The sequence below is a fragment of the Streptomyces sp. NPDC017225 genome, from assembly GCF_044331465.1.
Classification (GTDB): Bacteria; Actinomycetota; Actinomycetes; order Streptomycetales; family Streptomycetaceae; genus Streptomyces.
Map to the genome: position 1 here is coordinate 1 of NZ_JBIRNE010000036.1, position 50,270 is coordinate 50,270.

43 protein-coding genes are annotated in these 50,270 nt (G+C 74.2%); 16 read left to right on the top strand and 27 right to left on the bottom strand.

Translation table 11 applies throughout. The features are described from left to right. On the bottom strand, nt 1–1,643 hold a 1,643-nt coding region (locus ACH4NX_RS37395), incomplete at its 3' end, for a type I polyketide synthase (protein WP_398153388.1). Nucleotides 1,644–1,719: 76 nt separating this feature from the next. Next, nucleotides 1,720–2,940, bottom strand: a complete 1,221-nt coding sequence (locus ACH4NX_RS37400) for a cytochrome P450 (RefSeq protein ID WP_398130300.1) — start codon at nt 2,938–2,940, stop codon at nt 1,720–1,722. A 314-nt stretch (nt 2,941–3,254) separates the two neighbouring features. Here ACH4NX_RS37400 and ACH4NX_RS37405 point away from each other — a divergent pair, with 314 nt between their 5' ends. The 10 genes from ACH4NX_RS37405 (at nt 3,255) to ACH4NX_RS37450 (ending at nt 13,308) form a co-directional block, all read left to right on the top strand. Further along, a complete protein-coding gene (locus ACH4NX_RS37405) occupies nt 3,255–4,490 on the top strand; it encodes a macrolide family glycosyltransferase (RefSeq protein WP_398130301.1) in 1,236 nt (411 codons plus the stop codon). A gap of 51 nt (nt 4,491–4,541) precedes the next feature. Further along, nucleotides 4,542–5,801, top strand: coding sequence for a cytochrome P450 (locus tag ACH4NX_RS37410; protein WP_398130302.1), 1,260 nt, complete (start codon nt 4,542–4,544; stop codon nt 5,799–5,801). A gap of 39 nt (nt 5,802–5,840) precedes the next feature. Further along, nucleotides 5,841–6,275, top strand: coding sequence for an FdtA/QdtA family cupin domain-containing protein (locus tag ACH4NX_RS37415; protein WP_351400658.1), 435 nt, complete (start codon nt 5,841–5,843; stop codon nt 6,273–6,275). Continuing rightward, nucleotides 6,272–7,411 carry a DegT/DnrJ/EryC1/StrS family aminotransferase gene (locus tag ACH4NX_RS37420; protein ID WP_398130303.1) on the top strand — a complete coding sequence of 380 codons (1,140 nt, stop codon included), beginning with the start codon at nt 6,272–6,274 and terminating at the stop codon, nt 7,409–7,411. The genes ACH4NX_RS37415 and ACH4NX_RS37420 overlap by 4 nt, the downstream gene beginning before the upstream one ends. A 79-nt stretch (nt 7,412–7,490) precedes the next feature. Continuing rightward, nucleotides 7,491–8,402 carry a glucose-1-phosphate thymidylyltransferase RfbA gene (rfbA, locus tag ACH4NX_RS37425; protein ID WP_351400663.1) on the top strand — a complete coding sequence of 304 codons (912 nt, stop codon included), beginning with the start codon at nt 7,491–7,493 and terminating at the stop codon, nt 8,400–8,402. Nucleotides 8,403–8,448: 46 nt separating this feature from the next. Next, entirely contained in the window at nt 8,449–9,453 is a 1,005-nt protein-coding gene (gene rfbB / locus ACH4NX_RS37430; RefSeq protein WP_351400656.1) for a dTDP-glucose 4,6-dehydratase, read from the top strand. Then, on the top strand, nt 9,440–10,045 hold the full coding sequence (locus ACH4NX_RS37435; protein ID WP_398130304.1) for a dTDP-4-dehydrorhamnose 3,5-epimerase family protein: 606 nt from the start codon (nt 9,440–9,442) through the stop codon (nt 10,043–10,045). Before rfbB ends, ACH4NX_RS37435 begins: the two co-directional genes overlap by 14 nt. Nucleotides 10,046–10,052: 7 nt before the next feature. After that, nucleotides 10,053–10,829 carry a thioesterase II family protein gene (locus ACH4NX_RS37440; protein ID WP_398130305.1) on the top strand — a complete coding sequence of 259 codons (777 nt, stop codon included), beginning with the start codon at nt 10,053–10,055 and terminating at the stop codon, nt 10,827–10,829. After that, on the top strand, nt 10,819–12,285 hold the full coding sequence (locus ACH4NX_RS37445; RefSeq protein WP_398130306.1) for an NDP-hexose 2,3-dehydratase family protein: 1,467 nt from the start codon (nt 10,819–10,821) through the stop codon (nt 12,283–12,285). The genes ACH4NX_RS37440 and ACH4NX_RS37445 overlap by 11 nt, the downstream gene beginning before the upstream one ends. Before the next feature lie 30 nt (nt 12,286–12,315). Continuing rightward, nucleotides 12,316–13,308, top strand: coding sequence for a Gfo/Idh/MocA family oxidoreductase (locus tag ACH4NX_RS37450; protein WP_351400652.1), 993 nt, complete (start codon nt 12,316–12,318; stop codon nt 13,306–13,308). Nucleotides 13,309–13,329: 21 nt separating this feature from the next. Here the strand turns inward: ACH4NX_RS37450 and abc-f are convergent, their stop codons facing one another. Next, on the bottom strand, nt 13,330–15,018 hold the full coding sequence (abc-f, locus tag ACH4NX_RS37455; RefSeq protein ID WP_398130307.1) for a ribosomal protection-like ABC-F family protein: 1,689 nt from the start codon (nt 15,016–15,018) through the stop codon (nt 13,330–13,332). 239 nt (nt 15,019–15,257) lie between these two features. Here abc-f and ACH4NX_RS37460 point away from each other — a divergent pair, with 239 nt between their 5' ends. Next, entirely contained in the window at nt 15,258–16,655 is a 1,398-nt protein-coding gene (locus ACH4NX_RS37460; protein ID WP_398130308.1) for an MFS transporter, read from the top strand. Between the two features lie 66 nt (nt 16,656–16,721). On the opposite strand, the gene metK is transcribed toward ACH4NX_RS37460, so the two are convergent. The 9 genes from metK to ACH4NX_RS37505 all read right to left on the bottom strand — a co-directional run bounded on the left by metK (nt 16,722) and on the right by ACH4NX_RS37505 (nt 29,178). Then, nucleotides 16,722–17,930 (bottom strand): methionine adenosyltransferase, encoded by a 1,209-nt coding sequence (gene metK / locus ACH4NX_RS37465; protein WP_398130309.1) that lies wholly within the window; start codon nt 17,928–17,930, stop codon nt 16,722–16,724. A 70-nt stretch (nt 17,931–18,000) separates the two neighbouring features. Continuing rightward, nucleotides 18,001–20,211, bottom strand: a complete 2,211-nt coding sequence (locus ACH4NX_RS37470) for a condensation domain-containing protein (RefSeq protein WP_398130310.1) — start codon at nt 20,209–20,211, stop codon at nt 18,001–18,003. A gap of 243 nt (nt 20,212–20,454) precedes the next feature. Next, complete coding sequence (locus ACH4NX_RS37475; RefSeq protein ID WP_351400647.1) at nt 20,455–21,405, bottom strand: 4'-phosphopantetheinyl transferase superfamily protein; 951 nt, start codon at nt 21,403–21,405, stop codon at nt 20,455–20,457. Nucleotides 21,406–21,504: 99 nt separating this feature from the next. Beyond that, on the bottom strand, nt 21,505–23,271 hold the full coding sequence (locus tag ACH4NX_RS37480; protein ID WP_398130311.1) for an acyl-CoA dehydrogenase: 1,767 nt from the start codon (nt 23,269–23,271) through the stop codon (nt 21,505–21,507). 151 nt (nt 23,272–23,422) lie between these two features. Then, complete coding sequence (locus tag ACH4NX_RS37485) at nt 23,423–23,677, bottom strand: acyl carrier protein (RefSeq protein WP_351400645.1); 255 nt, start codon at nt 23,675–23,677, stop codon at nt 23,423–23,425. Nucleotides 23,678–23,800: 123 nt separating this feature from the next. Then, on the bottom strand, nt 23,801–24,757 hold the full coding sequence (locus ACH4NX_RS37490; RefSeq protein WP_398130312.1) for an aromatase/cyclase: 957 nt from the start codon (nt 24,755–24,757) through the stop codon (nt 23,801–23,803). A gap of 25 nt (nt 24,758–24,782) precedes the next feature. After that, a complete protein-coding gene (gene fabG, locus ACH4NX_RS37495) occupies nt 24,783–25,565 on the bottom strand; it encodes a 3-oxoacyl-ACP reductase FabG (protein ID WP_398130313.1) in 783 nt (260 codons plus the stop codon). Then, nucleotides 25,562–27,259 carry an FAD-dependent oxidoreductase gene (locus tag ACH4NX_RS37500; RefSeq protein ID WP_398130314.1) on the bottom strand — a complete coding sequence of 566 codons (1,698 nt, stop codon included), beginning with the start codon at nt 27,257–27,259 and terminating at the stop codon, nt 25,562–25,564. Before ACH4NX_RS37500 ends, fabG begins: the two co-directional genes overlap by 4 nt. After that, nucleotides 27,259–29,178 (bottom strand): AMP-binding protein, encoded by a 1,920-nt coding sequence (locus ACH4NX_RS37505; protein WP_398130315.1) that lies wholly within the window; start codon nt 29,176–29,178, stop codon nt 27,259–27,261. The genes ACH4NX_RS37500 and ACH4NX_RS37505 overlap by 1 nt, the downstream gene beginning before the upstream one ends. A 129-nt stretch (nt 29,179–29,307) precedes the next feature. Between ACH4NX_RS37505 and ACH4NX_RS37510 the strand changes: the two genes are divergently transcribed. Both ACH4NX_RS37510 and ACH4NX_RS37515 read left to right on the top strand, forming a co-directional pair. Further along, nucleotides 29,308–29,769, top strand: a complete 462-nt coding sequence (locus ACH4NX_RS37510; RefSeq protein WP_351400640.1) for a nuclear transport factor 2 family protein — start codon at nt 29,308–29,310, stop codon at nt 29,767–29,769. Nucleotides 29,770–29,783: 14 nt separating this feature from the next. Then, nucleotides 29,784–30,242, top strand: coding sequence for a nuclear transport factor 2 family protein (locus ACH4NX_RS37515; protein ID WP_351400639.1), 459 nt, complete (start codon nt 29,784–29,786; stop codon nt 30,240–30,242). A 46-nt stretch (nt 30,243–30,288) separates the two neighbouring features. Here ACH4NX_RS37515 and ACH4NX_RS37520 read toward each other — a convergent pair whose 3' ends face one another. The 7 genes from ACH4NX_RS37520 to ACH4NX_RS37550 form a co-directional block, all read right to left on the bottom strand. Continuing rightward, nucleotides 30,289–31,200, bottom strand: a complete 912-nt coding sequence (locus ACH4NX_RS37520) for an MBL fold metallo-hydrolase (protein ID WP_351400638.1) — start codon at nt 31,198–31,200, stop codon at nt 30,289–30,291. Beyond that, nucleotides 31,197–32,519: an FAD-dependent monooxygenase gene (locus ACH4NX_RS37525; RefSeq protein WP_398130316.1), complete on the bottom strand. Its 1,323-nt coding sequence runs from the start codon at nt 32,517–32,519 to the stop codon at nt 31,197–31,199. The genes ACH4NX_RS37520 and ACH4NX_RS37525 overlap by 4 nt, the downstream gene beginning before the upstream one ends. A 14-nt stretch (nt 32,520–32,533) precedes the next feature. Then, the gene (locus ACH4NX_RS37530) at nt 32,534–32,797 is read right to left on the bottom strand and encodes an acyl carrier protein (RefSeq protein ID WP_351400636.1); all 264 of its coding nucleotides are present in this window, start codon (nt 32,795–32,797) and stop codon (nt 32,534–32,536) included. A gap of 73 nt (nt 32,798–32,870) precedes the next feature. After that, nucleotides 32,871–34,127 carry a beta-ketoacyl synthase N-terminal-like domain-containing protein gene (locus ACH4NX_RS37535; RefSeq protein ID WP_398130317.1) on the bottom strand — a complete coding sequence of 419 codons (1,257 nt, stop codon included), beginning with the start codon at nt 34,125–34,127 and terminating at the stop codon, nt 32,871–32,873. Then, entirely contained in the window at nt 34,124–35,389 is a 1,266-nt protein-coding gene (locus ACH4NX_RS37540; protein WP_398130318.1) for a beta-ketoacyl-[acyl-carrier-protein] synthase family protein, read from the bottom strand. The genes ACH4NX_RS37535 and ACH4NX_RS37540 overlap by 4 nt, the downstream gene beginning before the upstream one ends. Before the next feature lie 10 nt (nt 35,390–35,399). Beyond that, a complete protein-coding gene (locus tag ACH4NX_RS37545) occupies nt 35,400–36,164 on the bottom strand; it encodes an alpha/beta fold hydrolase (RefSeq protein ID WP_351400633.1) in 765 nt (254 codons plus the stop codon). Between the two features lie 109 nt (nt 36,165–36,273). Further along, a complete protein-coding gene (locus tag ACH4NX_RS37550) occupies nt 36,274–37,095 on the bottom strand; it encodes an AfsR/SARP family transcriptional regulator (protein WP_351400632.1) in 822 nt (273 codons plus the stop codon). Nucleotides 37,096–37,509: 414 nt separating this feature from the next. Between ACH4NX_RS37550 and ACH4NX_RS37555 the strand changes: the two genes are divergently transcribed. From ACH4NX_RS37555 to ACH4NX_RS37565, 3 genes are all read left to right on the top strand, one after another. Then, nucleotides 37,510–38,556 (top strand): AfsR/SARP family transcriptional regulator, encoded by a 1,047-nt coding sequence (locus ACH4NX_RS37555; protein ID WP_351400631.1) that lies wholly within the window; start codon nt 37,510–37,512, stop codon nt 38,554–38,556. A gap of 177 nt (nt 38,557–38,733) precedes the next feature. Further along, complete coding sequence (gene ccrA / locus ACH4NX_RS37560) at nt 38,734–40,086, top strand: crotonyl-CoA carboxylase/reductase (protein WP_351400630.1); 1,353 nt, start codon at nt 38,734–38,736, stop codon at nt 40,084–40,086. After that, complete coding sequence (locus ACH4NX_RS37565) at nt 40,083–41,831, top strand: 3-hydroxyacyl-CoA dehydrogenase family protein (protein WP_398130319.1); 1,749 nt, start codon at nt 40,083–40,085, stop codon at nt 41,829–41,831. Before ccrA ends, ACH4NX_RS37565 begins: the two co-directional genes overlap by 4 nt. A 17-nt stretch (nt 41,832–41,848) precedes the next feature. Here the strand turns inward: ACH4NX_RS37565 and ACH4NX_RS37570 are convergent, their stop codons facing one another. From ACH4NX_RS37570 to ACH4NX_RS37605, 8 genes are all read right to left on the bottom strand, one after another. Beyond that, nucleotides 41,849–44,149 carry an AAA family ATPase gene (locus ACH4NX_RS37570; RefSeq protein WP_398130320.1) on the bottom strand — a complete coding sequence of 767 codons (2,301 nt, stop codon included), beginning with the start codon at nt 44,147–44,149 and terminating at the stop codon, nt 41,849–41,851. A gap of 16 nt (nt 44,150–44,165) precedes the next feature. Then, a complete protein-coding gene (locus ACH4NX_RS37575) occupies nt 44,166–44,999 on the bottom strand; it encodes a 4'-phosphopantetheinyl transferase superfamily protein (RefSeq protein WP_351400627.1) in 834 nt (277 codons plus the stop codon). Further along, nucleotides 44,996–46,810, bottom strand: a complete 1,815-nt coding sequence (locus ACH4NX_RS37580) for a beta-ketoacyl synthase N-terminal-like domain-containing protein (protein ID WP_351400626.1) — start codon at nt 46,808–46,810, stop codon at nt 44,996–44,998. Before ACH4NX_RS37580 ends, ACH4NX_RS37575 begins: the two co-directional genes overlap by 4 nt. 17 nt (nt 46,811–46,827) lie before the next feature. Beyond that, nucleotides 46,828–47,619 carry a phosphopantetheine-binding protein gene (locus tag ACH4NX_RS37585; RefSeq protein ID WP_398130321.1) on the bottom strand — a complete coding sequence of 264 codons (792 nt, stop codon included), beginning with the start codon at nt 47,617–47,619 and terminating at the stop codon, nt 46,828–46,830. Nucleotides 47,620–47,718: 99 nt separating this feature from the next. Continuing rightward, nucleotides 47,719–48,363 carry a ScbR family autoregulator-binding transcription factor gene (locus tag ACH4NX_RS37590; RefSeq protein ID WP_351400624.1) on the bottom strand — a complete coding sequence of 215 codons (645 nt, stop codon included), beginning with the start codon at nt 48,361–48,363 and terminating at the stop codon, nt 47,719–47,721. A gap of 14 nt (nt 48,364–48,377) precedes the next feature. After that, the gene (locus ACH4NX_RS37595) at nt 48,378–49,208 is read right to left on the bottom strand and encodes an AfsR/SARP family transcriptional regulator (RefSeq protein WP_351400623.1); all 831 of its coding nucleotides are present in this window, start codon (nt 49,206–49,208) and stop codon (nt 48,378–48,380) included. Nucleotides 49,209–49,451: 243 nt separating this feature from the next. Next, nucleotides 49,452–50,057: a ScbR family autoregulator-binding transcription factor gene (locus ACH4NX_RS37600; RefSeq protein ID WP_351400622.1), complete on the bottom strand. Its 606-nt coding sequence runs from the start codon at nt 50,055–50,057 to the stop codon at nt 49,452–49,454. Between the two features lie 81 nt (nt 50,058–50,138). Next, the coding region (locus ACH4NX_RS37605) for a carboxyl transferase domain-containing protein (RefSeq protein ID WP_398130322.1) at nt 50,139–50,270 on the bottom strand (132 nt) is incomplete at its 5' end.

The window sequence follows — 50,270 nt, forward strand, 5'->3', positions numbered from 1 at the left end:
CCCAGACGAGCCGCGAACACCGGCGACGTGTCCAGCAGCTCACGCCCCATCCCCGCCCACTGCGTCCCCTGACCCGGGAACACCAGCACCGTCCGACCGCAGGCATTCGGCTCCGTGACCACGCCGTGCACGGCGGAGCGCTCCAGGCGGGTCAGGAGTTCCCCGCGGTCGCCCGCCAGGACAACGGCGCGGTGGGCGAAGACCGTACGTGTGTCGGCGAGGGTCCGGGCGACGTCGCGCAGGGCGAGTTCCGGTGTGTGCTCCACATGGGCGCTCAGTTGGGCGGCCTGGTCGCGCAGGGCTTCCGCGGTACGGCCGGAGACGACGACCGGTACCACCGGCAGGTGGTGGCCGGGCTCGGCGTCGTCGCCTTCGGCCGGGGCGGGCGCCGGGGCCTGGGACAGGACGACGTGCGCGTTGGTGCCGCCCATGCCGAAGGCGGAGACGCCGGCGAGTCGTGGGGTTTGGGGGTCGGTGGTCCAGGACTCCAGTTCGGTCTGGACGGTGAGGTTGAGCCCGTCCAGGTCGATGTCCGGGTTCGGCGTGGTGTGGTGGAGGCTCGGCGGCAGTTCGCCCTCGCGTACGGCGAGGGCGGCCTTGAGGAGGCCGACGACGCCGGCGGCGCCTTCGAGATGACCGACGTTGGTCTTGGCGGAGCCGACGGCCAGCGGGGTGCGGCGGCCGGCGGCGGTGCCGAGGACGGCACCCAGGGCGGCTGCCTCGACGGGGTCGCCGGCGCGGGTGCCGGTGCCGTGCAGTTCGACGTAGCCCACGTGTCCGGCGGGGACGCCGGCGCGCTCGTAGGCCTCGCGGAGCACGGCCTCCTGGGCGGCCTGGTCCGGTGTGGTCAGGCTGGGGCCGCCGCCGTCGTTGTTGACGGCACCGCCCTTGATGACGCAGTGCACGCGGTCGCCGTCGGCGAGGGCGCGGTGCAGCGGCTTCAGGACGAGGACGCCGCCGCCCTCGCCGCGCACGTATCCGTTGGCGCGGGCGTCGAAGGTGTGGCAGCGGCCGTCGGGGGAGAGGGCGCCCATCATCTCCATGGCTGCTGTGCTGTCCTCGGCGAGGATGAGGTTGACGCCGCCGGCCAGACAGAGGTCGCTCTCGCCGCGGCGCAGGCTCTCGCAGGCGAGGTGGACGGCGACGAGTGCGGAGGACTGGGCGGTGTCGACGGCCATGCTGGGCCCGCGCAGGCCGAGCAGGTGGGAGAGCCGGTTGGCGGCCATGGCGCGGTGGCGGCCGGTGGCGGTGTAGCCGTCGGTACGTCCGGCGGCGCGGGTGAGGGTGGCGTAGTCGTCGGAGGCGATGCCGACGTACACGCCGCCGCGGGTGCCGCGGAGGCGGGCCGGGATCATCCCGGCGTGCTCCAGCGCTTCCCAGCCGAGTTCGAGGACCAGGCGGTGCTGGGGGTCGGCGGCGGCGGCGTCGGCGGGGTTCATCCCGAAGAATCCGGCGTCGAACTCGCCGTGTGCCGGCAGGGCGCCGCGCCGGGTGCCGTCGGCCTGCGGGGTGACGGCGTCGCGGCCGTCCCGCAGCAGGTGCCAGAACTCCCCGACGGTGGCGGCTCCGGGAAGCCTGCACGCCATGCCCACGACGGCTATGTCGTTGTCCTCCGTGTGCTGCTCACGGGTCTTCGGGGTCATGAATTCTCCATAGCCAGGGATGAGGTGCGAGGGCCCACGGGCAAGAATGGGGAATGCGGCATGAGCGCCGCTGGAATCACCAGGTGACAGGGAGTTCGACGAGGCCGCGGACGAGCATTCCGCGGTGCCAGTCGAGTTCGGCGGCGGGCCGGGCGAGGCGCAGTGCGGGGAGCCGGCCGGTGAGGGCCTCGAGCGCGCACTGGAGTTCGGCGCGGGCCAGGGGGGCGCCGAGGCAGAAGTGAGGGCCCTGGCCGAAGGCGATGTGGGGGTTGGCGACGCGGTCGAGCACCACGGCGTCGGGGGCCTCGAAGACGGTCTCGTCACGGTTGGCGGAGGCGAGGGAGTAGACGACGGCCTCGCCGGCGCGGATGGTGACGCCGCCGATCTCGACGTCCTCGGTGGCGACGCGGCTCGGGCCCACGCTGGCCCACAGGGGGACGTAGCGCAGGAGTTCCTCGACGGCCGCGGGGACCAGGTCGGGGCGGGCGATCAGCCGCTCGTAACCGCGGCGGTCGTCGTCGAGGAGTACCAGGACCTGGCCGGCGAGCTGGTTGGCGGTGGTCTCGTGGCCGCCGACGAGCATGCCGCCGGTGAGCATGAGGAGTTCGTTCTCGCTGAGCCGTCCTTCCTCGTCGCGGGCTTCGACGAGGGCGCTCAGGAGGTCGTCCTCGGGGTGTGCGCGGCGCTGGGCCACGTAGCCGCGCAGGTAGTCGGCGTACTCCTCGGCGGCCTGGGCGACCTGTTCCTCGGTGAAGCGGCTGGCGGACATGAGAGCTTCGGTGAAGGACCGGAATATGTGCTGGTCGGTGCGGGGGATGCCGAGCATCTCGCAGATGACGGCGGTGGGCAGGGGCAGGGCGAGCCGGGCCACGAGGTCGGCGGGGCCGCCGTCGGCGATCAGGTCGTCGACGAGGTGGTGCGTGATCTCGGCGATGCGGGGGCGCAGGGCGGCGACGCGGCGGGCGGTGAAGGCGCGGGAGACCAGGCGGCGCAGCCGGGCGTGCGACTCGGGGGGCATGCCCATGAGGCCGACGGAGTCCAGGGCGCGGGGCGCGGCGCGCGGCACGTCCCGGTCGGCGGCGGCGTGCATGCTCAGCCGGGGGTCGGCGGAGGCCTTCTTGACGTCGGCGTGCCGGGTCAGCAGCCAGGCCTCGCCGCCGTGGGGCATGCGGACGCGGGCCACGGGCGAGGTGGCGCGCAGTTCGGCGTAGGCGGGGTCGAGTCGCAGGTCGGCGTGGTCGCCGAAGGGGTAGGTGCGGACGGTTCCGACGGCCGTGGCGGCATGAGGGCAGGTCATGGCGGAATCTCCTCTGTGTACGGACCCGGGGGGACCTTTCACCGGAACAGCACCCGACGGCGCCGCGGCACGGATTTCGCGGGCAGGAAAGGGATTGTGCCAACCGGCGACCATGGAAAACGGGAATTCGAGCGGCGCTGGAGCGGAATGCGAGCGACCAGCGACGAGCATTAGAGGGCGCCGGTGCACGGTGGTCAGGCACCACCGGCCGGCTGGTGACCGCGCCGGGTCAGTACCGGCGGCCGTGGTGTCTCGCCCCCTGGTCGGGGGTGTGCCGGCACGTCGTATCCGATTCGCCTCGAAGGGCTGGCCCGATGGCGCACATCGCCTTTTTCATTCTCCCCGCGGCAGGTCATGTGAATCCGACGCTGTCCGTGGCGAGGGAACTCGTCGCGCGCGGACACCGGGTCACGTACGCCCTGTCGGAGAACTACCGCGAGCGTGTTCTCGCCACGGGTGCCGAGTTCCTTCCGTACGCCCTGGACCAGGACCGCTTCTGGGACACGATGGTGCCGAAGCAGGACGCGGCCGAGTACACGGACCAGCAGGAGTTCGTGAACATGATGACGTGGATGCTGGATCTGACCCGGCAGACACTGGGGGACTTCGAGCGGCACTTCGGCGACGGGGCCGGCCGGCCCGACGTGTTCGTGTGCGATCCGTCGTCGTTCTGGAGCGGGCACATCCTGGCGGCCAAGTGGGGTGTGCCGGTGATCCGCAGCACCCCGACCTATGTGGCCAACGAGCACTGGTCGCTGCATCCGCCGGTGGACACGGCCGAGGAGCAGGCCGAGGACCCGCGTACGGGCGCCCTGTTCGAGGCGGTGGCCGGGCTGCTCGCCGAGCACCGGGTGGAGAAGTCCATCGGGGACTTCGCGGCCGAGGTGCACTCGGGTCCGGCGCTGGTGTACCTGCCGCGGGCTTTCCAGTACGCGGGTGACACCTTCGGCGAGGAGGTCAGGTTCGTCGGCCCGTGCACGAGCGCCAACTCCTTCCACGGCGAGTGGGAGCCGCCCGGCACCGGCCGGCCGCTGGCGCTGGTCAGCCTCGGCACGCTGTACAACAAGCAGCCGGACTTCTTCCGGGCCTGCGTGGAAGCCTTCCGCGAGACCGACTGGGACGTCGTCGTCACGCACGCGGGCGGGGTGGCCGAGGGTGAACTCGGCGACGTTCCGCCGCACGTCAGGGTGTACGACTTCGCGCCGCAGGGCGCGGTGCTCGCGCACGCCTCCCTGATGATCAACCACGGCGGTACGAGCACCGTGCTGCAGGCCGTCTCCGAGGGCGTGCCGGTGATCGCCGTACCGCAGATGGCGGAGCTGCACGCGACCGCGACCCGCGCCGAGCAGCTGGGTGTGGGTGCCAAGGTCCTGCGCAAGGACGTCACGCCCGAGCGGCTGCGCGAGACGGCGCTGGCCCTGACCGGCAGTGCCGAGGTGCGGGCGGCGGTGGCGCGGCTGCGCGGCGAGATCGAGGCCGCCGGCGGTCCCGCGGCGGCCGCCGACGCGGTCGAGGCACTGCTCGTTCCGGCTGCGGCCGCCGCGGCCTGAGTGCCGCGGCACAAGCCACTCTCCGACTTCTCACGACCCTCAGGAAGCGACATGACGACACAGACCGCCGAGGTCACCGCCGAGGTCACCGCCGAGACCGGCCAGGACGCCGAGACACCCCACCCGCTGGCGCAGCCGGCCGACGCCGACGCCGCCCGGCTGCTCGACTGGTTCGCGCGCGCCCGCCGCGAGGCGCCGGTGTTCTGGGACGCGACGCGGTTCGCGTGGCAGGTGTTCTCCTACGAGGACTACAACACCGTCTCGACCAACCCGCAGCTCTTCTCCTCGGACTTCTCGCCGGTGTTCCCGGTGCCCGAGGAGCTGGCCCTGCTGATGGGCCCGGGTACCTTCGGCGGCATCGACCCGCCCCGGCACGGTCCGCTGCGCAAGCTGGTCAGCCAGGCGTTCACCCCGCGCCGGATGGCCGCGCTGGAGCCGCGGATCGAGGAGATCACCCGTCGGCTGCTGGCCGACCTGGAGGGGCGCACCGAGGTCGACGTGGTGACGGACCTGGCGTATCCGCTGCCGGTGACGGTGATCGCGGAGCTGCTGGGGGTGCCGGCCGAGGACCAGGACCTGTTCCGGGAGTGGGTCGACGTCATCCTCAACAACGAGGGGATGGAGTACCCGAACCTGCCGGACGACTTCGCCGAGACGATGGGCCCGGCCATCAAGGAGTGGGCGGCCTATCTCTACGCGAAGATCGCCGAGAAGCGGGAGCGGCCGGCCGACGACCTGATGAGCGGTCTGATCGAGTCCGAGGTCGACGGGCGCCGGCTCACCGACGAGGAGATCGTCAACATCGTCGCGCTGCTGCTGACGGCGGGTCACATCTCCAGTGCCACGCTGCTGAGCAACCTGTTCATCGTGCTGGACCAGCACCCCGGGGCACAGGCCGAACTGCGTGCGGACCGCTCGCTGATCCCGGCGGCCGTGGAGGAGACGCTGCGCTTCCGCAGCCCGTTCAACAACATCTTCCGGCTGCTGAAGGAGGACACCGACATCCTCGGTGTGCCGATGAAGGCGGGGCAGATGGTGGTGGCGTGGAGCCAGTCCGCCAACCGTGACCCGCGTCAGTTCCCGGACCCGGACACCTTCGACGTGCACCGTTCGGCCAACAAGCACATGGCGTTCGGTCACGGCATCCACCACTGCCTGGGCGCGTTCCTGGCCCGTATGGAGGCGAAGGTCTTCCTCAATCTGGTCCTCGACGCGTTCTCCTCGTTCACCGTCCACCACGACCGGGCGGAGTTCTACGAGGCGGATCAGCTGACCGCCCGTCATCTGCCGGTCTCCGTCGCCCGCGGCTGAGCGGGCCCTCATACAGGGAGCTCGATCGTGGCGGTGGGGATGACTACGGAAGTGACGGTGGGCGGGCTGAGGCCCTGCACCGTCATCGACTTGGAGCAGCACGTCGACGAACGGGGCAGCCTTTCGGTCGTGGAGTCCGAATGGACGGCCGGTTTCCCGATCCGGCGGGTGTACTACCTGCACGACCCCGACGTGGGCTCCTCCCGCGGCGGTCACGCGCACCGGGCGCTGGAGCAGCTGGTGATCGCCGTCCACGGTGGTTTCACGATCACCGTGGACGACGGGACGAACCAGGCCGACTTCCGGCTGGACGACCCGGGGCGGGGGCTGTACGTCGGCCCGATGGTGTGGCGGAACCTGAAGGACTTCTCACCGGGCGCGGTGGCTCTGGTACTGGCCTCGCTGCACTACGACGAGGCGGACTACTACCGCGACTACGCCGAGTTCCGGGCCGCCGCGGGGAGGCCGCGGTGACCGCCGCGGCGCCGGCGCGCGCGAGGCGGGTGGCCTTCCACGACCTGCGGGACCTGCACGCGCTGGACGGTGTGCAGGAGCGCGTCGACGCGGCCGTGCTGCGGGTGGCCCGCTCGGGCCGTTATCTGCTGGGCCCGGAACTGTCCGCGTTCGAGGCGGAGTTCGCGCGCTACTGCGAGAACGACCACTGTGTCGGCGTGGGCAGCGGCCTGGACGCGCTGGAGCTGATCCTGCGGGCTCTGGAGGTGGGCCCCGGGGACGAGGTGATCGTGCCCGGGCACACCTATATCGCCACCTGGCTGGCGGTGTCTGCGGTCGGGGCGCGGCCGGTTCCGGTGGAGCCGGAGGCCGACTCGTACCTGATGGATCCGCAGCGGCTGGCGGACGCGATCACCCCGCGGACGCGGGCCGTCATGCCGGTGCATCCCTACGGGCATCCGGCGGACCTCGACGCGATCGACGCCGTGGCCGCCGCCCGGGGCATCCCGGTCCTCGAGGACGCGGCGCAGGCGCACGGGGCGCGGTACCGGGGCCGGCGGGCCGGTTCCCGGTACGCGGCCGCGTTCAGTTTCTACCCGGGCAAGAACCTGGGGGCGCTGGGCGACGCGGGCGCGGTGGTGACGTCCGACGCGCGGCTCGCGGAGCGGGTCCGGCTGCTGCGCAACTACGGTTCGCGGGTCAAGTACCGGCACGAGGTGCCCGGCAGGAACTCGCGGCTCGACGAGATCCAGGCCGCCGCGCTGCGGGTGAAGCTGCCGTACCTGGACCGGTGGAACGCCCGCCGGGCCGAGGTCGCGGCCCACTACACCGAAGGTCTGGCCGGGCTGCCGGGGCTGGCCGTGCCCGCGGTGCGGTCGTGGGCCGAGCCGGTGTGGCACCAGTACGTGGTGCGTGCCGCGCGCCGTGCCCCGCTGGTGTCCGCGCTGGAGGCCGCCGGGGTGGAGACGTTGGTCCACTACCCGGTGGCCGTGCACCGGTCCGAGGCGTACGCGGGAGCGGCCACCGGGCCGCTGCCCCGCTGTGAGCGCCTGGCCGACGAGGTGCTGAGCCTGCCCATGGGGCCGCAACTGACCGCGCAGGACGTCACGGCCGTCATCGCGGCGGTCCGCGAGGCGACGGAGACCAGTCATGATTGACGTTGTACGGAACACCTCGGTCAGCCCGGCCGGGCCGGCGCCGTGGCAGGCGGCCGGTACCGGACCGGGCAGGCGGCCGATGAAGGGGATCGTCCTGGCCGGCGGCAGCGGCACCCGGCTGCGACCGCTGACGGGCACGATCTCCAAGCAACTGCTCCCGGTGTACGACAAGCCGATGATCTACTACCCGCTGTCGGTGCTGATGCTGGCCGGTGTCCGGGACATCCTGATCATCTCGGCCCGGGACCACCTCGGTATGTTCCGCTCGATGCTCGGCGACGGCTCGCGGCTCGGTCTGGAGCTGAGCTACGCCGCCCAGGACGAGCCTCGGGGCATCGCGGAGGCCTTCCTGATCGGGCAGGAGCACATCGGGGACAGCCCGGTCGCGCTCATCCTGGGGGACAACGTCTTCCACGGCCCCGGTTTCTCGTCCGTGATCCACCAGGCCGCGGCCCGGCTGGACGGCTGCGAGCTGTTCGGTTACCCGGTCAATGACCCGCAGCGCTACGGCGTCGGTGAGGTCGACGCCGAGGGACGTCTGGTGTCGCTGGTGGAGAAGCCGGTCAAGCCGCGCTCCAACCTGGCGGTCACCGGCCTGTACCTCTACGACAACGACGTGGTGGACATCGCCCGGTCGCTCGCCCCCTCCGCGCGGGGCGAACTGGAGATCACGGACGTCAACCGCGCGTACCTGGCCGCGGGCCGGGCCCGGCTGACCGCTCTGGGGCGCGGCTTCGCCTGGCTGGACATGGGCACCCACGACTCCCTGCTCCAGGCCGGCCAGTACGTGCAGTTGCTGGAGCAGCGCCAGGGCGAGCGCATCGCGTGCGTCGAGGAGATCGCCCTGCGGATGGGTTTCATCGGTCCGGAGCAGTGCCACGCGCTCGGCCGGGAGCTGGGCGAGTCCGGCTACGGCCGCTACGTACAGGAGACCGCCCGCCGGGCCGCGGCCCGGGCCTCGGAGCACGCCGTCGGCTTCTCCGCCGCCTGAGCGGCGCGCCCCCACCCAACCACCCCTTCGTGAAAGGCCCTTGCCGATGCGTGTCCTGGTGACCGGAGGAGCGGGCTTCATCGGCTCGCACTTCGTCAGAGAACTGCTGGCCGACGCCTATCCGGGCCTGGCGGCGACCCGGGTGGTGGTCCTGGACGCGCTGACCTACGCCGGCAACCGGGCCAACCTCGATCCGGTGCGCGCCGACGACCGGCTGGAGTTCGTGCACGGCGACATCTGCGACGCGCCGCTGGTCGGCCGGCTGATGCGCGACGTCGACCTGGTGGTGCACTTCGCGGCCGAGTCGCACGTGGACCGCTCCATCCAGGACGCGTCCGCTTTCGTGCGCACCAACGTGCAGGGCACGCAGACGCTGCTGGACGCCGCGGTCCGCGCCGGCGCGGGGCGGTTCGTGCACGTCTCCACGGACGAGGTGTACGGGTCGATCGAGACCGGCTCCTGGCCGGAGGAGCACCCGCTGGCGCCCAACTCGCCGTACGCGGCGTCCAAGGCCTCCTCGGACCTGATGGCGCTGGCCTTCCACCGTACGCACGGACTGGAACTGTGCGTCACCCGCTGCTCCAACAACTACGGGCCGTACCAGTTCCCGGAGAAGCTCGTCCCGCTGTTCACCACCAACCTCGTCGACGGGCTGACCGTGCCCCTGTACGGGGACGGTGGCAACAGCCGGGACTGGCTGCACGTGGACGACCACTGCCGCGGCATCGCGCTGGTCGCGGCGAAGGGCCGGCCGGGCGAGGTCTACAACATCGGCGGCGGCACGGAACTGACCAACCGGGAACTGACCGGCCGGCTGCTGGAGCTGTGCGGGCGGGACGCCTCCGCCGTGCGCCCGGTCACGGACCGCGCCGGACACGACCGCCGGTACTCCGTGGACACCACGAAGATCTCCACCGAGCTGGGCTACGCCCCGCGGACGGGCCTCGACCGGGGGCTGGCGGACACGGTGGCGTGGTACCGGGACAACCGCGCCTGGTGGGAGCCGCTGAAGGCGGACTCTCGGGAGGCGGGTGGCCGTGCGCGTCGATGAGACCGGCATCCCCGGCACCTACCGGGTGCTGCCCGAGCGGCTGTCCGACGAGCGCGGCCACTTCTACGAGGCCGCCAGGTACAGCGTGCTCACCGAGCGGACCGGACTGCCGTTCTCGGTCCGCCAGGTCAACAACTCCGTGTCCCGCAAGGGCGTGCTGCGCGGCGTGCACTGCAACGACGTACCCGACGGCGCGAGCAAGCTGGTGACCTGCGTACGCGGGTCGATGCTGGATGTCATGGTCGACCTGCGGGTGGGTTCGCCCACCTTCGGCCGGTACGAGGTGACCCGGATGTCGGCCGACGACGGGGTCGCCCTGTACCTGCCGGGCAGCGTCGGGCACGCCTTCCTCGCGCTGGAGGACGGCACCTGTGTCAACTACCTGCTGTCCACCGAGTACGTGCCCGGCGCGATGGTCGACCTGGACGCCCTGGACCCGGAGCTGGGACTGCCCTGGGACCTGGCCGGTCCGCCCGTGCGCTCGGCCAAGGACGCGGCGGCCCCCTCGCTCGCAGAGGTCCTCGCCTCCGGCAGACTGCCGCACTACTCGCCGCCCGCTCCCTCTCCCTCTCCCCCTCGTCCGAGGAGCTGACACCACCGTGACTGCCCCCACCACCGCACGCGGGCCGGCCGCCGTCCCCACCGGATGGCTGCGCCGCTACCGCCCCTGCGACGACGCGACCGTCCGCCTGGTGTGCTTCCCGCACGCGGGCGGCTCGGCCTCCGCCTACCTGCGCTTCGCGGCCACTCTGGCCCCGGCGGGTGTGGAGGTGCTGGCCGTGCAGTACCCGGGCCGCCAGGACCGGCGCGGCGAGCCGTTCGTCGACACCGTAGAGGAGCTGGTCGAGGCGGTACTGCCGGAAGTACGGCAGTGGACGCACGGCCCGTTCGCGCTGTTCGGGCACAGCCTGGGCGCGACCCTGGCCTTCGAGACGGCCCGGCGGCTCGCGGCGTCCGGCCGGAGCCCGGCGCACCTGTTCCTGTCCGGGCGCCGGGCGCCGGTCGTCCCGCGCACCGACACGGCCTACCTGCTGGACGACCGTTCGCTCGTCGAGCGGGTGACCCGTCTGCAGGGCACCGACCCGACGCTGCTCCAGGACGAGGAGCTGCTGAGCATGGTGCTGCCGGCGATCCGCAACGACTACGCGATGGCCGGCGCCTACCGCTACCGGCCGGGCCCGCCGCTGTCCGTGCCGACCACCGTACTGACCGGCGACGCCGACCCGAACGTGACACCCGACGACGCCCGGCGCTGGTCGGAGGTGGTCGCAGGGCCGTTCGGCCTGCACGTCCTGCCCGGCGGCCACTTCTTCCTCAACGACCACACGGCGGGGATCTGCTCGCTGATCGAGGAGGAACTGGGCGATGCTCACTGACCTGCCGGCACCGGCCGGACCGGTGTCCCTGGCCGCGGACCGGGCCCTGACGGCCCGCCGGGTGCTGCTGTCGGCCCGGACACCCGAGAGCGCGCCGATGCCGGCCGGCCGGGTGCGGCCGTGGCTGGCCGAGCAGGCCCGCCGGGGCGAGTACCGGGTGACCCCGGTGCCGTTCTCCCAGCTGCGTGGCTGGCACTTCGAGGAGCCGGACGGCAACCTGCGGCACGAGTCGGGCCGGTTCTTCAGCGTGGAGGGCCTGCACGTGACGGCCGACGGCCTGCCCCCGCGCGGCCGGCGTCAGCCGATCATCGTGCAGCCGGAGGTGGGTCTGCTGGGCATCGTGGCCCGGGAGATCGACGGGGTCGTGCACTTCCTGATGCAGGCCAAGATGGAACCCGGCAACGTCAACTCCTTCCAGCTCTCCCCCACCGTGCAGGCCACCCGGAGCAACTTCACCGGAGTGCACCAGGGCCGGCGCATCCCCTTCCTGGACCTGTTCCTGGAGCGGGGACGCTCCCGGGTGCTGGTGGACGTGCTCCAGTCCGAGCAGGCCGACTGGTTCCTCGCCAAACGCAACCGCAACATGATCGTCGAGATCGACGAGGACGTGGAGACCGGCGAGGAGTTCCGCTGGCTCACGCTCGGCCAGCTGCTCCGGCTGCTGCGCCTGGACAACGTGGTCAACATGGACAGCCGCTCCGTGCTGGCGTGTCTGCCGACGGCCGGCGCCCGCCCGGACCCGGCCGGCGACCCGGACGGCGATCCAGCCGCAGCCGCGGTGCTTCGTTCCTTCCACGATCCCGCCGCCCCGTCGGTGCACGGCATGACGGAGATCCACAGCTGGCTGACCGGTGTACGGGCACTGCGCGAACTCGACCAGCGGCGGGTGCCGCTGCGGGAGGTCGCGGAGGACGGCTGGCTGTTCTCCGGCACCGAGATCGGACACGAGAGCGGCCGGCGCTTCAGAGTGATCGGCGCGGACGTCGCGGCCAGCAACCGGGAGGTGGGCTCCTGGACGCAGCCGATGATCCAGCCGCAGGTTCCCGGGCTGATGGCCCTCGTCGTCAAGCGCATCCGCGGCACCCTGCACGCCCTGGTGCAGGCCCGGGTGGACGTGGGGCACCTGAACGTGGCGGAACTGGCGCCGACCGTGCACTGCCGGCCCGCCGACCACACCGGACCGGGCTCCGAGCCCTTCCCGCCGTTCCTCATGGACGTGCTCACCGCGCCCGCGGAGCGGTTCCGTTACGACACCGTGCAGTCCGAGGAGGGCGGCCGCTTCTACCACGCGGAGAACCGCTACGCCGTGGTGGAGGCCCCCGACGGCTTCCCCGAGGAACCTCCCGCGGACTACGCCTGGTTGACGTTCGCCCAGCTCACCGAGTTGCTGGCGCACGGCAACTATCTCAACGTCGAGCTGCGGACCCTGGTGGTCTGCGCCCACACCCTCTACTGACGGCCGACGGCCCCTCACCCACGGACGGTCATGCCCCCTCCTCTGCGCCTCGGCCTGCTCGGCTGCTCGGACATCGCCGCCCGCCGGACCCTGCCCGCGCTGCTGCGCACCCCGGAGCTCCGGCTGACGGCCGTGGCCGCCCGGGACGCCGGGCGCGCGGCCGGCTACGCGGACCGCTTCGGCGGCACGCCCGCCGCCTCGTACGAGGATCTGCTCACCCGGCCCGACGTCGACGCCGTCTACCTGTCGCTGCCGACCCTGCTGCACGCGCGATGGGCAGAGCGGGCACTGGCGGCCGGCAAGCACGTACTGGTGGAGAAACCGCTGGCGGCCACGGGCGCGGACGCGCGACGGCTGTTCGCGCTGGCCGACGACCGCGGACTGGTGCTGCTGGAGAACTTCATGTTCCTGCACCACGGCACCCACCGGAAGGTGACCGAACTCCTCGACTCCGGCGTCCTGGGCCCCGTGCGCGCCGTGTCCGCGGCCTTCACCATCCCGCCCCGCCCCGAGGGCGACCTGCGTCACGACCCGCTGCTGGGGGGCGGCGCCCTGCTGGACAGCGGCGTCTACCCGCTGCGCGCGGCCCTGCGCTTCCTCGGCCGCGGCCTCACGGTGGCCGGGGCGAGCCTGCGGCACAGCCGGCGCCTCGGCGTCGACCTGTCGGGTGCCGTCCTGCTGACCGCGCCCGACGGCGCGACGGCGCACCTGCGCTTCGGCATGGAGCACCACTACCGCTCCTGGTACGAGGTCCAGGGCGCCGCGGGCACCCTCGCGGTGGAGCACGTCTACACCACGGCCGCCGGCCACGCGCCGGTGATCCGGCTCGCGTCCGGCCGCGACGTGGAGGAGATCACGGTGCCGGCCGAGGACCACTTCGAGGCGGTGCTGCGGTTCTTCGCGGCCGCCGTGCACGACCGCGGCGCGATGTCGTCCCGGCTGCGTCCGCTGGGCGAGGAGTCCCGGCGGCAGGCCGAACTGCTGGACGAGACACGGGCGCGGGCGGTCCGCGTCGAGGTCTGACACGGACCGCCCGCGGGGCCGTCAGCCGGTGACCCGCCGGCCGCCCGCCAGTTCCAGGTGGGTGCCGGTGAAGGCGCGGCGCATCCGGCGGTCGTGGGTGACGACGACGACCGTGCCGGTGTAGTCGGCCAGCGCGGCCTCCAGTTCCTCCACCAGCAGCGGCGAGAGGTGGTTGGTCGGCTCGTCCAGGAGCAGCAGGTCCACCGGGCGGGTGACCAGGCGGGCCAGGTCGATGCGGCGTCGCTGGCCGACCGACAGGGAGCCGACCGGCAGTGCGAGTTCGGAGCGCCGGAACAGGCCGAGGGCGAGCAGTTCCTCCGTGTACTCGTCGGGGTGGCCCAAACGGCCGTCGGCGAACTCGGCGAGGACCGAACGGCGGGGCTGCTTGGGCAGCTCGTCCTGGCGCAGCCACCCGGTGTGCCCGGCGCGGACGACCGTGCCGCGGTCGGGTTCCAGATCGCCGGCGAGAACCCGCAGCAGGGTGGATTTCCCGGCGCCGTTCGGCCCGGTGATGAGCAGCCGTTCGCCGGGGGCGACCGCCATGTGGTCCAGCCGCAGCCGACCGTCGACCTCCAGGCCGGTCACCTCGGCCAGCGGTGCGGCGGGGTCTGCGGGATCGGCGGGGTCGGCGGCGGGTTCGCCGGCCGGGGTGAGGGACACGGTGAACCGCAGCGGGTCCGGCGGGCGCGGCACCGGGTTGTCCTGGAGCCGCTTGAGCCGCTCGTTGGCGTTGCGGGCCTTGCTGGAGGTGGAGCTGCTCGAGGACCGGGCTCGGTGGTGCTCGGAACCGCTGAACGCCCAGGGCCCCCTCTTGGCGATGGTGGCGAGCATCCGTCCGGCGTTGGCGGCCAGGGTCTCCTGCCGCTCGATCTCGGCCAGGTGGTCCTGGTACTCGCGCTCCCAGCGGGCGCGGGCGGCGGCCTTGGCGGTCAGGTAGCCCTGGTAGCCGTCGCCGTAGCGGTTGACGGTGCGCCGGTCGGGGTCGACCTCCAGGATCGTGGTGGTGACCGCCTCCAGGAAGGCGCGGTCGTGGGTGATGACGACGACCGTGCCGCGGTGCTCGCGCAGACGCCTCTCCAGCCAGTCCACGGCCTGGTCGTCCAGGTCGTTGGTGGGTTCGTCGAGCAGCAGCAGTTCGGGGGCCGCGGCGAGGGTGGCGGCCAGGGCCAGCCGGGAGCGCTCACCGCCGGAAAGGGTGTCCACGGCCCGGTCCCGGTCCAGGCCGGGCAGGCCGAGGCCGTGCAGCGCGGCGTCGGCGCGGGCGTCGGCCTCGTAGCCGCCGCGGTCCTCGAACTCGGCTTGCAGATCGCCCAGTTCGGCCATCCGGCGCGGGCCGTCGTCACCCGCGAGAGCCGTCTCCGCCGCGTGCAGCCGCCGTTCCAGGTCCCTGAGGTCCGCGAACGCCCGGTCCAGGACGTCCCGCACCGTGGCCCCGGCGGGAAGGTCGAGGCGCTGCGGCAGATGGCCCACGCCACCGGGAGCGGCGACGGTCACCTCACCGTTGTCGGCGCCCTCCACGCCGGCGAGCAGCCGCAGGAGGGTCGACTTGCCCGATCCGTTGTCACCGATGACGCCGGCCTTCTCACCGGGTCTGACGGTGAGGGAGACACGGTCCAGCACGACGTGGTCGTCGTAGCGCTTGGTGACCTCCTCGAGGGTGAGCTGGGAATGCGCCCGGGACGCGGTGGGTGAGGACAGTCGCACAGGCATCTCCAGGTGGTGGGGGGGGCGGTCGGCGGGCGGTGCCGTCGTCCATCATCCCGGCCTGACCGCGCGCGTGGTACCGACCGTGGCCCCCATCGCTCGAGACTCGCTGGAGAGCCGCTCGAAAACGGTGCCGGGGCGGTACGGGTACGGCCGTCCTCAAGCGGTTCCTGAGCGGTTCTCCGGGGGGCGTTGACAGGGTGACCGGCGTTCGTCGGTCGTCGTCACAACGCCAGGAGGCCGCCATGACCGCGCAGGTTTCGGAGCAGCCCGTCACGCGGGAGCGGCAGGTGCCCGCGCCCCGCCCGCGCATCAGGGGCCGGTCGGCCGCCGCGCTCGGGGTGATCGCCGCGTGCAACGCGATGATCCAGCTCGACGACCCGATCGTGAACATCGCGCTGCCCGGCATGCGCGAGGGACTCGGGCTGTCCGCCGTCGACGCCTCGTGGGTGGTCAACGCCTATCTGCTGGCCTTCGGCGGGCTGCTGCTGCTCGGCGGCCGGGCCGGTGATCTGCTGGGCCGCCGCCGGGTGTTCATGGCGGGCGTCGCCCTGTTCACCGTCGCCGCGGCGCTGCGGCCACTGGCCCCGTCGGGCGAGTTCCTGGTGGCCGTGCGGGCCGTGCAGGGCGCCGGGGCGGCCCTGGCGGCGCCGAGCGGGCTCGCGTTGCTGTTGAGCACCTTCGTGGAGGGCGGCTGCCGCAAGCGGGCCATCGCCCTGTGCACCACCGTGGGCGCCGTCAGCACGGCCGGCGGGCTGCTGCTCGCCGGGGCGCTGACCTCGCTCGGTTCGTGGCGCTGGGTGCTCCTGCTGGACGTGCCGGTGGGCCTGGCGATCCTGCTGCTGGCGCCGCTGGTGCTGCGCGAGACGCCCCGCCACCGCGGCCGGTTCGACCTGCCCGGGGCTCTGCTGTCGGCGTCGGGCGCGGCGGCGCTGGTGTACGGGCTGACCCGGGCCGCCGAACTGCCGTGGAGCGACCCGGGGGTCGCCGGGTGGGTGTGCGCCGGGGTCGCGCTGCTGGCCGTGTTCGCGGTGGTCGAGCGGCGGGCCCGGCAGCCGATCGTGACGCCCCGGCTGTTCGCCGACCGTGACCGGCTCCTCGCCTACCTGGGCACGCTCGCGGTGCCGGGCGCGCTGATCGGGACGTACTTCTTCCTCAACCAGTTCTTCCAGCGGGAGCACGGGTGGTCGGCGCTCGCCACGGCCTGCGCGCTGCTGCCGCTGCCGGTCACGATGGCGGTCACGGCGGTCGCCGCGGCCCGCCTGGAGCGGTACACGGGCGCCCGGCGGATGTGGGTGGCCGGTGCCTCGATGCTGGCGGCCGGGAACCTGTGGCTGGCCACGCTGTCGACGGACCACGCCTACGTCACGTCCGTGCTGCCGGCGCTGCTGCTGCTCGGCGCCGGAATGGCGTGCAGTGTGCTGCCGGCGACCGTGCTGGCCACCTCGGGGCTGCGCGGCGACGAGGCGGGCGGTGCCGCCGGAGTGCTCAACGCGCTCCAGTCCGTGGGTGGTTCGGTCGGCCTCGCGACCCTCGTCACGGTGTCCTCGCACACCGGTGGCATGCCGGGCGGCTTCGCCACGTCGGCGGCCTTCGCGTGCCTGGTACTGCTGGCCGCGAGCCTGGTGGGCCGGGGACGGTGAGCGGGCCGGGAACCGCCGGGCCGGACCGGTCGAGGCATCCGGCCCGGCGGTTCCCGGCGCCGGTCCTCACAGGCCGGCCGCGTCCCTCAACTGCTGGACCCGGTCGGTGCGTTCCCAGGTGAAGTCGGGCAGCTCACGGCCGAAGTGACCGTACGCCGCGGTCTGGGCGTAGATGGGGCGCAGCAGGTCGAGGTCGCGGACGATGGCGCCCGGCCGGAGGTCGAAGACCTTGGTGACGGCGTCCTCGATACGCCGCTGGCCGACCCGTCCGGTGCCGAAGGTCTCGACGAAGAGGCCGACCGGCTCGGCCTTCCCGATGGCGTACGCAACCTGGACCTCGCAGCGCTCCGCCAGCCCCGCGGCGACGACGTTCTTGGCGACCCAGCGCATCGCGTACGCAGCCGAACGGTCCACCTTGGAGGGGTCCTTGCCGGAGAAGGCGCCACCGCCGTGGCGGGCCATGCCGCCGTAGGTGTCGATGATGATCTTGCGGCCGGTCAGGCCCGCGTCACCCATCGGGCCGCCGATCTCGAACCGGCCGGTCGGGTTGACCAGCAGACGGTAGTCGTCGGTCTCCAGCTTGATGCCGTCCCCGGCCAGCTCCGCGAGGACGTGCTCGACGACGTACCGGCGGATGTCCGGGGTGAGCAGCGCGTCGAGGTCGATGTCGGAGGCGTGCTGGGAGGAGACCACGACCGTGTCCAGGCGTACCGGGCGGCTGCCCTCGTACTCGACGGTGACCTGGGTCTTGCCGTCCGGGCGCAGGTAGGGCACGGTCCCGTCCTTGCGGACCTCGGTCAGGCGGCGGGAGAGCCGGTGGGCCAGCTCGATGGGCAGCGGCATCAGGGAGGGCGTCTCGATGGTGGCGTAGCCGAACATCAGGCCCTGGTCGCCGGCGCCCTGCCGGTCCAGTTCGTCGTCCTCGCCCTCGACCCGGGCCTCGTAGGCCGTGTCGACGCCCTGCGCGATGTCCGGGGACTGAGCGCCGATCGACACCGACACGCCGCAGGAGGCGCCGTCGAATCCCTTGCGGGATGAGTCGTAGCCGATGGCCAGGACGGTGTCCCGGACGATCTGGGCGATCGGCGCGTACGCCGTGGTGGTGACCTCGCCGGCGACGTGCACCTGACCGGTGGTGATGAGCGTCTCCACGGCGACACGGGCGCCGGGGTCCTCGCGGATCAAGGCGTCGAGGACGGCATCGCTGATCTGGTCGGCGATCTTGTCGGGGTGGCCCTCGGTCACGGACTCCGAGGTGAACAGGCGACGGGACATGACTCTCCAGTGGTGTGGCCTTCGACGGCGGCCGGCGGACCCGGCCGCCGCTGCGCCGCCGACGAGCCGGTCACCTGGGGTGTCCGGCCCGTGCGGCGACGGATTCGAGCGTCCGGGCGAAGGCGGCGTCGTCGGTCGTGGCGCCGGTGAGCACCACGAGCGGGGGCCGTCCTCCGTCCGTCGCGATGCGCCGGGCGATCTCGCAGGCGGCGGTGCCTCCGCCGGAGAAGGCGGCGAGGACGAGCGGGGGGTCGGTGTCGTGCGGCGGGCCCGGTGCGGCGTGGCCGCCGCCCGCGGTCGTGCGCAGCAGGACGACCGACTCGGGGCCCCGGTAGGTCTCGGCCAGCCGTTCGTAGCGCGCCCGGGGCAGGCCGTGCGTCTGGACGAGGCACACGGTGCCCGCGCCGGGGCCGGTGGCCGGTCGCAGCGGGGCGAGCGGGGCTTCCGCCGGTGCCTCGGGCACGGGGGCGTGGGACGGGCCGGCCGCGGCGGGGACAGGAGCGGCGGGGGCGGTGGACAGCAGGCGCAGCAGATCGGCGACGGTGGTGGAGTCGGCGGCCAGGTAGGGCACCTCGGTCAGCAGCGACGCGCTGTCGGTGAGCGCCTTGGTGGCGTCGGCGTACGGGGAGCGGTCGTGGGACGCGGTCAGGACGAGTCCGCCGTCGTCGTCCCGCCGGGTGACGAGCGTGACGGGGAAGGCGGTCCGGGCGCCCAGCGGTTCGGGCCGCCCCACCCGGACGCCCTGCGCGGCGAGTTCGGCCGTCAGGTCGTCGACGTTACGGGGGCCGCCTTCGAAGACCAGGAGGCTGCCGTCCGGGAGCGCGGCCGCCGAAGCCGCGGACGCGGCGGGGGTGGACGCGGTGGGTGCGGACGCGGGAGGTACGGGTGGCGGGGACTCGGCCGCCGGAGACACGGTCCCCGATGACACGGACGGCGAAGGCACAGGCGGCGAAGACCCGGCCACCGAAGACTCGGCCCAGTCGCGGATCTGGCCGGGCGAGACCCATTCGTAGGCCGTCATGTCCAGGATCCGGTCGCGCACCTCGGTGAGCAGGGTCGCCACCGTGGACCGGGGGTCGACCTCGACGCTCAGCGGCAGCGGGGAGCGCAGCGGGGCGGGCAGGCGTTCGGCGCCCTCCAGCGTGATGCCGCGGCCGGGGACGGCGACGCCGAAGCGGACCCGTGCCGGGCCCTTTGCCCCGCTGGCCCGGTACAGCAGCACGGCCCACAGGGTCTGCAGGACACCGCTCTCGGTACTGCCCCAGTGCGCGGCCCAGGCGGTGAGCCGTTCGGTGAGGGCCGCGTCCAGGCGCACCTCGGTGCGCCCGGTGGTGGGGCCGGGGGCCGCGGTGAGCGGGACGGGGGCCGCGGTGAGCGGGACGGGGGAGACGGCGTCGGCGCGGGGCGCGGCGTGCGACCAGTAGTCCCGGGCCGGCGCGGTGTCCTGGCGGTGCAGCCAGCGGACGTAGTCCCGGATGTCGGGGCGTCGTTCCCCGCCGGGCAGCCGGCCGCCGGCCAGGTAGGCGCGGTAGAACTCGCGCACGAGCAGGCGGGCGCTGAAGTCGTCGAGCAGCGCGTGGTGGTAGGTGAGCAGCACCCTGGACGGCGTGTCGCCGCCGCGCCCGGCGGAGCCACCGCCCAGGACGGTGACCCGCAGGCCGGGCGGCAGGCGCGGGTCGAGTCCGCGCCGCAGGTCGTGCTCGACCAGGTCGGGCCAGCCCACGGTGCCCTGCGGCAGCCACAGGACGTCGGCGTCCACGTCGTCGTGGAGCAGGAGCAGCGGCTCGGGCCCGTCGCCGAAGGCGGCGCGCAGGACGCTCTCCCGGTCGACGACGGACTGCCAGGAGGCACGGAACCGGTCGAGGTCGAGCCGGCCGTGCCAGGCCCAGATCAGCCGTTCCACGTGACGGCCGGGGTGGGCGTCGGCGTCGGCGAGCAGTTCGCGCTGGAGCGTGGTGGGCGGCACGGACCGGGCGGCGCGGGCACCGGCCGCCGGATGGGTGAGCAGGTCGGCGAGCAGGCCCCAGGGGAAGGCGGCGCCGGGTGCCCCTGCGCTGAGGCGCAGCGTGTGGCGCGCCGGGCCGTGGCGGTCGATCCGGTGCGGCGGGGCCGGCGCGTCCGGGTGGTGGACGGCGACCTGGTCGAGGGCGGCTTCCAGCCGGTCCCCGTCCAGCGGGCCGTGCACCTCCAGTGCCGGGTCGTCGTGGGGGGCCGGCCCGAGGTCGAGCACGATGGTCGTGTCCCGGCCGGGCGGCGGTGGTGAGGTGTGGTGGGCGGTCATCGACGGTCCGGGGCGGGCACCTTCCGGGTCGCGCGTACGGCGTAGGGTCCACGCGTACGGCTGTGTGCACGACGGTTGTGTGCACGACCTCGGCGTGCGGCTCGAAGGCCCCTCCCTCCCCTCTGTGCGAACGCCCGACGAGTATGCGCGCGGGCGTCGACACGGCCCCGACACGGCGCTGACACGGCGCTGGACGGGGCCGGCGCCCGGACGGGTGTCTCCTCACGGGCAGGTCCCGACGGGTCAGGTCCCGGTCCCGGCTGCCGCCCCGACCGGCGGTTCGGGGGCGAGCAGGCCGGCGACGGCTCCCATGAACCCCTCGTCGAGCATGGTGCGGGCCGCGGTGTCGCGGGAGGCGTCGAGGCCGGCGTCGTGGCAGGCGGCGCTCAGGAGGTAGCGGTCGAGCACCCGGTGCGTGCTGAAGGCCCATTCGCCGCGGGAGGCGGGCCGGCCCCCGGGGGTCAGCAGGCCCGCTCCGTCGGCGCCGAATCCGAACTCGGTGAAGCCGAGCCGCAGTCCCTGCCCGATGGCCTTGGTGTACGCCTCCTTCAGGGTCCACAGCCGCAGCAGGGCCGCCGACCGCCGCGCCTGTGGCAGCAGTTCCAGTTCGGCGCGTTCGGCGGGGCTGCAGACATGGCTGTGCAGCAGGTCGAACGACATGGCGCGGTCGGCGGGTTCGGCGTCCACGCCGATCCTGCCGTTGCGGCTCACGCCCACCGCGATCAGGTCGTCGGTGTGGGTGAGACTGATGTCGACCTGGTCGAGTCCGCGCAGATAGGGCCGGCCGCCGATCTTGTACGCCAGGTTGAGGTCGGTGGCCCGGACGCCCAGGGCGGCGGCGGCCGTGAACTTGGTGACCAGGCGCGAGGTGACGAACCGGTAGCGGATGAGCGGGTCCTCGGTGCGCCGGTAGCGCTGCCAGTCCCGGCCCAGGAGCGGACGCAGGCCCGGATCGGTGACGGCGGTGCCGAGCCACTCGCCCCAGGTGGTGAACACCACGGCGTTGCCCCGCAGCCGCATGCCCTCGCGCACGGCCTGCCACGGGCCGTCGGGGCCGCCGACGTGGATCGGCTCGCTGATGCGGTCGGTACCGGCGGCTCCGGTGTGTGCCGGGAGGGTGTCCGCCAGGGGGGTGTCCGTGGGGCGGTCCGGTTCGCGTGTCAGGGGGTTCACTGCGTCTGTCAGGGGGTTCACTTCGGTCCACCCTTTCCATGGGTCGGGCGCTCGGGGGTGCGGTGCGTGCCGTCCGCGCGCGGGCACCGCCGCCGGGACCGGCCGCGGTGCCGGAGGCGGTCACTGGGCCAGGACGGTGGCGTCCAGGTCACAGGCGAGGCCGGACCGGTAGCGGCGTATCAGCTCGTCGAGCACCTGCCGCGTGCAGCCGTCGGGCAGGTCGGGTACCGGGACGCCGAGCCGGGTGCCGATCCGGGACAGGGCCAGCACGGCCCAGGCGGCGTCGGCGAGGAAGGGGTCCGTGCCGTCCTGGCCCTCCCAGACGCCGAGGACCGCGGCGGCGCTGACGAGCAGGCTGTAGCGGTCGCTCAGCACGCACACGGCGGGGTCGGCGAGCGCCCGGCTGCCGTAGGGCGGCAGCGTCCGGCAGGTTTCCCGCAGGGCGCGCAGTTCGGCGACGAACGCCTCGGCGAGTTCGGCGAGCGCGCCGATCTGGCCGCCGACCCGGCGGCCCGCGGCGAGGCGGGCGGCCGAACCGGCCAGGGACGCGGCCATGAAGTCGCCGCCGCCCGCGATGCCCAGCGTCCGGTAGTCCAGCGCGGGCAGGTCGGCGCCCGAGCGGAACAGTTCGGGCGGCGGCTCCTCCTCGGCGAACCAGGCGGACTCCGCCAGCGTCCTGAGCTGCGGGACGATCACGGCCTGGCAGGAGGCGGTGCCGGCGTGGCCGAGTCCGGCGACCGGCAGGTCCCGGACCAGCTTGCCGAGGGCTCCGTACTCCGGGCTGCCGAGGTCGTAGCCCCGGCCGCCCAGCACCGCGGCCAGTTCCTCCAGGTTCTCCCGCAGCAGGTCGGGGACGACGTACTTGACGGCCGCGGCGAAGACGTGGGCCCGGCCGGGCAGCAGGCCGAGCGCGCGCAGCGCGACGGTGGCCATGGCGTCGCAGGCCAGCAGGTCGGCGAAGACGCCGGTGAGGGCCTTGTGCCAGCGGCGGGCGACGGGGCCGCTGCGCCCGGTGGTGGCGGCCCGGACCGCGGAGTGCAGGACGGTGTCGGCGGCGGCGGTGACGACACCGCAGATCACGCTGCGGTTGACCTGGAAGGTGCGCAGGGCCAGGGCGACGCCGTCCCCCGGACCGCCGACGAGCGCGTCGCCGGGCACCGCACGGCCGTCGAACTCCAGCCCGCTGAAGAGGGCTCCGCGCATGCCCGAGGTCTCCACCCGCGGCAGGTGACGTGTCGTGCCGGGTCCGGCCTGCGCGGGGTCGAGGAGGAACACGGAGTGGCTGCGCGGTCCCCGCGCGGCGTCGGTGCGGGCGTAGACGACATGGGCGTTCGCGCGCGCGGCGTTGATGACGACGTCCTTGCGGCCGTGCAGGAGGTGACCGCCGCCGGGCGCCGGACGGGCGGTGAACTCGTCCCGCAGGATGGCGTTGGCGTGGGCGAGCTCGTGGTGCAGGATCGTGGCGCGTTTGCCGGCCAGCAGCAGTCCGGCCAGCTCGTGCCGCTGGCGTTCGCTCCCGGCCGCCCAGACGGCGCCGGTCGCGAACATCGACGTGATGCCGTGGCCGAAGCCCAGGGCGACGTCCCGCCGGAAGACCGGGCGCAGGGTCCGGGCGAGCAGGTCGGCCCGGGTGAGCCGGCCGCCGTACGCGACGGGCACGAACTCGGCGGCCCAGCCCTCCTCGTCCAGCAGGGCCTCGGTCTCGGGCGGCGGGGCGCGCCGGTCGTCGGCCGCGAACAGGGCACGCAGTCCGTGCGGGTTGGCCGGGTCGTACGGGTCACCGAGCAGGGTCTCCAGCCGTGCCGCACGCGCGCGTGCGTCCGCCTCCCAGTGGCCCGGCGGGCCGCCGGACCCGGGTGCGGGTGCGGTCTCCGCTATGCCGGTCATGGCGCGGTGATCAGCTCCTTTGTCCCCTGACGGCCCTCTCGCACGCCCGGACGCCACCTTGACGGCGCCGCCTCGTGAGCGGCCACAGCGGCGCTGGAGCGGTGCCGGAGCCCGGCCGGACCACGGCGGCGCCCGGCCCCGGGGCGGGCCGTCAGACTCCCGCGCGCGCGGACAGTTTCCGTGCGACGAAGGCGTCGAGTGCGCGGAGGGTGCGGAAGTGCTCCAGATCCATGTCCTCGTCCTCCACCGTGACGCCGAACTCGCGCTCCACGAAGGCGACCAGCTGCATCGCGAACAGGGAACTGACGTAGCCCAGCTCGAAGATGTCGTCGTCGTCCCCGAGGTCGTGGACCGGGAAGAACCTGGAGAGGTAGGCCGCCGTCCTGGCCCTGGCGTCCGTGCTCATCGCTCACCGTCCTGTCGTCGCGGTGGCCCCGCCGGGGGTCCGTCGAAGGCTCCCGGCATCGACTGTCCAGGCCGGCGCTGGAGTGCGCCCGGAGCCGCGATGGACCCCGGGCGCACCGGCCGTTCACCCGGACCGCACCGTTGACTCGGCGTGTTCCCGGGCCAGTTCCAGGGTGTTCGTGGAGTTGCGGCCGAGTGCCTCGCGGACGTACCGGCGGGCCTGCGCGAGGTCCGCGCCCGGGCCCAGGACGCGTTCGACGGCGTCCTCGCGCAGCACCACGCTGTGCTGCGCCACGGCGGTCGTCCCGCTGCCGTCGGACACCACGGACCACTCACCGGTGTGCGCCTCCATCAGCGCGGGCGTGGCCGTCTGCTTGTAGACGATGCGGCCGGCGTGCGGGAAGCAGATCCGCACGGACTCGGTGGTGTGCGAGGTGCCGTCCGCGGTGAGCGTGTCCATCGCCATGACCTGGACGCCGGGTGCGTCCTCCGTGACCTCCAGCCGGGACACGTGGGGGATCAGCCGGGGCCAGTCGCCGACCCGGTAGAGGAAGTCGTAGACCGGTTCGGCGGGAGCGTCCACGTGGACCGAGTCCTCGAAGGACAGGACCAGTGTGTCGAAGCGCCGCCAGCGTTCGGCGAGTTGCCTCAGGCTGGCCAGCTCGGCCCGGGAGTTGGTGTCGACGGCCCGCTCCACCCAGTCCACGTCCTGCGCCCGGTCGCCGTACACGGTGAAGTCGTGCAGCAGGGTCAGCAGCGTGGTGCCGCCCGGCAGCTCCTCGACCGCCCAGGTTCCGTGCATCGTCTCCACCGGCGCCTGCGGATGCGACTGGCGGAACTCCACCCGCCGGGTCGCCGGGTCCTGCACCCGCTGCGAGATCCAGGACCGCACCTGGCCGTTGGCCGTCGCCCACATCCGCAGCCGCTCGTTGGTACCGTCCGTCTCCAGCCGCTCCACGTGGACGTTCGGTGGAAAGAACAGCGGCCACCGCACGGCGTCCGCGATCAGTCCGTAGACGATCCCGGCCGGTGCGTCCACCTCGGTCGAGTGCGACGTCCTGTGCACGCGCTCACCCGTCACCACACACCTCTTCCCTGACGTTGTTTCAGAAATTGCCCAGTCCGCCGCAGACGTTGAGCGCCTGCGCGGTGATGGACGCGGCCGGCCCGGAGGCCAGATAGGCCACGAGTGCGGCGACCTCCTGCGGCGTGGAGTAGCGGCCGAGGGGGATCTTCGCCTCGAACTGCTCCTGCACCGCGTCCTCGGTGGTGTCCCAGGCGGTGGCGTACCCCTGCCGTACGCGGGACGCCATCGGCGTCTCGACGTAGCCCGGACAGACCGCGTTGACGGTGACGCCCGTGGGGGCGAGTTCGCGGCCCAGCGCCTTGGTGAAGCCGACCACACCGTGCTTGGAGGCGCTGTAGGGGGCACCGAGCAGGACGCCCTGCTTGCCGGCGGTGGACGCGATGTTGACGATCCGTCCGTGGGCGGCGCCGGCCAGGCCGCCGTTCTTGAGTACCTCGCGGGTCACCAGGAACACGCTGTTGAGGTTGGTGTCGATGACGTCGTACCAGAGGTCGTCGGTGAGGTCGGCGGTGACGCCGCCACCGCTGCGTCCGGCGTTGTTGACGAGGACCGTGACGGGCCCGTACGTCTCCACCGCGGCGCGCACCAGGTCGGCAACCGAGGTGCGGGAGCGCACGTCGGCGGCCCTGCCGTCCACCTCCAGGCCCTCGGCCCGCAGTTCCTCGACGGTCTGCTTGACGTCGGCGTCGGTGCGCGCGCACAGGAAGACGCGGTGGCCCGCGCGGCCCAGTTCGCGGGCCACGGCCAGTCCGATGCCGCTGGTGCCGCCGGTGACGAGGGCGAGGGGGGGCTGTGCGGTCACGTTCGGTCCTCCTTCGTGCGGGGTGCGGGTGCGGGGCGTACGACGTCCGGCTCGCGGGGCGGCTGCCCGGCGAGCCGGGTGGCCGGCCGCAGCGGGGCCAGCGACTGCTCCAGCGCGGTGCGGGTCAGGGAACGGCCGCGCGCGGCGACGTAGCCGTCCGGGCGCACCAGCACCCAGCAGCCGGCCGCCAGGCCGAGCGCCCGGCGCAGCGCGGAGTCCGGGTCGGTGAGCGGGGCGGGGCCCTCGGTGGGGCCGCCGCCCAGGGTCCGGACGGACAGCCACTCGCCGTACTGCACGGCGGCGGTGACGGCCACGCCGGTGGGCCCGTCGCCCGGTCCGGTGCCCCCGGCGGCCAGCAGCAGCGACCAGCGGGGGTCCCGCAGTTCCTCGTGCAGGGCGCAGAAGCCGGGCACGCGCGAGTCGTGGACCCGCGCGGCCGTGACCCGCTCACCGGGCGCGGGCCCGGCGCCGGAGAGGTGCGGGTGCGGGTCGGGGCTGGTCAGTGAGGATTGGAGGTAGCCGATGCGCAGCCCGGACATGCCGCCCAGCACCTTGCGCTGGATGGCCCGTCGCAGTGGCGGCACGTTGCGGACGACGGTGAAGACGACGGGCAGCGCGACCGACGCCATCAGGTTCTTGAGCTGGACCAGGACGGTGGCGGTGCGGGTGGAGCCGAGCAGCGCCTCGCCGATGGGCACCCGCTCCTCGCTGTAGCTCTCCAGCAGTTCCCGTCCGGCGTGCCCCTGCTCGACCTGGGCCAGCTTCCAGGCCAGGTTGTACGCCTCCTGGATGCCGGTGTTCATGCCCTGGCCGGAGGCGGGGCTGTGCACGTGGGCGGCGTCTCCGGCGACGAAGACCCGGCCCTGCTGCATCCGCCGGACCATCCGCTGCTGGAAGGTGAAGACGGAGGTCCACTCCGGTTCACCCACCCGCGCCGTACGTCCGAGTCCGGCCGACAGCTTGGCGCCGAACCGCGCGGCGACGTCGTCGGCGGCCCCGGGGCCGGGGGCGGTGTCGAGCAGCCGCCAGTACCCGTCTCGGGCGTAGGGCACCATCATCATCGCCTGGCTGCCGGTGTGGGCCCAGTAGATGGTGTCGGGCGGCAGGTCGATGTCGACGGGCGCGTCGGCGAGCATCCACGTCTCGCTGGTCTCCCCGAGCAGTTCCAGCCCGAGCAGCTTGCGCACCGTGCTGTGCCCGCCGTCGCAGCCGACCAGCCACGAGGTCTCGACGACCTCTTCGTGGCCGTCGCGTATCAGCCGCAGCACCACCCGGTCGTCGTCCTGCTCGAAGGCGGTCAGGCGGGTTCCCCACTCGATGTCGACGCCGTGCCGGGCCACGGCCCGGCGCAGCTCGGCCTCGGTGTCCGTCTGGGCGACGATCAGCGAGTACGGGTGGGAGGTCGGCATCGTGGAGTAGTCCGCCTCCAGGCGCACCAGGCGGCGGCCGCGGGAGAACATGGTGAAGGCCCGGTTCCGGCGGCCCCGCGCGACCACGGCGTCGGCGATGCCCATCTGGGCGAACGTCTCCAGGGTGCGCGGGTGCGCGGCCACGGCCCGGCTGGTGCGCGCGGGTCCGTCGGCGGCGTCGATCAGGCGCACCGCGACGCCTCTGCGGGCGAGTTCGTGGGCGGCGGTCAGGCCGACGGGGCCGGCGCCCACGACGACGGCTCGGGGCTGCCCGGGGGCGGCCATCAGGCGCTCGCCTCCACCGTCTCGAACAGCCCGGGCTCGGGGCTGGCGAGCGGGCCGAGCTGCTTGACCAGTGACTGGAACTCGTCGCTGCGCACGGCCTTCTGGTGCGCGTCGGCGTCCTCCCAGACGGCCAGCTCCAGGTAGACGTTGGAGTGCCAGGCGTGCCGCATGACCTGGTGGCTGACGTAGCCGGGCTGGGCGGCCATGTAGGCGGTGAGCTTGTGCTTGACGGCGAGGAAGGTGTCGAGGTCGCCGTGCACGGTCAGTTTGTTGACGAAGGTCACCATGGTCTGCTCCTGGAGGAGGTCGAAGGGGCGGAGTGCGGGCCCGGTGCGGAACGCGGCCCGCTCGGCGAGCGTCTGGCGCACACGGCCGCGTGCCGGTTTGCCGGTGGGGGTGCGCGGTACGGCGGACAGGACTTCGGCGGCCCGGACGTGTTCGAAGGGCGCGAGCTGTTCGTTGGCGCGCGCGACGACCCGGTGCAGCACGTCGTCAGCGGCCCGCGCGCCCGGGTCCTCGCGCAGGACGACGCCCGCCCAGGCCGCCCGGCCGTGCTCGGGGTCGCGCAGGCCCGCGACGACGCAGTCGGCGACCCGTGGGTCCCGGGCGAGGACCCGCTCGACGCGGCCGGGCGAGACGATCTCGTTGTCGTACTTGAAGATGTCGTCGACCCGGTCCACCAGTCGCAGCGTGCCGTCGTCGTCGACCGAGCCGATGTCCCCGGTGCTGAACCAGCCGTCCGGGCCGATGGGGGTGCGGGTCTGCTCGCCGAGGTAGCCGGCCATCAGTTGCGGCCCGGTGACCTGCACCTCCCCGAGGGAGCCGGGCTCGACCGGACGGCGGGTGGCGAGGTCCACCAGCCGGCACTCGGTCCCGGGCACGGGAGTGCCGACGGTGCCGGGCCGGTGAGGGAGGCCGGGCCGCTGGCAGTGGGTGAGCGGGGACAGCTCGGCCATGCCGTAGCCCTGCACGACCGGAACGCCGAGCAGGTCGCCGAGGGTGCGCGCGGCCTCGGGCAGCAGCGCCGAGCCGCCGGACAGGACCGCGGTGAGCCGGGTGCCGCCGCGGGCGGCGGGGGCGGTGCGGGGCAGCCGCTCGTCGGCGGCGAGCCGGTGCAGGCGGGCGGGCAGCCCGTAGTAGTGGGTGGCGCCGGTGCCGGCGGCGACGGCCAGTGACGTCACCGGGTCGGGGTCCTGGCACAGGACCTGGCAGGCGCCCGCGTCCAGGGCGCTGTTGAGGTGCATGACGTGGTAGAGCGGCAGGTGGTTGACGGTGACCGAGCCGGGTCCGAGGCCGTGCGCGAGGGCGGTCTGCCGGGCGTTGGCGACCAGGTTGCGGTGGGTGAGCAGGACGCCCTTGGGGCGGCCGGTGGTGCCGGTGGTGAACTGCACGCAGGCGACCGCGTCCGGATCCGCGCCGCCCGGGCGCCCGAGGGCGGGCCCGGCCGCGCCGTCCAGGGCCGTGTCCAGCGGCAGGCAGCCGGCCGGTACCCCGCCGTCGGCGGGGTCGGTCACCACGACGGTGTCCAGGGCGGGCAGGGCGCCGCGCAGCCGGACCAGCCGTGCGGCGGTGGCCGAGGGCACCAGGGCGAGTTCGACGCCGGCGGCGGTGACGACGTGCCGCAGCCCGTCGTCACCGATCAGCGGGTTGATCAGGACGACCGTGGCGCCGCCGCGCGCGACTCCGTGGTAGGCGGCTGCGAACACCGGGTCGAGCACCGAGGCGACGCCCACGCGCGCTCCCGGACGCCGCCCGGTCTCGCGCCGCACGAACGCGGCGATCCGGTCGGCCAGCGCGTCCAGTTCGCCGAAGGTCCAGGCACCGCGTTCGGTGCGTACGGCGAGCCCGTCGGGGTCACGGACGGCGGCCGAGCGCAGCAGGCCGTCCACCGTCATGTCGGGGTAGGCGAGGTTCGGCACGGCTCGTCCTCCAGCGGGTCTCGGGGGGCGCTAACCACGTTCTGCCGGACCGCTTGAGGAAGGTTCGAAGAATGCTCGATCCGGACGGCGGACAGTGGGCGCATCCGACGGAACGAAAGGCTGGTCCGCATGATCACCGAGACGCTCGACCGCTTCGAAGGCCTCGCCGGGCAGACGGGGTTCGGCGACCTGTACGCGCAGGTGCAGCGGTTCTACGCGCACCAGATGCAGCTGTTCGACCTGCACGACGCCGACGGCTGGGCCGCGACGTTCACCGAGGACGCCGTCTTCAGCGTGCCGACCCTGGACGCGCCGGTGCGCGGCCGGGCGGGCCTGGTGGCCAACGTGCTGCGCAACAGGCGCCGCCAGGAGGACAGCGGCGAACAGCACCGGCACTGGATCGGCATGCTCGACGTGCGCTCCGGTCCGGACGGGACGCTGCGCACCCGCTGCTACGCCCTGGTGTACGTCACCCCCCGGTGCGGCGGCTCCGAGCTGCTGCGGGTGTGCGTCATGGAGGACGAGCTGGTCCGCGACGGCGGCGAGTGGCAGACCCGGCGACGTGTGGTCACCCGGGACGACCTGGCCTGAAGGGGGCTGACGACATGACGGTGCAGACCATCGGGAAAGGGCTCGCCACCGACGAGACCGCCCTGTACGCGCGCGTGCAGCAGTTCTACGCGGACCAGGTCGTGCTGCTGGACGAGCTGCGGGCGGAGGAGTTCGCGGCGACGTTCACCGAGGACGGCGTCTTCGCGCCCTCGCCCTCGGTTCCGGCCGCCCACGGGCGCGCGGCCATCGCGGCGGCGCTGGTGGCCGCCCACGAGCGGCGGTTCCGCTCGGAGGAGGTGCGCAGGCGTCACTGGTACAACATGCTGCGCGTCTCGGTCCGCCCGGACGGGGCGCTGCACACGCGGTACTACACGCTGGTGGCCGTCACCCGGCCCTGGAACCCGGTGCCGGCCATCGGGCCGAGCAGCGTGGTGGAGGACCTGCTGGTGATCCAGGACGGCGCGCTGCTCACCCGTGAGCGCCGGGCCGTCCCGGACCATCTGTCCTTCTGAGCCGCTTCGCGCCGCGCGGTGAGACGGCTCCCGGGGCCGGCGCGGTTCAGGCGCGGCAGAGGGGGAGCCCGCCGTGGTAGCGGGTCATCTCGGCGAACAGCGCGGGGATGTCCAGCGGGTCGCCGGGCCGGCCGCCCAGGGCCTCGTGGAAGGCGCGGTGCAGGTTGGGCACCAGCCGTTCGGCGTCGAGCAGGTCGGCGTACGGGCCGGGGCCCGCCTCGCGGGCGGTCTCCAGCGGGCCCAGCCCGGCGGCCAGGCCGTCGGCGGCCAGCCGCTGGAGGCGGCGCAGGTACTCCTCGTTGACGTCGAACAGCTCCGGACCGCCCACCGGGCCGTGGCCGGGGACGACGGTGCGCGCGCCGAGGGCCCGCAGGGTGCGCAGCGCCTCGATCGACCCGGCGACCGATCCCATCGGGCAGAACGGTGTCACCCCGGCCATGACGAGGTCGCCGGTGAACAGCACCCGCCGTTCGGGCAGCCAGACGACGGTGTCGCCGGTCGTGTGCGCGGGTCCGAGGTGCAGCAGTTCGGCGCGCAGCGCGCCCGCGTGCACGGTCATCCGGTCGCGGTAGGTCAGCTGGGGCGCCACCACCTCCAGGTCGCCCCAGCACACGTCGGGCCACAGACCGGTCAGGTGCAGCCCGGCCGCGGTGACGTCGTCCCGGGCCCGCTCGTGGGCGACGACCAGTGCCTCGGGGAAGAGGTGGTTGCCGAAGGTGTGGTCACCGTGGAAGTGGGTGCTGACCAGCAGGCGCGGCGGGCGCGGCTCGGTCCGCAGCACCGCCTCGCGCAGCCGCAGGGCGCGTGCCCGGGTCGCTGCGGTGTCCACCAGGACGGATTCGCCCGCGTCGGTGAGCAGCCCGGCGTTGCTGAGGCACCATCCGCCGTCCGGCTGGATGTGGGCGTGCACCCCGTCGGCGACCTCGACCAGCCGCCCGGGACCACCCGGCGCGCTCATCCGCGGCTCCCTTCGTCGACGCCGGCCGCGGACACGGGCGCGGACACCGGCGCCGGCCCGGGCGTGCTGAACAGGTCCGTACGCACGGTGGCCGGGTCGGGGCCGTAGGCGATGCGGTGGGTGATCAGCGCGCCGATCCGGGAGCGGGTGACCACGGCGGCGGCCCGGGAGCGCAGCCGGGTGGCGACCGGGCCGCTGCGGCCCAGCAGCGCCTTGGCCTGGATCCGCTGGATCCGGTGCACGGTGGCCGCCGCGGGCCTGCGCCGTCGCTCGTAGGGCAGCAGCCGGTCCCGGCTCGCGTCGCCCGCGCCCACGGCGTCGAGCAGGACGGGGTGCGCGGCGGCCGCGTCCTGCAGGGCGAGGTTGATGCCCTGCGCGCCGATCGGCCCGTGGGTGTGGGCGCTGTCGCCGACCAGCAGCAGCCCGTCGTCCACCCACCGGCCGGCCTGCGCGGCGAACACGTCGAACAGGGTGAGGTCCGACAGCGAGCGCAGATGTTCGTGGATCAGGTCCGCGAAGGCGGGCAGGGCGTCCGCCAGTTCGCGGCGGACGTCGTGGATGCCGCGGGCCGCGACCCGGTTCCAGGTGCGGTGCGGCAGGGTCCAGCCGACGCGCAGCCGGTCCGGATGGGTGTCGTGCACGAGCAGTGCGCCGGTGTCGGTGCGGTGCACCCGTACCGCGCCGGTGGCGCGTCCCGGCGCGGGCAGCGCGAACCAGGCCACGTCCTGGTCGAACGCCTCGCGGCGGCCCGCGTCGATGCCGGCCAGCATCCGGGTGCGGGAGTGGCGTCCGTCGGCGCCGACCACGACCCCGGCCCGCACGGTGGTGGTCCCGCCGTCGCGCCGGTGCGCCGCCACGCCCGCGATCCGCTCGCCCTCGCGCACCAGCCCGGAGACGCGGTGCCCCTCCAGGAAGGTGAATCCGGGCAGGGACCGGCAGGCGGCGAGGAGTTCGTCCAGCAGGTGGCGCTGGGGCAGCGCGAGCAGACAGTCGTACGGCGCCGGCAGCCGCCGGTAGTCGATGTCCAGCAGCAGCCGCTCGTCCTGGAGGACCTGGAAGCCCTCCAGTTCGCGGGCGCCCCGGGCCCCGGCGGCGGACAGCACCCCGAGTTCGTCCAGGACGCGCTGTCCGCCGGGCTGGAGGATCTCGCCGTGGAAGTCGCGGCGCAGGCCGGTGGAGCGCTCCACCAGGGCCACTTCGACGCCGGAACGCAGCAGCATCAGGGTGAGCGCGAGCCCGGCGGGCCCCGCGCCGACCACACAGACGTCGACGCGCGGTGTGTCGACGCGGCTCATCTCGGGCACGCCCGGCGAGGTCATGAGGTGGTCCTCCTTCAGGCGGCGGTGCGCGCGGACAGGGCCTTGTTGACGAGGTCGAGGTACTGGCGCGGCGTCTCCGCCTCGTCGAGCGCCTCCTCGTCGAGCGTGACGTCGTGGTCGCGCTCGATGATGCCGGTGACCTGGAGCAGGGCGAGCGAGTCGTAGCCCAGGTCGAGGAACGGCGTGTCGAGGACGTCGCCGTTCAGGTCGATGCCTTCTCCCTCGCCGGCGCACGTGCGCAGCAGGGCGGTGAGTTCGGTGAGCTCCAGCCGGTCCACGAGGTGCCTCTTCTTCCTTGGGTCCGTGGGTGGTCCGGGCAGCGGACGCGGTCGCCCGGCCCGGGTGTCGTCGTCAGCCGGCGGCCCGTACGACCGTCGCGGCGTTGAAGCCGCCCCGGCCGCGGGCCAGGACCAGCGCGGTGCGCAGCCGGGCGGGGCGGGCCCGGCCGGTCACCAGGTCCACCGGGCAGTCGTCGGCGACGCGGGACGTGCCGACGGTCGGCGGGATCACCTGGTCGCGCAGGGCGAGCAGGGCCGCCGCCAGGTCCACCGCCGAGCCGCCCGACAGCAGCCGGCCGGTCATCGACTTGGGCGCGGTGACGGGCACGCCGAACGGCCCGAACAGGGTGGTCAGCGCCTGCGCCTCGGCCCGGTCGGCGGCCCGTTCACCCGCCGCGTCGGCGAACACGACGTCCACCTCGGCAGCGGTGATTCCCGCGTCGGCAAGGGCGAGTTCGGCGGCGGCGAGCAGCCGGGGGCGGCCGGTGCCGGGGGCGGGGTCGAAGGTGGCCGCGCAGCCCGCGACGAGGCCGAGGACGTCGGCACCCCGGGCGCGCGCGGCGTCGCCGTCCTCGACGACGAACAGCGCGCCGCCCTCACCCACGACGTGACCGCGCGCCCCGGCGTCGAACGGCAGGTACGCCCGGCCGGGGTCCTCGGCGGTGCTCATGCCGCCGGCGGCCAGGTGCGCGGTCCAGCCCCAGGGACACAGGGTGGAGTCGGCGCCGCCGGTCACCACGGCCTGGACGCCCCGGCGCAGCTGGCGGCGTGCCTGGGCGACGGCGTCGAGGCCGCCGGCCTGTTCGGACACGACCACGCCGCTGGGTCCGCGCAGTCCGTGCCGGATGGAGATCTGGCCGGAGTTGGCCGCGTAGAACCAGGCGAACGACTGGTAGGCGCCGACGTGCCGGCTGCCCCGGCTCCACAGGGCCTGGAGCTCCCGCTGGCCGAACTCGAACCCGCCGGCCGCGTTGGCGGTGACCACGCCGACGGCGTAGTCGGGCAGCCGGCCGGGGTCCAGCGCGGCCTTGTCGAGCGCCTCGGCGGCGGCGGCGAGCGCGAGCCGGGTGACGCGGTCGGTCTGCGGCAGCAGCCGTCCGGAGACGTGCTCCTCGTCGGCGAACCCGCGGACCTCCCCGGCCAGCCGGGCGGGGCAGCCGGAGGCGTCGAAGCGGGTGACGGGGCCGATGGCGTTGTGGCCGCGCAGCACGGAGTCCCACCAGGCCTCGGTGCCGACGCCGCCGGGCGCCACGACACCGACGCCGGTGACGGCGGCCGTCACGTCGCGGGCACCGATCAGCCCTCTCTCCTGTCCGGCGACGGCGGTCATGCGGCCACCTCCGGCCGGCCGCCGGTGAGGACCATCGCGCTCTGGAAGCCGCCGAAGCCGCTGCCGACGCTGAGCACGGTGTCGGTGCGCTGCTCCCGGGCGGTCAGCGGCGTGTAGTCGAGGTCGCAGTCCGGGTCGGGCTCGTGCAGGTTGGCGGTGGGCGGCACGGTGTCGTGCTTGATCGCCAGGGCGCAGGCGGCGATCTCCAGGGAACCGATCGCGCCGAGCGAGTGCCCGATCATCGACTTGATGGAGCTGACCGGGACCTCGCGGGCGTGCTCGCCCAGAGCGCGTTTGAAGGCGGCGGTCTCGTGCTTGTCGTTCTGCTTGGTGCCGGAGCCGTGGGCGTTGACGTAGTCGACGTCGTCGGGGTTCACCCGTGCCTCCAGCAGCGCGATACGGATGGCCTCCGCCATCTCGGCGCCGTCCAGGCGCAGTCCGGTCATGTGGTAGGCGTTGGAGCGTCCGGCGAACCCGGCGATCTCGGCGTACACGGGTGCCCCGCGCCGCAGCGCGTGTCCGTACTCCTCGAGGACGAGCATGGCGCAGCCCTCGCCGAGGACGAAGCCGTTGCGGGTGCGGTCGAAGGGGCGCGAGGCGGTCGCGGGCTCGTCGTTGCGGGCCGAGGTGGCGCGGATGGCGTCGAAGGAGGCCAGGGTGATCGGGGTGATCGGCGCCTCGGAGGCGCCGGCGACCATCACGTCGGCGCTGCCCTCGCGGATGAGGCCGACGGCGTGGCCGAGCGCGTCCAGGCCCGACGTGCAGCCGGTGGAGACGACGGCGACCGGTCCCAGCGCACCGGCGTCCCGGGCGACCTCGGCGGCCAGGGAACTGGGCACCAGGTAGTCGCCGAGCCGGGCCTCGGCCCGGGTGTGGTCCAGTCGCCAGTCGGCGCCGTGCTCGCTGACGTGCGCGTAGATCTCGTCCAGGCCGGTGCTGCAGCCGACGGCGCTGCCCAGCACGACGCCGGTGCGTTCCCCCGCCGCGGCGGTGTCCAGGCCGCTGTCGGCGACCGCCTCCCGGGCGGCGACCAGCCCGAACTGGGCGGCCCGGTCCAGGCGTCGGGCCTCCTCGGCGGTGAAGCCGTGCCGGGCGGGGTCGAAGTCGGCCTCGGCCGCGATCCGCGACCGGAACGCCGAGGCGTCGAAAAGGGTGATGGGCCGGGTGGCGGTGCGTCCGTCGGTCAGCAGCGACCAGAACGCGGCGGTGCCCACGCCACCGGGCGCGACCACCCCGATCCCGGTGATGGCGACTCGTCTCATCGGCTGTCCCTCACGCTCGTCCTTGGGTGGTCGACGGTGCGGGCCCCGCCGCCATTCGGCGTACGACGCGGCAGGTCCGCCCGAGCAGCCGGGGCAGTGGATGCCCCCGTACGAAGAAGTGGTCTCCCGGCAGAGTGCGGGTGACCACCCGTCCCGCCGTCCAGCGATGCCAGCCGGCCATCGCCGAGGGCGGTGCCAGCGGGTCGTCCGCGCCCGAGACGACCAGCACCGGCACCCGGAACGGGCGGCCGGACACCGGCTGCCGGGCGGCCTCGCGCAGGGCGTCGGCGAGGACCAGGTCGTCGCGCAGCACCGGCAGCACCTTGCGCTGCCACAGGCCGCCGGGGACCGCGTCCCTGGGGCCGGCGCCGACGGTGTCGAGCAGGTCCCGCAGGCGCTGCGGGGGTTCCCGGCAGGCGTCGGAGAGCACGGAGGCGGCGTCGGGGGGCGGGCAGGCGCCCACGGCGAGCAGCGCCGGGGTGGGCAGGCCGGCCTCGTGCAGCGCCCGGGCGAGGGTGTAGGCGACCAGCGCGCCCAGGCTGTGGCCGTAGAGCACGTAGGGGCCGGCGGGTGAACGGAAGCCGTCCAGCAGGTCGGCCAGCAGCGCGTCGCGTCCGGTCGCCCGGGGTTCGCGCCGCCGGCGGTCGCGGCCCGGCAGCAGATGGGGCACGGGCAGGGCGCCGTCCCCCAGGCCGGCGGCCCAGCCGTGGAAGACGGAGACCCCGGCGCCGGCGTGCGCGAAGCAGTGCAGCGGCACCGGCGGTGCGTCGGACATGAACCGTCCCTCCTTCGCGGGGTGCACTGGTCCGGGACCCCGGCGGCCACGCCGCCCGCCCGGCGGCTGCGGGCGCCCGGGCCCGGCGGGCCTGGGGCCGCTGTCGGTCTCAGGCGGCGTACAGGTTGAAGGTGGAGGTGCGGCGCGGGCCGCACACCACGTCGAGGGCCGGGTCGACGGTGAGCATCGCCTGGTGCAGCCGCTGAAGCTGCGGCGACGGCTCCACGCCCAGTTCCTCGATCAGCCGGCCGCGCAGCCGGCGGTAGACGTCCAGCGCCGTGGCCTGCCGTCCGGAGCGGTACAGCGCGACCATCGCCTGCGAGTGCAGCCCCTCGTGCTGCGGGTGACGGGCGACCAGGTCGGTGAGCTCGGCGATGAGTTCGGCGTGCCGGCCGAGCCTGAGGTCGACGTCTATGCGCCGCTCGACGGTGCCCAGGCGGCTCTCCTCCAGCCGCATGACCTCGATCTCCAGGATCGGTCCCACCCGGACGTCGACCAGGGCAGGGCCCTGCCAGAGCGCCAGCGCGTCGCGGAGCAGGTCCGCGGCCTCTTCGTCCCTGGCCTCCTCGAAGGCGGCCTGGCCGGCCGTCACCAGTTGCTCGTAGCGGTGCACGTCGACGCTCTGAGGCGGGACCTGGAGCAGGTAGCCGCCGTGCCGGGTGGCGAGCACCTCCTTGGCCCCGCCGGGGGCGTCGGGCCCCATCGCGGTGCCGAGCCGGCGGCGCAGCTGGAGTATGTACGTCTGCATGGTCGTCATGGCGCTCTGCGGCATGTTCGTGCCCCAGATCTCCTCCATGAGCGTGGGCACGGGCATCACCCGGCCCGGATAGAAGGCGAGCAGGGCGAGGATCTGCCTCGGCTTGCCCGCGGTCGGAACGATCGAGACCCCGTTGACGTCGGCGCGCAACGGACCCAGAACCTGTATCTCCACGATTTCCTCCCCGTACCGGTCGGAATGGTCGAGGCCCCTCGGTGGCTCAAAGCCGTCGGCCGTGGAGCAAGCTAGCCCCGTCCGGTCCGTGTCCCCCGGTATCTCCAGTGGCGTTCGAGCGACTCTCCACAGGCCGACTTCCGCCCTGTCGACGCCCTGCTCAAGAACGCTTGTACGACCGCTGGAGCGGGACTCGCGGGCCCGGCCGGGGACGTCGCGCGACGGCTACCGTCCGAAGAGCCCATCACTGTGCCCCCCGACCGTCACCAGACCGGATCACATCCCTCCGGTTCCCGGGCCGGCCGGTCCGGGAACCACCGGTCCGCCGGCGCACCGGCCCACGGCCCGGCCCTTCCACCGGCCCGCCGGCCCACCGACCCGCCGGCCCGCCGACCGACCGACAAGGGAGCCCTCATGGAACACCCACCGGACGGTGCCCCGCCGATCGCGCGGGGTGGTACGGCCACCGGCCGCCGGCCGCCGGCGCCCGAGGCCGGCGGGGAGAGGGAGTTCCGGCTGCTGGGACCGGTCGAGCTGCACGACGGCGCGACGGGCGCGGAGATCGCTCCCTCGGGTTCCAAGCAGCGGGCCCTCCTGTCGGCGCTCGTCCTGCACGCCGACCGCCTCCTGTCCGTCGACCGGCTCACCGAGGAGCTCTGGGGCGACCGGCCGCCGACGAACGCCCCGAACGCCTTGCAGGCCCATGTGGCGCGGCTGCGCCGGCTGCTGCCCGAGACGGGTGAGGGCCCGGACGGCCACGAGTGGATCAGCACCCTGCCGACCGGCTACCTGCTGAGCCTGGGCCCCGCCACCACCGACGTCCAGCGCTTCCAACGGCTGTCCGCCCTGGGCCGGGCGGCGGTGTCGGCCGACCCGGGGTACGCGGTCCGGCTGCTGCGGCACGCCCTGTCCCTGTGGCGCGGTCCCGCCCTCCAGGACAGCCGGCTCGGCCCCCTGTGCACGAGCGAGGCGGACCGGCTGGAGGAACACCGGCTGACGGCGCTGGAGTCGCTGTACGAGGCGAGCCTGTGCTGCGCCCAGCACGGCCAGATCACCGGCGAACTGGAGAAGCTGACCATCGACCACCCGCTGCGCGAGCGGTTCTACGACCTGCTGATGGTCGCCCTGTACCGCAGTGGCCGCCAGGCCGAGGCCCTCGGGGTCTACGAGCGGGCCCGCCGGCGGCTGGTGGAGGCGCTCGGCATCGAGCCGGGGCCGGCGCTGCGTGCCCGGATGGAGGCGGTCCTCAACCACGCCCCCGACCTGTCCGCACCGCCCCACCTGCTCCCCCGGGGCGGGCCCACCACCCTGTCGGAGGCGCTGGAGCTGGGTGGGGAGATCGCCCGCCTGCAACGGCGCATCGACGAACTGAGCCGCTCCCAGGAGGCCCTCGTACGCCGCTACGACACGATGGTCGCGCGGCTCGCCGGCGGCCCCTCACCCCAGAAGATCGCCCCCTGACCACCGGCCCGGACCAGCATGCGCACGGGCGGGCCCCCCGGGCCCCCTGTCCTCCCCCCTGAACCGGTCCCGGCGGAAGTCCGGGGGTGGACTGGGGTGCCCGGGGACCGCCCCGGTGTTCCACGCTGCTGTCCGACGTGCCGTTGCGCAGCCGTGGCGAGAGGACCGGGAACTCACGTGGACGAGATCATCAATGCCGTTGCCCGCGGTGACGCCTCGTCGGAGGACTTCGGAGGGCTGCGGCTGCCGGAGTCCTACCGGGGCGCCGTCGTGCGCCGCGAAGACGTGGCGATGTTCGAGGGCATGACCTCCAGGGACAAGGACCCCCGCAAGTCACTGCACGTCCAGCGGGTGCCGGTGCCGCTGCCGGGCCCCGGCGAGGCGCTGGTCGCGGTGATGGCCTCCTCGGTGAACTACAACACCGTCTGGTCGTCGATCTTCGAGCCGCTGCCCACGTTCGGCTTCCTGGAGCGCTACGCCCGGCTGTCGCCGCACACCGCCCGCCACGACCTGCCGTACCACGTCCTCGGCTCCGACCTGGCCGGGGTGGTGCTGCGCACCGGCCCGGGAGTGAACCGATGGAGGCCGGGCGACCGGGTGGTGGCGCACTGCCTGTCGGTGGAGCTGGAGTCGGCCGACGGGCACGACGACACGATGCTCGACCCCGAGCAGCGCATCTGGGGCTTCGAGACGAACTTCGGCGGACTGGCGGAGCTCGCCCTGGTCAAGTCCAACCAGCTGATGCCCAAGCCCGCCCACCTGACGTGGGAGGAGGCCGCGGCGCCGGGACTGGTCAACTCCACCGCGTACCGCCAGCTGGTGTCCCGCAACGGCGCCCAGATGAAGCAGGGCGACAACGTGCTCATCTGGGGCGCGAGCGGCGGACTCGGCTCCTACGCCACGCAGTTGGCGCTGGCCGGCGGCGCCAATCCGGTCTGTGTGGTCTCCAGCGAACAGAAGGCCGGCATCTGCCGGGCGATGGGCGCCCAGGCGGTCATCGACCGCAGCGCGGAGGACTACCGGTTCTGGAAGGACGAGCACAACCAGGATCCGAAGGAGTGGAAGCGGTTCGGCAAGCGCATCCGCGAGCTGACCGGCGGCGAGGACGTGGACATCGTCTTCGAGCACCCGGGCCGCGAGACCTTCGGCGCCTCCGTCTACGTCACCCGCAAGGGCGGCACGATCGTCACCTGCGCCTCGACCTCCGGCTTCCGGCACGAGTACGACAACCGCTACCTGTGGATGTCGCTGAAGCGCATCGTCGGCTCCCACTTCGCCAACTACCGCGAGGCGTGGGAGGCCAACCGGCTCGTCGCCAAGGGCAGGATCCACCCGACGCTGTCCAAGGTGTACCCGCTGGAGGAGACCGGCCAGGCGGCGTACGACGTCCACCGCAACCTCCACCAGGGCAAGGTCGGCGTGCTGTGCCTGGCGCCCGAGGAGGGCCTCGGTGTCACCGACCACGAGCTGCGCGCCCGGCACATCGGCGCCATCAACCGCTTCCGCGAAGGGCAGGCTCCGACCCCATGACCCAGCAGACCCCGCACACCCCCACCGCACCGATCGGCGTCGTCGGCCTCGGCTCCGTGGGCGAGGCGCTGTTGCTCCTGCTGCGCGCGGCGGGCCACCCCGTCGTCGGTGTGGACACCGACCTCGACGCGCTCGCCCGGGTCGGCACCCGTGCGAAGGCCTCGCCCGCCCCCGAAGGGACACCCGACCCGGTTCTCACGGACGACCTGACGCGGCTCGGCGGCGTCCGCCTGGCCGTAGAGGCCGTCCCCGAGGACCGGGCCGTCAAGACCGGGGTGCTGCGCCGCATCACCGAGGTCTGCCCGCCCGGCACCCCCCTGCTGACCACGACGGCGACCCTGTCCGTCGCCCGGCTGGGCATCGCCTGCGGGCGCCCCGCCGACCTCGCCGGGCTGCGCCTGTTCACCCCGCCCGCCCCGGGCGGCCCCGCCGAGCCGGTGCCGACGTGTCTGACCTCCGCGCAGGCCACCGCCGCGGTGCGCGAGCTGGTGGCCTCGGCGGAACTCACCGAGGTCGAGGTCGGCGCGGGACCCGCCGCCGACGCGGCCGCCCTGGTGCTCGGACTGCTGAACCGCGCGGTCGTCCTGTGCTCCGAGGGCTACGCCTCCCACGAGGACGTCGACACCGCGATGCGTCTGGGCTGCGGGCTGCCGGCGGGACCGCTGGAGACACTGGACCGGATCGGACTCGACACCGCCCACGCGGCCCTGACGGACCTGTGGCGGCGCACGGGCGACACCGCCTTCGAACCGGCGCCGCTGCTCAGCCGGATGGTCGCGGCCGGGCGTCTGGGCCGCAAGAGCGGCGACGGCTTCTACACCTACGACGAGACCGGCGCCCCCGTCCGCGAGCGGAGCGACGCGCCGCAGGAGACCGGCGCCCGGCCGGTACGCCGGGTCGGCGTCCTCGGATCGGGTGCCATGGCCCGGGGGATCGCCGAGGTCACCGCCCTCGCCGGTCACCCCACCGTCCTGGTGGCCCGTAGTGCGGCGAAGGCGGACGCCGCGCTGGAGTCCGTCGCCGGCTCGCTCACCCGGGCAGTACGCCGCGGCAAGGTCGCCCCGGCCGCGCGGGAAGCGGCCCTGGACCGGCTCGAAACCGCCACCGGGTTGGACGCGTTCGCCGACTGCGACCTGGTGATCGAGGCGGTCGCCGAGGACCCGGACGTCAAGCGTGCGATGTTCGCGGCGCTGGGCGAGGCCTGCGCTCCCGGCACCGTCCTGACGACCACGACGTCCAGCCTGTCCGTGGCCGCCTGCGCCGAGGCGTCCGGCCGGCCCGCCGACGTCGTCGGCGTGCACTTCTTCAATCCGGCACCGGTGATGCGGCTGGTGGAGCTGGCGCACGCGCCCGGCACGGACCCCGGCGCGCTCGCCACCGCCCGCGCCTTCTGCCGCGGGCTGGGCAAGACCGTGGTGGAGTGCCCCGACCGCACCGGCTTCATCGTCAACAGCCTGCTCTTCCCCTACCTCGGAGCGGCCCTGGCGCTGCTGGACCGTCCCGGCGCGGACGACCGCGTCGTCGAGCGCACCGACGCCGCCGTGGAGCGCGGATTCGGTTATCCCATGGGCCCGTTCGCACTGCTGGACACCATCGGCCTGGACGTCTCGCTCGCCATCCAGCACCGTCTGTTCGACCACTTCGAGACGCCGGAGCACGAGCCCTCCGACGCCCTCGCCGATCTCGTGTCGGCCGGGTTGCTGGGCCGCAAGAACCAACGGGGCCTGCGCACCGCCGCCCGCTGACCGGGACCGGCCACGGGTCAGTACACCTGGGGAGCGGTGCCGGCCGTCCCGGCGGGGTGGACGGCGGACAACCGCGCCAGGTCGCCCCGCGAGGTCACGCGCAGCTTGCGGTAGACGTGCGTCAGGTGCTGCTCGACGGTGCTGGGCGTGACGTACAGCCGGGCGGCGATGGCCCGGTTGGTGCAGCCGGCCGCGGCGAGCATCGCCACGCGCCGCTCGGCCCGGGTGAGTACGGCGGCCGGGTCGCCGTCCTGGGTGTCGCCGAGGCGGCGCAGCGCCTCGTCGGCGGGAGTGTGCCAGTCCGTTCCGTCCCGCGCCGGCTCACCCCAGTCGGCCAGCAGGTCGCGGCAGGCGTGGAAGTCGGCGAGCGCGGTCCGCGCCCGTCCGGCGGCCAGCAGATGACCGCCCCTGGCCAGCAGGTAGTGCAGCCCGGCCCGGGTACGGAACATGGTGTCCGGCACCGGTACGCGCAGCAGCCGGGCCGCCTCCTCGTGCTCCTGCCGTGCGGTCGCCGCCCGCACGCCCGCCGCCAGCGGCATGCCCACGGCCACGCCCCAGGCCGCGGGCGACATCAGGGACAGCGCCCGTGCCGCGTGTGCCGCGCCGGTGTCGTACGAGCCCGTGCGGACGTGCAGCACGGCGGCCGCGGCCACCGCGACGGCCTGCCGGGCCGCGGTGGTGCCGGCCGGCTGCGCACCGGCGGTCAGTTCGCACCACCGCGCGGCCCGCTCCGTCTCACCGGCGTACAACAGGGCGACGAGCAGGGCGGGTACGGAGGGCGGTGGCGCGAGGGCGTGGGCGACCGACTCCAGCACCCGCTCCACGGCGTCGGGGTCGGGCTCCGCGCTCGTCCGGCCCGCACCTGGGCACAGGTGGCCGAGCGCGGTCCTCACCTCCCGGGCCCGCGGGCCGTCCCCGGCGCCGGCCGCGCCCCGGGCCACCGTTTCGTACCGGCCGTGCCACAGCAGCAGGGCCGCCGCCTCGGCCCAGCGCCCGTCGTCCGGGCGGCCTGCGGCGAGGTCGCGCTCCAGGGCGGGCAGATGGCGGATGACGGACGCCGGATCGCTCTCCCACTCGGCCCGGGCGAGCGCGGTCAGCATGCCGTCGGGGCGCCGCCCGCCGTCGCGCAGGCGGTGGGCGGTGCGCAGGAACTCGGCGGCGCGGCGCGCCTGCCCGGCCGGCATCGCGTGCCGGGCCGCCTCCGCCAGCACCGGGACGGCCCATGCCGGGGTGTCGCCGGCGCCGCCGTCGGCGGCCCGGGCGGCTTCGGCGGCGACGAGGTGACCGGCCACGGCGGGCGGTTCGGCGCCGTGGTCGTAGAGCACACGGGCCGCGCGGGCGTGCAGCCGGGCGCTCTCCTCGGCGGTCAGCCACTCCAGTACGGCGGCGCTCACCCCCTGATGGCGCAGGCGGCCCGCGTCGAGCAGTCCGGTCGCCTCGAGCGCGGCCAGACGCGGGACCACGGCCCGTTCGGGCACGCCCAGGAACCGGGCGAGCAGCGTCAGGGTCACCTGGTCCGCGAGCACGGCCAGGGCCTTGGCGGTCTGCGTCACGGGGGTTTCCGCGCCGGGCAGGCAGCCGACGACGGCGCGCCGGAAGGCGGTGCCGGCGACGGGCCGGGTCGGACGCACCGGTCCGCAGTCCCGGTGGTCCGCCAGCAGACCGTGCAGCAGCCGCGGGTTGCCGCCCGTGAAGCGGTGCCAGTCGGCGGCCGGCCGCCGGGCCGCCTCCGCGTCGCCGGTGCCCGCCGGGCCGGCGCGCAGGAACTCGGCGACCGCGTCCTCGGACAGGGTGCGCAGGGGCACGGGCACGCAGCGCGGGTGCCGCAGCACCTCGGCCAGTGGCAGCGAGGGCGCCGTCCGGGGCCGTCCGGCCAGCACCAGCAGGATGCCGGTGGCGGCCAGTCGCCCGCACAGGTAGAGCAGGCAGCGGGCGGACGGCTCGTCCGTGTGGTGGACGTCGTCCACGGTCACGACCAGGGGCCGCCGGGCGCCGAGCGCGCGCAGCGCCTCGTACAGCGCCTCGGGCCGGCTCGCGTCCCCGTCACCGGCTCCGCCGGGCGCGGGGCCCGTGCCGGCGGCGCTGCTGAGGAGTTGGCCCACCACGCCGAGCGGCAGTTCCGACTCGGCCTCGGTCGCGCAGGCGCTCAGCACCGTCGCGCCGGCGCCGGCGGCCCGGTCGGCGAAGGCTCGCAGCACCGCGCTCTTGCCGGTGCCCGGGCTGCCGGTGATCACGGCGGCGCTCCCCCGCCCCTGCCGGGCGTCCGTCAGCAGACCCTCCAGCAGCCGGAGTCGGTCCTCGCGCCCGATCAGCTCCACAGCCGTCCCCTCGCGTTCATCCCGTCGCCGGCACCGGCTCGGGCAGGGTCACCAGCCGCGGGGCGGACCGGCCCCACGGGAAGCCGTGGTGGAGCTGGAGGACGGGCGGCGCGTCGGAGTCGGCCAGGACGGCCACCGCGACCAGCACGTCGGGCACCGGCTCCAGCTCGACGAACCGCCACCGCCGCTCGGTGTCGTTCTCGGGCGGCTGGAAGCCGAGGACGCCCCGGTCCTCTGCCAGCGTGAAGGAGAACGCGTCGAAGGGCAGGCCCAGACCCAGCCCGCGCGCCTTGGAGTACGCCTCCTTCAGCGTCCACAGCCGCAGCAGCCGCCGGTCGCGGGGGCGGCCTGGGGCGGCCCGCGTGACCCAGTCCCGCTCCCGTGCGGCGAACGTCTCCAGAATCGTGTCGAAGCCCTGGTCGCCGCGGTCGAGACGCTCCACGTCCACGCCGATACGGTGGCGCCGCACCACACCGAGCAGGTTGTGACCGCCCGCGTGCGAGAGGTTGAAGTCCAGATCGCGGCCGCCGCGGGGCAGCCCGTCCGGCGGCTTCTGCAGGAACGGCCGGCCGCGCGAGGACCGCCAGATGACGGCCTCGGCCTCCGGCAGCCCGCTCTCCAGGGCGAGTACGCGCCGTACGAGGGAGTGCGCCACCAGGTACTGGCGCCGGTCGCGTTCGAAGAGAAACCGGCCGGCGATCTCCTGCTCGTGTTCGTCCAGCCAGTGCCGGGCCAGGATGGCCGCGATGCCCGGGGCCAGCTCGTCGTTGGGGCAGAACCACAGTTTCACGGGCTCGGGCCGGTCCCGGAGGGCCGGGGCGGCGCCGGCCGCGAGGACTTCGGTCGTCATCCGTTCGGCTCCGGTTCCTCCGGGGCGCCGTCCGCGCCCAGCCACAGCGGCCGGCGCAGCCGGGCGGACGGTGGCGGCGGCTCGGCGGGTGCCGTCCACGGCGACGCGGCCTCCAGTGCGGCCCAGTCGACGTCGACGCCGTTCAGCCAGAGCCGGGCCAGGTGCGCGGTGCGTCCGGCGCGCCACAGGGCGGCGAGGTAGTCGCGGGTCTCCGGCAGGTCGTTGAGGCCCAGTGGGTCTCCTCCGCCGTCGCGCAGATCGGCCGTGCCGGCCTCGTCGCCGACGCCCCCGGTGTCCGCGTAGTGCCGCAGCACGGCGACGAGCCCGGGTACGTCCGACGCGGGCAGGGCGATCCGGCACGGCATGGCGGCGCGCCCCACGCGCAGGGCACGCGCCACGCCCGCGGGCGGGGGGCCTGCCGCCGGGCGGCCGGCGTCCGCGGTTTCGGACAGCCAGTCGGCCAGCCGACGGGCGGTGGCGGCGAGATGGGCGGGGGTCGGAGCGGACAGCAGAAGTGGCCCTCCGTCCCCGTCGGTGTCCGCCGCGCCGGGCAACGCCCCCGGGTACTCCTCGACCACGGCCCGCGCCACGGCGCCGCCGTCGGCCACGATCTCGACCGTGGCGGTACGCGGCACCTCTCGTCCCGCCTCGTCGCACGGCCGCGGCCACGGAACCTCCCTGGTCTCACCGGCGCCGGGCACGAGCACCCCGTGCCGCACCTGGAGCACGGCGGCGGTCAGGGCCGCGATCCCGGTGACCGCGCCGGCCGATCCGATCCGCCGTGAGGTCGTCTCGCGGGACTCGTGCGCTCCGCTCGTCCGGTGGGGTGCGGCGGCGTCCGGCCGGCCGCGGCGCCGGACGGTGTGGCCGCCGGCGGTGTCGCGGACGACGGCGTGCACACGGTCCCCGTCCGCGAGTGCGCGGCGCAACGGTTTGAGCACCACGGCACCGACGCCCTCGCCGGCGCCGTCCCTGACACGTGAGGGGTGCAGCAGCAGTTCGACGCCTCCCACCACGGCTGCCGCGCACTCGTCGCGGCGCAGCGCGCCGACGGCGAGGTGGAGGGCGGTGAGGGCGGAGCACTCGGCGGTGTCGACGGCCTGTGCGGGCCCGGTCAGCTCCAGTGACGCGGCCAGCCGGCCGGGCAGGCCCCAGTGGCCCGCCGAGGGTGTGGTCCGTCCGTCGGCGGCCCAGGCCGCCGCGGCCAGGAGTGCGTAGTCGTGGCTGCTCGCTCCGACGAACACGCCCATGGCGCGCGCCTGTCCGCCCGCGGCGGTCAGGGCGTCCAGCCGGGAGCCGGTGTATCCCGCGTCCTCCAGCGCTTCCCAGGCGACCTCCAGGAAGAGCCGCTCCTGCGGGTCCGTCAGGGCGGCCTCGACGGGTGCGACGCCGAAGAACTCGGGGTCGAACTCGGCCACGCCGTCGAGGAAGTGTCCGCGCCGGCCGGGTGCCGACGGGGCGAGGCCGGGCCGGGTGGCGGGCACGGCCGAGGACGTGTCACGGCCCGTTCGCAGGTTGTCCCAGTAGGCGTGCAGATCGGGGGCGAGGGGGTAGCGGCCGGCGATGCCGACGACGGCGTAGCGGTCGTCCACGGCGGGGCCGTCACGGGGCGGCACGGCACTCGGCGCGGCGTACGGATCGGCGGGCGGGGCCACGGCGTCCGTACGGGCACGCGGGAGCGCGGTGTCCGGCCGGGCCGACGGGAGCGGGGCTTCGGTCCCGGCCTGCCGCGCTCCGGTCAGCAGGCGGGCGGCGTCGTCCCGGCCGAGGGCTCCGGCCTTGAACCGGGTGAGGATCTCACGTTCGTCCATCGGGCACACCGGTCCGTTCAGGCCCGCCGGGGCAGCAGGGCGAGGGCGTCGTCCACGGAGATCCGGTCGTCGCGCACGGCGTCGAGGAGGTCCGCCAGGTCCGGAACCCCGCCCGGGGCCGGCCCGGGGTCGGTGACGGAGGTGATGTGTGCGGCCATCACCGCGAGGTCCGGGTGGTCGTACAGCGAGACGGCGCGCTCCCGCGTGCCGTAGATCTCGTTGATCGTCGCCACGAACTGCGCGCCGAGGATGGAGTCGATGCCCAGGACGTTGAAGGCGGCCGTGGTACTGATCTCCCAGGGGTCGCAGCACAGGATGCGGGCGAGTTCCTCGCGCAGCACCTCCAGCACCGCCTCCCGCGCCGAGGCGTCGGTCCGGGCCGGTCCGGCCGGCGCGCCGGGCCGCTGCCGTCCCGGTTCCGGCGCCGCCGGCGTCGTGGGCCCCGGCGCCGAGCAGGCCGGTGCCGGGGGCTGGGCGAGCCGCGCGCCGGGGTGGACCGGCGTCCCGGCCCGGGGGTGGCCCGAGGCTCCCCGTTCACGGGTCACGTGCCGGGCGAAGGCCAGCGGGGTGGGCTGGTCGAACAGCGCGTCGGGTTTGACCGCGGTGCCGTAGCGCGCGTTGACGGTGGCGACGAACTCGACGGTGAGCAGCGAGTCGAGCCCCAGCGACCGGAAGGTCTGTTCCGGGTCGATCTTCTCGGACTTGAGGTGCAGGACGGCGGCGAGGATGCCGACGAGTTCGGTCAGCAGGTCGTCGGGGGGCGGCTCGAAGGCCGTGGGCGGACGTGTCCGGCTGCTGTCATAGGACATGGTCTGACTCCTGGGGTTCCGTTCCGGAGGGCCGGTGACGGACGGGTCGTTGGTGAGGCCGGCACGCGCGGGAGACGGGCGGCAAGGCGGCGGCCACGGTCAGGCCACCTCCGCGGGCCGTGGGCACAGGCTCGTGGAATGGACGTCGTAGCGCCCCACGTGCTCGGCGGGGACCAGGGCGGGCAGCAGGAACTCCCACAGCGCCGCGACCCGGAGTCCGGGCCCGTCGGGGTGCTCCCCGGCACCGGAGAGCACCGCCAGTCCGCACACGGCCGCGGACAGCGCGGTCTCGGGTCCCTGAGCGCCGAGGTGTTCGCGCAGTTCGCCGGCCTTGCGGGCGCGGGTGACCAGCCGCAGTACTTCGCTGGTCCACGCCTGGCGGACGTCGGCGACCGGGGGCTGCCGTCCGGTGCACTCGTCGGTGATGCGCAGGCCGGCCCGGACCACGGGGTCCTCGTGCAGCACCCGCGTCAGCCAGTGCGACGTGTCGATGAGGCTCTGTACGGCCGGCACTCCGGCCTCGCGCTGCCGGTGCACGAAGTCGCGCAGCACGGCGTGCGCCTGTTCCTGTACGGCGTCGGCCAATCCGTCCTTGGAGGCGAAGTGGAAGTACAGGGCTCCCTTGGTGACACCCGCCGCGTCCGCGATCTGTTCGAGTGAGGCGCTGGCGTAGCCGTTCCGGTCGAACATCCGCGCCCCGGCGCGGACCAGCCTGCGTCGCGTCCTCTCCGACCTGGCCTGCATGGCTGTTCCCCCGCCTACCCGACCCGGCTGAGCCGCTCGCCACCGGCTGCCGCGCCGACCGGCACGGACTCGGGGCCCGACATGAGGATCGAGCGCTGCATACGGCGCAGGCCCGCGGACGGTTCGAGGCCGAGTTCCCGGACCAGCGCGTTGCGCAGTCGCTGGTAGACCTCGAGTGCCTCGCTGCGCCGGCCGGAACGGTGCAGGGCGAGCATGAGCTGGCCGTGCAGGTTCTCGTGGGTGCGGTAGCGGCTGACGAGCACGGTGAGCTCACCCAGCAGTTCGCGGTGGCGTCCCAGCCGCAGATCGGCCTCGAAGCGCTGGTCCAGCGCGCACAGCCGGGTCTCCTCCAGCCGCCTGGTCTCGATCTCCAGCTGGGGTCCGGTCTGCACGTCGGCCAGCGCGCCCCCGGTCCACAGTCCCAGGGCGTCGCGCAGATGGCGGGCCGCGCCCGCGAAGTCGTCGGCGTCCATGGCCCGGTAGCCCAGGCCGGCCAGCCGCTCGAACTCGCGGACGTCACTGGTGCCGTCCGACGTGTTGAGCAGGTACCCGCCCGGCAGGGTGACGAGCACGTCCTTGGCGGTGCGTCCCACGGCGTTCTCGGGATCGTGCCGGAGGGCGGCCGAGATCAGTTCCCGGATCTGGAGCACGTACGTCTGGAGCGTGGTGCGCGCGCTGCGCGGCGGCCGTTCGCCCCACAGTTCGTCTATCAGTGTCCGGACAGGCACCACCTGGTCCGCCTGGAGGGCGAGCAGCGCGAGCACCTGACGCGGTTTCGGCGCCGTCGGGGTGACCGAGATGCCGTTCTCCCTGACGCCGAGCGCCCCCAGAACGTCGATGTCCATGCCGTCTCCCCTAGTCCCTGCATGAGTCGTCCTGACACAGCCGCTTTCTGGCATGACCCAACTAAAAAACAGGACGGATGGTTTGTCAATACCAAACCAACTGCGCTGTTTAATTCTACGCACCACGCTTGAGTGCCACTCGGCCCCTAGACGACCCGTGCAAATAGGGATATTCCAGGCGACTCCACGGTCTCTTTTTGAGTTGCTTAACAGCCGCTTCGAGCCCGCTTCGAGCCCGCTTCGCTACCCTCTGCCTGCGATGACCAGGCCGTGGCGCTCCGTCAGGCGGGGCAGCAGCAGCTTCCAGAAGCCCTCGACCCGCTCCTCCGCCAGCCACGACTTGTCCTCGCCGCCGAGTACCTCGAAGCCCACCGTGGCGGCCACGACGGCGGTCGCGGCGTCGGCGGCACAGACGCCCGGGGCGAGCCAGCCGTCCCGCTCGGCATGCCCGACCGTCTCCTCGACCCAGAGCTGCCACTCCCGCCGGAGCGAGGCGCCCTCATCCCGGCCGGGGTCGTCACCGAGCTCGAAGCCGGCCCGTACGACGGCGTCGTCGGCGATGCGGCCCACCAGGCCGTACGTCGCGTCCACCAGGGCGGGCAGTGCGCCCGCGTTCCGGTCCAGCGCCTCCTGGAGGATCCGGCGCAGCGTCGCCAGGGCTTCCTCCTCGACGGCCCGCGCCAACGCCCTCTTGTTCTCGAAGTGGAAGTGCAGGGCGCCGTTGCTGACCCCTGCCGATCTGCTGATCGTCGACAGCGAGGCCGCCGCGAACCCTTCCCTCGCGAAGAGTTCGGCCCCGGCGCGGATCAGCGCCTGGCGAGTACGGAGCGCCCGCTCCTGCTTGACCATCAATCGTCTCCTGGCTGGGGCCCTGGTTCCACGGCGCGCAGGGCACCCCGTGCCGTCTTGCCGCGCCTGTCGTTCGTCCGTTCACTGCGGGGGGTTGCCGTGCTTGCGGGAAGGTTGGTCGGCGTGCTTGGTGTGGAGCATCGCCAGGGACTTGATGAGCACCTCGCGGGTCTCGGCGGGGTCGATGACGTCGTCGACCAGGCCGCGTTCGGC

What these genes read in the sequence shown, in the direction of transcription:
- ACH4NX_RS37400 (WP_398130300.1), bottom strand. Translation starts at nt 2,940, where the DNA reads ATGACCTGCCCTCATGCCGCCACGGCCGTCGGAACCGTCCGCACCTAC.
- ACH4NX_RS37405 (WP_398130301.1), top strand. Translation starts at nt 3,255, where the DNA reads ATGGCGCACATCGCCTTTTTCATTCTCCCCGCGGCAGGTCATGTGAAT.
- ACH4NX_RS37410 (WP_398130302.1), top strand. Translation starts at nt 4,542, where the DNA reads ATGACGACACAGACCGCCGAGGTCACCGCCGAGGTCACCGCCGAGACC.
- ACH4NX_RS37415 (WP_351400658.1), top strand. Translation starts at nt 5,841, where the DNA reads ATGACTACGGAAGTGACGGTGGGCGGGCTGAGGCCCTGCACCGTCATC.
- rfbA (WP_351400663.1), top strand. Translation starts at nt 7,491, where the DNA reads ATGAAGGGGATCGTCCTGGCCGGCGGCAGCGGCACCCGGCTGCGACCG.
- rfbB (WP_351400656.1), top strand. Translation starts at nt 8,449, where the DNA reads ATGCGTGTCCTGGTGACCGGAGGAGCGGGCTTCATCGGCTCGCACTTC.
- ACH4NX_RS37445 (WP_398130306.1), top strand. Translation starts at nt 10,819, where the DNA reads ATGCTCACTGACCTGCCGGCACCGGCCGGACCGGTGTCCCTGGCCGCG.
- ACH4NX_RS37450 (WP_351400652.1), top strand. Translation starts at nt 12,316, where the DNA reads ATGCCCCCTCCTCTGCGCCTCGGCCTGCTCGGCTGCTCGGACATCGCC.
- abc-f (WP_398130307.1), bottom strand. Translation starts at nt 15,018, where the DNA reads ATGCCTGTGCGACTGTCCTCACCCACCGCGTCCCGGGCGCATTCCCAG.
- ACH4NX_RS37460 (WP_398130308.1), top strand. Translation starts at nt 15,258, where the DNA reads ATGACCGCGCAGGTTTCGGAGCAGCCCGTCACGCGGGAGCGGCAGGTG.
- metK (WP_398130309.1), bottom strand. Translation starts at nt 17,930, where the DNA reads ATGTCCCGTCGCCTGTTCACCTCGGAGTCCGTGACCGAGGGCCACCCC.
- ACH4NX_RS37470 (WP_398130310.1), bottom strand. Translation starts at nt 20,211, where the DNA reads ATGACCGCCCACCACACCTCACCACCGCCGCCCGGCCGGGACACGACC.
- ACH4NX_RS37480 (WP_398130311.1), bottom strand. Translation starts at nt 23,271, where the DNA reads ATGACCGGCATAGCGGAGACCGCACCCGCACCCGGGTCCGGCGGCCCG.
- ACH4NX_RS37485 (WP_351400645.1), bottom strand. Translation starts at nt 23,677, where the DNA reads ATGAGCACGGACGCCAGGGCCAGGACGGCGGCCTACCTCTCCAGGTTC.
- ACH4NX_RS37500 (WP_398130314.1), bottom strand. Translation starts at nt 27,259, where the DNA reads ATGGCCGCCCCCGGGCAGCCCCGAGCCGTCGTCGTGGGCGCCGGCCCC.
- ACH4NX_RS37510 (WP_351400640.1), top strand. Translation starts at nt 29,308, where the DNA reads ATGATCACCGAGACGCTCGACCGCTTCGAAGGCCTCGCCGGGCAGACG.
- ACH4NX_RS37515 (WP_351400639.1), top strand. Translation starts at nt 29,784, where the DNA reads ATGACGGTGCAGACCATCGGGAAAGGGCTCGCCACCGACGAGACCGCC.
- ACH4NX_RS37520 (WP_351400638.1), bottom strand. Translation starts at nt 31,200, where the DNA reads ATGAGCGCGCCGGGTGGTCCCGGGCGGCTGGTCGAGGTCGCCGACGGG.
- ACH4NX_RS37525 (WP_398130316.1), bottom strand. Translation starts at nt 32,519, where the DNA reads ATGACCTCGCCGGGCGTGCCCGAGATGAGCCGCGTCGACACACCGCGC.
- ACH4NX_RS37535 (WP_398130317.1), bottom strand. Translation starts at nt 34,127, where the DNA reads ATGACCGCCGTCGCCGGACAGGAGAGAGGGCTGATCGGTGCCCGCGAC.
- ACH4NX_RS37540 (WP_398130318.1), bottom strand. Translation starts at nt 35,389, where the DNA reads ATGAGACGAGTCGCCATCACCGGGATCGGGGTGGTCGCGCCCGGTGGC.
- ACH4NX_RS37545 (WP_351400633.1), bottom strand. Translation starts at nt 36,164, where the DNA reads ATGTCCGACGCACCGCCGGTGCCGCTGCACTGCTTCGCGCACGCCGGC.
- ACH4NX_RS37555 (WP_351400631.1), top strand. Translation starts at nt 37,510, where the DNA reads ATGGAACACCCACCGGACGGTGCCCCGCCGATCGCGCGGGGTGGTACG.
- ACH4NX_RS37565 (WP_398130319.1), top strand. Translation starts at nt 40,083, where the DNA reads ATGACCCAGCAGACCCCGCACACCCCCACCGCACCGATCGGCGTCGTC.
- ACH4NX_RS37575 (WP_351400627.1), bottom strand. Translation starts at nt 44,999, where the DNA reads ATGACGACCGAAGTCCTCGCGGCCGGCGCCGCCCCGGCCCTCCGGGAC.
- ACH4NX_RS37580 (WP_351400626.1), bottom strand. Translation starts at nt 46,810, where the DNA reads ATGGACGAACGTGAGATCCTCACCCGGTTCAAGGCCGGAGCCCTCGGC.
- ACH4NX_RS37585 (WP_398130321.1), bottom strand. Translation starts at nt 47,619, where the DNA reads ATGTCCTATGACAGCAGCCGGACACGTCCGCCCACGGCCTTCGAGCCG.
- ACH4NX_RS37590 (WP_351400624.1), bottom strand. Translation starts at nt 48,363, where the DNA reads ATGCAGGCCAGGTCGGAGAGGACGCGACGCAGGCTGGTCCGCGCCGGG.
- ACH4NX_RS37595 (WP_351400623.1), bottom strand. Translation starts at nt 49,208, where the DNA reads ATGGACATCGACGTTCTGGGGGCGCTCGGCGTCAGGGAGAACGGCATC.
- ACH4NX_RS37600 (WP_351400622.1), bottom strand. Translation starts at nt 50,057, where the DNA reads ATGGTCAAGCAGGAGCGGGCGCTCCGTACTCGCCAGGCGCTGATCCGC.